A 57,671-nucleotide genomic window follows, 5' to 3' on the forward strand; every position below is an offset into this window, starting at 1 on the left:
ACAGAAGTCGGACAGTTGCTTTATGAGCAGAGCGTGGAAGTCTTCGGCACGATCTCGCAGCTGCCGCAACTCGTGCGCGGCGTCAGTGACGACGTCACCGGCCACGTGACGATCGCGGTTGCAAGCCACGTGGTCTCACCGATCTTCGACCGGGCGCTGATGGAGTTTCACCGTAGCTATCCGCGCGCCACGCTGACGATCAACGTCGGACCAAGCGGCGAGGTCACGCGCCAGGTGCGGGAGAAGCGTGCCTCCTTCGGTCTTTGTCTTGTCAGTGTCCGGGATCCGGCGCTCGACTATCTGATGGTCTTCCGGGAGTTTTTCGGCTTTTTCTGCGGCCCGCACCACCGGTTGTTCGGCAGGGACGGATTGAAGCTTGCCGACCTCAAAGGCGAGACGTCGGTTTCCTTCCATACCGACCATATCGCCGACGCGCTTCGACCTGTGGCGCTGCTTCGCAGCGAAGCCAAGCTCAACGCCAATGTCGTCGGCGTTTCGTCAAGTCTCGAAGAGGTGCGCCGGATGACGCTCGCCGGTCTCGGCGTCGGCTCGCTACCGCTGCATGTCGCCCGCCGCGATGTGGCGGACGGGCTCCTGTGGCGCCTGCCACCCTATGACAATCCGCCCGCCATCGACATCTTCATGCTGACGAACCCGGAGAAAGCGATCAACCGGGCCGAGAAGGCGCTGATCGCCGGTTTGCAGACGCTGATCGCAGAAACGCCGGTTGAAGAACGCGTCTATGCCGATTGATCTGCGCGTGCAGGCTCGTTGCTCGACAGGAGCGCCTCGGCGCGCGCCCGCGCGTCTGGCTCCAACGCAATGGCCGCGCGTGCCTCAAGATCGAAACGTACGGTCGTGGTCCTGTTGACCGCATGCACGATGCCGTCGAGCGTACCGGACATGATCTGCTCGAAGGTGACCGACGAGCGGCCAAGCTTGATGACGCACGACCGGATGGAGATCAGCGCGCCAGCCTTGGTTTCGTGTTTGTATTCGACCTCGGAGCGCACGTCTGCCCACCCCCTGCCCGATTCCGTCTCCACGCCGGCGATGTGGCCGAGAAGCTGGAAGCTCGCATCGTCGAACATTGCGGCGTAGTGGCGCACATTCATGTGTCCCATCGTGTCGCACATCCAGGGGTGAGCGACGCCGACATAGGTAGTCAAAGCTTGGATGGACATGGGTGCCTCGATCGTTGCGTAAGGTCGGTTGCCAGACATAGCGGACGCCCGGCGCTTCTGTCCATGGCGATCCGGACCAACGTCACATCGGCGGCCGCGTCTACATCGGCTTGGCAAAAGATGAGAAAAATCCGTGGGTAAGCGCGCTTGTTTTGGTCGGCAGCTAGGCGCGGCTGCGTTGCTCTCCTAGATTGACCGCTTGCGACGTGAGGAGGAATGAGCGTGAAAGTCTATCTCGCTGGCCCGGAAGTTTTTCTGCCCAATGCGGTCGAGATCCAGAAGGAGAAGGCGGCGCTGGCGCGGGCGGCCGGCTTCACGCCGCTGGTGCCGGGCGATCTCGAAATCCCGCCGGCGCCCACCAAACATGAACGCGGCCTTGCGATCTATGCGGTGGACGAGGGCATGATGCTCGCCTCGGATATGATCATCGCCAACCTGACGCCGTTTCGCGGCATCAGTGCCGATGTCGGCACGGTGTTCGAGCTCGGCTTCATGTGCGGCCGCGGCAAGCACGTCTATGCCTATACCAACACTTCGCGCAGCTACTACGAACGCATCCTGAATGATCATTACAGAGGCAACGCTGCACAGCGCCCCGACGGACGCATGGCAGGCGCCGACGGCCTCAGCATCGAAGATTTCGACATGGCCGACAATCTGATGCTGGATGGTGGCATCCTTCGCCGCGAGGGGGCGCTGATCAAGCGCGAAGTGCCAGAGGCCGATCGCCTTACCGACCTCGAGGCTTTCAAGGAATGCCTGGCCATCGCCGCAAAGCGGCACCTGGCGTAGAGTTGCGGTTGGTCCTGTCGTCCGGCGAGGGCCTGCCGAATTCGAAGAAATCATCGACCGTGACGGCCCGATCGCCGAAACTTATATCTCTGATATCGTTGCGGCCGGCCGCTCTATAGACGCAAATTGCACGTCCGAAGCAGTTCTCGCTTCTTTGAAGGATGCGATCGCGACGAATGGTGCCAATTTCTTTGCTTGACCTGAAACCGGACTCGATTGCCACAAGCGCCGCTCAGCCGCATCGATCGATTGGCCGCGCCGAGCCAACCTCCTATAGAGTTTACCGATCGGGAAATTATCTGCGGAAGACATCATGCGGCCGCGTTAATTTTCCCGTTCGGGAAAATTAATCTCGACAGCGCACCCAATATGCTGATACTTTCCCGAGCGGGAAAATAACGATGGCAAAACGGGTCAAAACTCCATCTGATATCGGCGCCCTGGTCCGAAGCGCACGCAAGGAGCAAAACTTGCGGCAGGACGAACTCGCCGGCGTTGCTGGCGTCGGGCTCCGGTTCATTGTCGATCTCGAGGCCGGCAAGCCGACAGCACAGATAGGAAAAGTGTTGCAGGTTCTGCAAACGCTCGGCTGTTCGGTCGATATTCTGGTTCCTGGTGAACGCAGACAATGATGAAAAGGGTTCTCAACGTCTGGTGGGATGGTCGAATTGTCGGGCAATTCTCCCAGGATCGGCACGGCGATATCGGCTTCGCCTACGCTGAAGCTTGGCTTGATGATGAAAGCACACTTCCGCTTTCAGCCTCCCTCCCGAAGCGCCCGCAGCGTTTTTCCCGTCGTGAATGCAGACCATTTTTTGGCGGCCTGCTGCCCGAAGAAAGCCAGCGCTTGGTTGCAGCGCAAGCATTGGGCGTCTCACCTGCAAATGATTTCGCGCTACTCGATCGCTTGGGCGGCGATGTTGCCGGCGCTCTTCAATTCTTGCCGGAAGATCAGGAACCCATAGAGACAGGACCGATTGCGGACCTGCAGCCGACGCCACTTGACGACGCAGGAATCGTTCGCGTGCTGGACGCACTTCCTTTGCGGCCGCTACTGGCCGGCGAGGAAGGCTTGAGACTATCGTTGGCGGGCGCGCAATCGAAAGTGCCAGTTGTTCTGGTTGACGGGCAGATCGCGCTTCCGCTTCCCGGCCAGGCGACCACACACATACTTAAGCCGCCGATCGCGCGCTTCCCAGGGACGACCGAAAACGAAGCCTTCGTTATGAAGCTCGGCGCCACGATCGGCCTAGACGTCGCCCCCGTCGAGCCGAGGTCTGCGGAAGGGCGCTCGTTTCTTCTGGTCGAAAGATATGACCGTGTCCGCGATGCCAGCGGCGTCGTGCGACGCATACACCAGGAAGATTTTTGCCAGGCGCTAAGCGTGCCTCCTGAAACGAAGTATGCCAGCGAAGGCGGACCGACATTCAAGGATTGCTTTGAGCTATTGCGGCGAGTATCGGCGCGGCCCGCTACAGATGTGTTGAAGCTGCTGGACGCCGCGATCTTTAACCTTATCGTCCGGAATGCCGACGCACACGGCAAGAATTTCTCATTCCTCTACGATGAGCAGGGACCTGGAATGGCTCCGTTGTACGACCTGCTTTCAACCGTTGCCTATCCAGACCTTTCACCAAAAATGGCCATGAGGATCGGAAAGCGTGCCACTCTCGCCGAGATGGACGCCGATGGTTGGCAGGCTTTTGCAAAGGAAGCCGGAGTTGGTTTCCGTTTGGTGCGCCGCCGGATTACAGACTTGGTCGACTCCACCGCTGAAGGGGTAGCGAAAGTATTGGAAGGCATCTCACACCTCCGCATCGATTCCGCTACGATAAATCACTTTGCGGACTTGATCGCGGGCCGCGCCAAACTCGTCAGGTTGTCGATTTAGCCGAACTGCGGAGTGCAATCCTAAAAGGCTTTGTTTCACCACCACCACCACGAATTCCGCGATCAGATTAGCTGCTTGTCACATCCAACGCTTCGGCAACGCATCCCCGCCCGGTATCTGCGCCGTCCGCACTGCCGGCCCAAGCGTTGATAAATCAGCCGCTATCTTCCACGTCGGGATCGGGCACAAAAATAGGCCACGGCTTTCCGAACGCCGGATCGGGATGCAGTGTCTCGTTTTCAGGTGTGTCGCTTTCGTCGCGGACCCGGTCGATTTCGCGAAGCACGCGCGGGGCGGAGTCGCGAAACTGCCGTCCCGCCGTCATCGGTAAGAGCTTTCGTCGAAGTTCAGGTCGAACGCACCCCGCGAGTGTTCGGAGGGCAGCGAAAGCCTCTAATCGGAGGCGCAGGGCCACCCCGCCGGTGTGTTCAGACCGGCTGGCAATTTGGTCGAGCTATCGCCGCAGGTCATGTCGACCTGCTCCTGTTCGAGCCCGGTCGCCTCGGAGAGGTTTACGCCCTCGATCCGCGTCAGGAACATGAACGCACCATCGAAGTCGATCGGTCCCGTGAAGCTCGAGTTGCTAAAGCTGGCGCGCGACAGGTTGGCGTGAGAAAAGCGGGTTCCGGTCAATTCCGCCCTATCGAAATTCGCCCGTCCGAGTTCGGCTTTCTCGAAGCTCGTACCCGTCAGCCGGGCGCCGCTGAAATTGGCCCGCTGCAGTTCGGAGTTGACGAAGGATGCCTTCTCGGCGGCGATACCGGCGAAATTGCAGCGATAGGCTTCGATTTTCGAAAAGTTCGCCCCTTCGGCCAAGGCACCAGCCACCGATGAACGCACCAGTGTTGCCTTCTCCAGGTTGGCGCCAATCAGATTGGCGCCCCGCAGGTCGGTCAAGGTGAAATCCGTGTTGACCAGATTGGCACCTTGCAGATCGCTACCGCCAAGCATGAGCGCCTTCTTGTTGCAGTCGGTCCAATCAGCGCCGGGTGCGGCCGCGTCCTTGCAACTCGCGGCGTGGCCGACCGCCGGCGCCGCCAGGGCGACAAGGCAAGCCGTGATTGCCGGCGCCAGCAAATTTTTCACCGTGCGAGCCGTCCCGTTCAGCGTTTTCCGGCGCAGCGCCGTGGACTGGCGCATCGCGCCGCACCCGTGGTCGAGATCGGTTTTGAGGATAGTCATGGCGCCGCTCCGGGACCCGCGGGGTCGAATGGTTTGTATTTCAGATGGCATACACACCCTTTGGATGATCGGCATCCCCGGTTGTGCGTGCTTCGGCGGTAAACGTATGACGTTGTTGCCCTTTATGCAAATAACAGAATTGAAAACGCTTCGTTTCAGATAGCGTCTTCCAACAGCCAGTCGCGCAGTTTGGCGTGGGGGCTCCCCTCGACAATGGCTGCTGGTGCGAGCAGTTGGTAGATCGTTCCGTCCTCGATAAATCCCGCGGGCGCGGCCAGAATGCCACTATCGACGTCGTCACGAACAAGCTGCCAAGGCCCGATCGCGACGCCGATTCCGGCGACCGCGGCCTGAAGGCTTATGTAGAAATGCTCGAAACTCTGTGAGCGCCGCCCGAGCGTGCGGCAATCGGCGAGCCTCGCCCAGGTTTCCCACGCGTCCGGGCGGCTACGCGACTGGAGGAGTACCGCATTGGCGCGCAGTTCCGGCAGGCGGCCCGCGTCAGGCCGGTCGAAAAAAGACGCAACCTTGTCGACACGGCAGACCGGGCCAGTGCGTTCGCGAAACAGCGGGGTCGCATGGACCGCGCCCGTCTGCAGGAAATCGTTTCGCCGGATAGCGAGATCGATGCCGCGCCCCAGCGTTACCGGACCGCCTCCGGCAACGAGATGTACAGGGACATCCGGGTGCCGCCCTTGAAAATCCGGCAACCTCGGGATGAGCCAGCGCATCAGAAGCGTCGGCTCGCAGGAAACCACGAGGGCAGACACCCTCGCCTCTTCCCTGATCTCCCGGACGGCGGCCTCGACGAGAGCAAAGCCCTCGCGCACGGCGGTCGCGAGCTTGCGGCCGGCGTCCGTCAGGAAGACGCGTCGGCTCCGCCTTTCAAACAGCGCCACGTCCAACTCGTCCTCCACGAGACGGACTGCCCGACTGATCGCGCCATGGGTTAGATGCAACGCCTCCGCAGCGCGGCTGAAGCTTTCGAGCCTCGCCGCCGCCTCGAAGCAGCGAAGCGCTGCCATGGGTGGCAGGCGAACGGCGTTAATCTGTGAGCTAGGCTCACCAATATCGTCAGGATTCATCGTTAGTCGCCGCGCCCTTTGTCGCCTATTGCTTCTGCAACATCGGCGGAACGAGCGAGAAACGCAATGACGGAACTGTTAGCCGTAGTCACCATTACGATCTTGGCTGTCATTAGCCCCGGCCCCGATTTCGCGATGGTCACACGCAACAGTCTTTTGCTGTCCCGACGGGCCGGCGTTTTAACAGCGCTCGGCATCGGCGCAGGTGTCTGCGTTCATGTCGCCTATACCATCCTGGGTGTCGGGCTTCTAATCCGGCAATCGATCCTTCTCTTCAGCATCCTGAAGCTTGGTGGGGCCGCCTACCTGATCTGGCTTGGGTTCAAGATGTTGCGCGCCAAGCCTGCTGGCTTACTGGAAAAGCTCGACGTTCCGGCGCTTTCCGATCTCGGTACCCTGCGCACTGGGTTTTTCACCAATGCGCTCAATCCGAAAACGACGGTCTTTATCGTCAGCCTCTTCATGCAGGTCGTCGAGCCAACGACCCCGGTGCTCACGCAGATCGGCTATGGCGGCTTCATCGCAGCCGCCCATATCGTCTGGTTCGCCTTGGTGGCCTTGTTCTTTTCCTCCGGTGTCGTGCGTATTCGCCTCCTTCGACTGCGGCATTGGATCGATCGCGTCTTCGGCGCCTTGCTGGTGGGTTTCGGCCTTCTGCTGGCCACGACGAGTGTCACCAGACCCTAGCGGCGCCGGAGCTTTGACAGGCGCCTATCTCCTGTCATTGATCAGCCATATGCCTTGCCTGGAACGCAGAAACATGCAATATCCATACAATTATCACGGCTGGATATTGTAACGATGAACGACGACCGCTTGCAGATTTCGTGGAGCCCCACCATTCGCAAGGCTGATGGACCTCTCTATCTCGCGATCGCGGATGCGATTGCCGCGGACATCACCGACGGGCGGCTTGCGGACGGGATGCGACTGCCGCCGCAGCGTGTGCTGGCAGAAGCGCTGGGGATCGACTTCACCACCGTTAGCCGTGCTTACAACGAAGCGAGGCACCGTGGCCTTGTGGAAGGCCGCGTCGGCCAGGGCACCTATGTTAAGGCACGGCGGGCCAAGATCGCCCGTCCGGCGACCAGCGGCATTGTCGACATGAGCATGAATCTGCCACCGTTGTTTGACGATCACGCCCTTTCTGTGCGGCTTTGGGATGACGTGGCAGCGCTTCAGGCTGAGCACGGACTCGACCTTCTGATGCGCTACCAGGCGCCCGCCGGCACACTGCACAACAGAGCCGCCGGCGCCGCCTGGCTGAGACCGCGCCTCGGCGAGGTACAAGTCGAGCGCATGCTGGTCTGCCCTGGCGCCCAAGGCGCGCTGCTTGCCGCGCTCAGCAGTTTGGCCAAGGCAGGCGACACCATATGCGCCGAGGCGATTGCTTACCCGGGTCTTCGAGCACTCGCCGCACATCTCGGCATCACGCTGCTGGGGGTCGCTATCGACGAGAAAGGCCTTATTCCGGAAGCCTTTGAGGAGCTTTGCTCGACGCATACATTAAAGGCCCTTTATTGCAATCCGACGCTTCACAACCCGACGACCGCCACGCTCTCGCTGGAGCGCCGCGAAGCGATCGTCGCCGTCGCCAGACGACATGGCGTGGCGATCATTGAAGATGACGCTTATGGCGCCCTCCCGGTGGCACCGCCGCCCGCGCTTGCTGCGCTGGCGCCGGATCTCGTCTATTATATCGGGGGTCTGGCGAAATGCCTCTCGCCGGCGCTCCGCATCGCTTATCTCGTCGTACCGGATAGCCGCAGTTCGGTCCGGATCGAGGGCGCCATCCGGGCAACCGCCGGTCTGGCTTCGCCCCTCACAGCCGCTATCGCGACCCGCTGGATCGAGGACGGAACGGCCGATGCCGTTCTGGGCGCGATCCGCACCGAAACAGCCGCTCGGCAAAAGATAGCCGCAAACGTCCTTCCCAAAGGTACGGCCGTCAGCGACCCTCATGCCTTTCATGTCTGGTTGCGCCTGCCGCGGCCGTGGACCCGCGGCGAGTTCAGCGGTCGGCTGCAGGCGGCAGGCATCGCGGTCGTTCCGAGTGACGCCTTTGCCGTCGGCCCGGCCCCGGAAGCCGTACGCCTGGGGCTGGGCGCGGCAGCCACACAAGAAGAATTGCGCCGCAGCCTGTTGACCATCGCTGACCTCCTCGGCCAATCCCCCGCGGCATCCAGCCTCGTGGTCTAAGGAAAAGGGCGCTGCTGGCGGGCGAAATTGTCGCAGCAATGTATGCATACAATAAATTGACAATGTATGCTTTCAGGCGCTTAATCCTCTGGACCTGAGGCGGCGTCTGGAACGGCCGGCCGCATAGTCAGGCAACATCGGCGAACATCGGGAAGCGCCGGACGAGACGCCTGAAAGGAACGACTATGTCTTCGGATCACGATTGGCCACCCATCCCACCCATGCAGACCGGTCTGCGCGGCCGTTGCCCGCGCTGCGGACAAGGACACCTCTTCCAAGGGTTCCTGAAGATGCGCAAGGAGTGCGAAGTCTGCGGTCTAGACTATTCCTTCGCAGACCCAGCCGACGGCCCCGCTTTCTTCGTCATCTGCTTTGCCTGTGTGCCAAGCGTGCTTCTTGGCGTCTGGCTTGAGGTTCAGTATAGCGCGCCGCTCTGGGTGCATCTGCTGGTCACCGGCCCGTTCATGCTTTTGACATGTATTCCACCGCTTCGACCCCTGAAGGGATGGCTCGTCTCAAGCCAGTTTTTCTACAAGGCCGAGGAGGGCAAGGTCGTTAGGCGCAGTGCGGACCCTCCGGTTGCGACAACGCAGTAGGCCGCCCGGACCTCGCCTCACTGCGAGAAAATGGCTACCGGTGGCCGATAGTGCGGCGACCGTCTTCATGTGGCGGCGCGCCTTATCAGGTGGCAGATCCCGTCCACCCGCATCCGCCAGGAGAGCCCATCACCTGTTCGATACAGGCCAGCACTGGTCGAACAGAACGTTCTCCTTGGCATCCGCTTCGGGGCCAAGCCAAGTCAACACGCCGAACTCGTCCCCAATCCGCCAACGGTAACTGCCTCCGTCACCGCGCGCAGACATAGCCTGCGCACCGGAAACGACTTCAACAACGACCTCGACAAGTGGCGCGTTGGCGTTACGCTCGACTACGCGATCACCGAAGGTCTGGCGGCCCGTATATCGGTTCCGTACAACCAGGAAGACCTGACGGCTACGACCGACCGCGACTACGTTTCGGGCTTCGTCCGCCTGCAGCGTAACTTCTAATCCGACATCGGATGAAAAGGCCCGCAACCTCTATCGAGGGTGCGGGCTTTCTTATTGCCAGCGAAATACGTTAGCCGCCGAATCCGGCGCTGATCAATTGGCTGGGGTTGGTTCGCCGAGCGAAAGCATCAGACGGTTCGCCCAGTTGAAGAAGGCGGCGCCGTGGATCACATCGGCGATCTCCAACTCATCAAGGCCGGCCGCAGCCAGTCGTGCGACATGGTCATCGCCGAAGGCGGGCGGTGTCGCAGTCAGCGCGACTGAGGCGGCAACGATCGCATTCCATCGCTCGCCAAGGTCGGCGCCGATCCCCTCATCCAACAGCTTTTGCACATCGTCGCCTCGTTTCGAATGATGAGACGCGAAGCGCGAATGGACCGACGCGCAGAAGATGCAGCCGTTTGACCGTGAGGCGGCCGTGGCCGCGAGTTCGCGCTCCGCGCGTGGCAAGCCCGTTCGGGTATTGTAAAAGATGTCCTTGTCCGTCTTCGTACGTGCCTCCAGTACCTCCGGATCGCGTACCAGCAGACGAAAGTAGGGAGACTTTGCGCGCGCTGCCTCGACAAGCCCGCGGAAATGTCGATCGGTCAGATCGTCCTCGGCCAAGGGCTGGAGCCACGGCGTCCAGCCGATCTCGGCTTGAGTGAAGGTTACGGGAGGATTTTCTACGCCCGGTATGATGGCAAGTTCAGTCATTGTCGCGGTTCCTCTCGATGTCTTATGCGGCGGCACGCTTCGATGCGGCGGAAAGCAGGCTGAGCCCGGCGATCACCCGGATCTGGAACGCGACAAACGAGACGAGTTGCGACAGCGTGACGATGCCATCGGTCGTCCAGCCGGCGTCGAGCAGCGCCTGCAACGCTTGCGGACTGGCCTCGCGTGGGCGGAAGACGAGCAGATGGGCATGTTCCAGCGCCGCTGAGAGCTTTTCGCCGAGCACTTCGCGGTTTGGGTCCGAGACGCGATAAAGCAGACCTGCCTTGTTCTCGACGCGCAACGGCCCCTTGGGGTAATCGCCGTAGGGACCCGTCGCCTGCCCCGCCCCAATCTCCGCCTTCAACACCTCGACAAGCCACCGGTCCGTACCGCTTTCCTCCAGGGGGTTGACGTAGAATTCATAGATATCCGGCTGACGGTGAAGTCCGGCGATGAAGCTCGCAATTGTCTGCCGCTCCTCCAGGGAGACTTCGCCGGGTGCCTTGGGTCGAAAAAGCGCGAGATAGCTTTGCTGCGCCTGTTCTCGCGTTTCCGGTCGTTGGGCGCGTATGCGGTCGAGGCTCGATCCCGACGTGATGCCGGCGAGCAGATCGATGATGTCTGGCGACGCTTGGGTCATGGCTTTGTCTCCTCTACTGGGTGAAATCGGTGCTCAGTCTCAACCGACGGCACCAAAGCGGCGCGCGTGGAACTTCTCCTGCGGCGACCAGCCGAGCGCCGGCGCAACCTTGGTCGCGATCAATTCGATCGAACGCAGGATCAAAGGGTGCGGCGGATCGACGGAGTGAACCTGAAACACGAGGTCGGTCACGCGCTCCAGGGTCTCGTCGCGGCTGAGGCTTTCGATGACGTCGTCCACCGATCCGACATGGACGTCGAATGCGGCGATCAGATCGGCAAGGGAGTTGCCGGCAACCTTGTGACCGGCGGCGATCAAGCGTTCTGCACCGCGGTTCAGCCCGATCTCCGCCAGGCGCAGCGCTTCAGCACGGCTATCGGCGACAAACAGGCTACGGGACCCGAGAATGCGGGGCGCGCGACCGAAGGGAAGCGCATGCAGATAGGCGTCGATGATCGGGTTCTGTAGTTCCGCCAACGAGGCGTTCGGTTTGTCCTGCGACCGCGGCTGCGTGCGCGACAGCATCAGACCGTCGCCAGCGCGACCGGCACGCTCGCCGCCGGCGACCGAGAAGGTTGCCTGCCAGATGCGATCGAGCAGTTGCGGCGCTGCGGGATAGAGACGATCCCCGCCGGCAAGCGCTCGGCCGGCCCAGGCATCGAGCACGGTTTGGAGATGCCGACCGAAGACCACACCACGCTCCGCGCTCTCAAGGCCGAAGGCGGTAAAGGACGACGGCGTTCCGCCTGTGCCGAATCCGACCTCTAGGCGGCCCCCGGAAAGCAAATCGAAAACCGCTGCATCTTCCGCCACCCGGATCGGGTTTTCGAGCGGCAAGGTGATGACACCCGTGCCGAGGCGGATGCGCGTCGTCTCGGCTGCTACATGAGCGAGGAAAACCAACGGGGCCGGCAAGCCGCCTTCATCCGCATGGAAATGATGCTGGGCCACCCAGGCCGTATCGAAGCCGAAGCGCTCGGCGGTCACGATCTGCTCCTTGGCGTAGTAATAACGGGTGCCGGCGGGAACGTCGTCGAGCAGGCGTGTGAAAAAGCCAAGGCGCTTGCGTGGGGTGGTCTGTGGCATGGATCAGTCCTGTTCATAATTCCCGCCACATCAGGCAGCGGCCCGGGGGCTTTGCCCGGGAATGGCGTTGATCAACTCGCGGGTGTAGTCGCTGCTGGGATGTTCGAAGACATCAGAAACCACCCCACCATCGACGAGGCGCCCATCCCTCAGGACGGAAACGGTGTCGGAGATCTGGCGCACAACAGCGAGGTCGTGGGACACGAAGAGGTAGGTCAGGCCGAGATCGCTCTGCAGTTCCTGGAGCAGGGCGAGAATGTGCGCCTGGACGCTCACATCCAGAGCGGATACCGCCTCGTCCAGCACCAGAACCTGAGGATCGAGCACAAGTGCTCTGGCGATCGCGACCCGCTGGCGCTGACCACCGGACAGTGCGTGCGGTCGTCGCGAAAACGCGTCTTCGGGCAGCCCGACCCGGGAGAGGATCGCCCTCGCCTTCTCCTCGCGATCGCTGCGCTTGAGCCGGCTGAAATTGATCAGCGGCTCTGCCACGATTTGCAGGATGCTTTGGCGTGGGTCGAGCGATCCGTAGGGGTTTTGGTATACGAGCTGGATCTTGCGCCGGAACTGCCGGAGATCCTCCCCGACAAGACGGGAGAGATCTGTTCCGTCGATTTCGATACGCCCAGCGGTCGGTTTTTCGAAGCCAACGATACTTCTGATGGTCGTCGTCTTTCCCGAACCGGACTCACCAACGATCGCATGGGTCGACCCGCGACGGACACGAAAGCTCAGATCGTCGACCGCGCGAAACCGGCTTTTGCCCTCGCCCGCAAATTCGCGAACAAGACCGTCAACGACGACAATATCGTCGTGAACCCCTGATGCTGCCGAACTGGCCCCCGGCCTGGACACGGGGCTTGCGAAAGACGGTGCAGCCGCGAGCAGTTGCCGCGTGTAAGGGCTGCGCGGGGCGGCGAGAACGACGCTGGCTGCGCCTTGTTCCTGAATTCGCCCGTCCTTAAGAACGACTATGCGATCAGCGCGGTCGGCGGCGACGCCGAGATCATGGGACACGAGAAGTACGGCAGTGCCGTACTCGGCTCGCAGTTCATCGATCAGATCGAGAATGCGTTTCTGCACCGTGACGTCGAGCGCACTCGTCGGCTCATCGGCGATGATCAACTGCGGTTTCAGGGCAATGGCGATCGCGATCAGCACGCGCTGGCGCATGCCACCCGACAGTTCGTGTGGATATTGCCGCGCCCGCAATGCCGGCTCGCTCAGGCCCACACGGGCAAGCAGGGAAATGACGCGATCGTCGATCTCGTCAGGGCGCAGCGCACCGTGGATCCGGAAGATCTCGCCCACCTGCGCGCCGATGGTCTTGACCGGGTTGAGAGAGTTTCCCGGATCCTGCGGCACGAGGCTGATCCTGGCGCCACGTACCGTTTCCAGTTGCCGATCGGTCCATCGGGCAATGTCGGTTCCGTTGAGCTTGATGCCACCGCGTTCGACGCGACCATTCTGAGCGAGCAGACCGATGATCGACTGCGCCGTGGTGGTCTTGCCGGAGCCGGATTCACCAACAAGGGCAACGACTTCGCCAGGATTGATGCTGAAGGAAACATCGTGGACGGCGCGTCGTTCCGCAGTTCCATCACCATAGGCGATGCATAGTGCCTCGACTTCGAGAACGGGCGACACCTGTTTGGGGAACACGGTCATGCTGCGGCCTTTCCGAAAGATTGGCTGACCCGATTGGCGGCCAATACGACCAGAACGACCACGACGCCGGGCGCTGTCGTCAGCCACCAGGCCGTCGAGATGTAGTTGCGGCCTTCTGCGATCAGCAGGCCCCATTCGGGCGTCGGCGGTGGCGCGCCATAGCCGAGAAATCCGAGTGTCGAGATTTGCAGGACCGCCGAGCCGAACTGCAGCGATGCGAAGGCGAGAACTGAAGTGAGCGAGTTCGGCAGGATGTGCCGCCAAAGCACCGATGCAAACGTGCCGCCGCTGCCGAAGGCCGCCTCGACATAGTCACTGCGGCGTACACGCACGACTTCGGCCCGGGCCAGTCTGGCGAAGCCCGCGACCGAGGTGACGCCGACGGCAATAGCCGCATTCACCGTGCCGAAGCCGAGCAGGATGATGATGCTGAGCGAAAGCAGCAATGGCGGGATCGACAGGAAAACATCGACAAGCCGCATGATCGCGTCATCAAAGCGACGCCGGACGGAGCCGGCGACGACGCCGAGCCCGGTGCCCACGATAAGACCGAAGCCAACGGCGACAAAGGCACCCGTCAGCGAATGCACGGCACCATGGACGATGCGCGCGTAGAGGTCGCGTCCGAGAGCATCGGTCCCGAGCAGATGTTCTGCGCTGGGGCGCTTCAACTGCGCGCCACCCACGCCCTCGAGCGGGTTGTAGCCTGTGAAGAGCGAGGGGGCGACTGCCCAGAGGAAAACCGTCGCCAGGATGAACCAGGACAAGGCCAGTCCCGGAGGCACGCGGCGTAACGTCGAGGCCACGCGAGAGCGCCGTCCTTGGGTCTGCCGCATTGCATCCGCAGCGATGTCGTCGTGAAGCGTATCGAAGGTGGTCATGCGGCAACTCCGACTTTTGTCCTGAGGCGCGGATCGAGCACAGGATAGAGCAGGTCCACGACAAGATTGATGATCACGAATGCGAGCGCTGAGAGCACGACGACGGCCTGGAGGACGGCGGCATCCTGGCTGCCGACGGCCCGTTCGGTAAGGCCGCCGATGCCGTTGAGCCCGAAGACGGTTTCCGTCACCACGGCCCCGGCGATCAGTTCACCGAAGAGCACGCCCGCAATGGTCAGTGTCGGGAGGAGCGCATTCTTCGCCACATGCCGCCAGAGAATCCAGTGACGGTTCGCGCCTTTGGCACGGGCGACGCCGACGAAGGGCCGCGTCATCACGTCGTCGATGTTGCGCACAAGCACCTGGGCGAGCGGTGCAGAAATCGGCACCGCGAGCGTGAAGACGGGCAGGATCAGTTCCTGCCAGGGGCCGGGATTGATGACCGGAACGAGCTTCAGGCGGAAGGAAAAGATCTGGATCAACATGATCCCAAGCCAAAAGGTGGGGATCGAGATGAAGAGCGAAGGAACGGATTGCAGCACTCCGCGCAGCCAGGTGAACTGCGTCAGACTTAAGAGGAAGGCGATGAGGATCGCCAGCACGGAGGCAAGGAGGAAGCCAAGCGTGGCGAGTTTCAACGTTGCCGGCAGATGGGCTGCGAGCAAGCTGCTGACCGGAACGCCCGCCTGAACGGAGTAGCCGAAGTCGCCGGTCAGGAATTTGCCGATCGTCTGCACGTACTGAACGAGAACCGGGCTGTCGGCGGCATAGGACGCCCGGATTTCGGCGACCTGTTGCGCGGTCAGTCCAAGTTCGGGGTTTTGGAACTTGATGAGGATCGCATCACCGGGCATCGCCTGCAGCAGCACGAAGGAGATCGTGAATGCGGCCCACAGGACGAAGAACGCCTGTCCGACGCGATTGAGCAAATAGGCGGACATGATCCAATCCTCTGCACGCGAATTTCGGGGAGTGGCGGCCACCGCGAGCGCGGTGGCCGCGGGTCGATCAATGCTCGGCGAGCCAGGTGCTGTAGAAGCTTGGACGACCGACTGCCTCGAAGGCGACGCCCTGGACGTAAGGGGCGCCGGCGTAGGCCTGCGGTTCCTCGAAGATCGGGATCGCATAGGCCTGGTCCACGACGTAATCCTGGATCTCGCCGGCGATCGCGAGGCGCTTTGCACGATCCGGCTCGGAGGCCAGGGAGTCGAGCAGACCATTCAGCTTGTCGTCGACGAAGCTCTGGACCTTGTCGCTGAGGCCACCCTTCTGGCGCAGCACGTCGCGGTTCTTCGGGTAGTACTGGCTCTTGATCACGTCGGGGTCGGCGCGACCGACCATCGCCGGCGAGACGGGCGTCTTCAGCGGATCGAGATCGTCGACCGTCCTGCTGCCACTATCGCCGGCAAGAACGTTAAGCTTCACGCCAACCTTGCCCCATTGCTGGGCGACCAGTTGCAGCGTCTCCTTGTTCTGCGGTTGCGGCAGAGATTCGTAAGCGGTCAGCACAAGTTCCTTGCCGTCCTTCTGGCGCAGGCCGTTGGATCCGACCGACCAGCCGGCCTCGTCGAGCAGCGCCTTGGCTTTCTGCGGATCAAAAGCGAGCTTTGCCGAGATATCCTTGTAGCCGAGCGCGGAGGACGCGATGATAGAGGTCGCCTGCGGATAGTTGGCAGAAAACAGCGTCGTGACGATTTCCTTGGCATCGGTCGCGTGCAGCAGCGCCTGGCGCACCTTGATGTCGGCCACGAGCGGATTGTCCGGCCGGAAAACGACGCTGTTGTTCACGCCGCGTGTCGATGGTGCGTAGATCTGGTAGTCCTGTGCCTCGACTTGGCTCTCGTCATAGGCCTGGACCTGGCGGATGAAATCTGCCTGGCCCGCAAGCAGCGCACCGATGCGCACGCTGTCTTCGCCGGTGATGATATAGGTGATGCCATCGAGATAGGCGCGGCCCTGGTGCTCGAGCTTCGCGGGACCCCAAACATACTCTTCGCGCGCCTTGAGGTTCAGCTCCTTGCCAATCGTCTCGCTCTCGACCACGAAGGGACCGGAGCCGATGATCTTGGTCGCATCGCCAAGCTCTTCGAAGGGAAGCGCGAGTGTGCTGGCGGCGACAAGCCCGGAGCCAATAACGGATGTTCCCTGCAGGAAGCCCGGCGAAGGTCGCTTGAAATAGAATTTGACGGTCAGCGGGTCGACGACTTCGCTGCGCTCATAGTTGTTGATGACTTCGGAAACGGGGTGCTTCAGTGCTTTGTCGCCAAGACCGAACACGTCGTAATTCTTGGCGACGGCCGCCGCGTCGAGTGGCGTGCCGTCGGAAAAAGTGACGCCCGGGCGGATCTTGAACGTGTATTCGGTCGCATCAGCATTGACCGTCCAGGATTCGGCGATCCACGGTTCGATCTCAAGCGTCTTCGGGTTCTGATAGGTCAGCTTGTCGGTGATCTGATTGAGGATACCGCCGTTCGGATAAAAGCCGCCTGCCGGGGGATAGAGATTGGTATGGGCTTGCTGCTCCAGATAGATCAGCGTCCCGCCTTTTACCGGCTCCGTGCCTTCGGCGTGGGCACCCACGTGGGTCAGGCCGGTCGCCGCGAGCGTCGCGAGGGTGAGCGCAAGCCGTTTCAGTTTCGTCGTCATGAGAGCCTTCCTTCGAAAATCCGAAGGCTATGGTACGACTGCCAGCGGCATTATCAATTAAATCTAGTAAATTAATATGCTATATGTTTCGACGGATGGGAAAGAAGCATCTCGCTCGCAGGCAAGGCTGAGATAATTGTCCCCGGCGTGCAAATTCACGTCGATCTCGACATGCTCCGAGCATCTCGTCTTTGTGGAAAAGCCGCCCTGTGCCCACCCGCCACACGCGCGACATGGACACGTGCTTGATTGCGGCCGGCATTGACAAGCCTGTCATTATCCGTTGAAAAAACTCGGCAATTCCTTTGAACCTCCCAGGGATCGAAAAGCATCATGGAAAGTAACAAAGTCCTCGTCGTCGGCGGTGCCGGCTATATCGGCTCGCACACCTGCCTCGAACTTGCCAACAAGGGGTTCGAACCCGTCGTCTATGACAACCTGTCGAACGGTCACGAGGAATTCGTCAAATGGGGCGTGCTCGAAAAGGGTGATATCCGTGATCGCCAGCGGCTCGACGAGGTCCTCGCCCGCCACAAGCCGCGCGCCATCCTGCATTTTGCCGCGATGATCGAGGTCGGTGAATCAGTCAAGGATCCGGTCTCCTTCTACGACAACAACGTCATCGGCACCCTCACCCTGCTTTCGGCCGCGCTCGCCGCCGGCGTCGAGGCCTTCGTCTTCTCATCGACCTGCGCCACCTACGGCCTGCCGGAAAGCGTGCCGATCGACGAGCAGCACCGCCAGGCGCCGATCAACCCCTACGGCCGGACAAAATGGGTGTGCGAGCAGGCGCTGAAGGACTATGGCCAGTACAAGGGTCTTCGTTCGGTGATCCTTCGCTACTTCAACGCCGCGGGCGCCGATCCGGAAGGCCGCATCGGCGAGTGGCACGAGCCCGAGACGCACGCGATCCCGCTTGCGATCGACGCTGCCCTTGGCCGCCGGCAAAGCTTCAAGATCTTCGGCACGGACTACGACACGCGCGACGGCACCTGCGTGCGCGACTACATCCATGTGCTTGATCTGGCCGACGCGCATGTGCGCGCTGTCGAATATCTGCTTGCCGGCGGCGACAGCGTCGAGCTCAATCTCGGCACGGGTACGGGCACGACCGTCAAGGAGCTCTTGACGGCGATTGCCGACGTCTCCGGCCGCGAGTTCAATATCGACCGGGTCGAACGTCGCGAGGGCGATTCCACGACGCTCGTCGCCAACAACGACAAGGCACGCGACATTCTCGGCTGGGTCCCGCAATACGATCTGTCGGATATCACCCGCACCGCCTGGAACTGGCATTCGCGTCGCAACCAGGGCGCCTGATGAATTGCTGAATCGGTGCGGCGTTTCAGGCGCCGCACCGAAAAGACCTACGCCGCCTGCCGCAACGGCCTCGGTACGATACGCGAGCGCAAACGTCGCGTCAGCGGCTTTTCGAGAAGCAGATAGGCGGCAACGCCCAATGCAGTTCCCGATACGACGGCGAGGAACGCCGATAGAGCGAGGTCGACACCCGCCCTGGCACAGATCTTCACCACAACCGATATGGCGAAGGTGTGCCAGAGATAGATGGAATAGGACGCATCGCCGAGAAGCATCGGCAATCCACGCGGGCGAAACCAGCCACGACTTTCGAGCGCCAAGGTGCCGACGACAAGCATGACGGCCAAAGGCCCAAGCACGAACTCGTCGAAAGGCAGACGAAACACGGCCAGCGCCGAAAAACCTGCAATCGCGATTGCAACGAGCGCCATGCCGGCATTGCTTCCCGGTACCCTGTCCCGTAGCCACAGTTCGGCTACGATCATACCGGCCACGAATTCGAGGATGATCGGCCGCGTATAGGTGGCCAACAGCGCATTGTCGCTGTCGATGGCAAAACCCAAGCCGACCAGCAGCAGGAAGCATGCGGTGATCGCCAGCAGTCGACGCGACCGCGGCAGAAAGAGGGTCAAGGCGAAGACGGCGTAGAAGAACATCTCGTAGTTCAGCGTCCAGCCTTGGACGAGCACCGGCCACACATCACCGGTGCTTGGAGAGGCCATTGGGACAAACAAGAGCGATGCCACCACGTGGGTGGGGCTAAGAACGAGATTGGGGAAAAGCCCGGCAAGGCCGCCAAGAACCATGACGGCTGTCGCCAGCCAATAGACCGGCGCGATCCTTTGAACGCGGTCACGCAGGAAAGAGATCGGCGACATTGGCTTGCGCTCGCTGATCACCCACATGATGAAACCGCTGATGACAAAGAAGATGTCGACGCCGGCAGCGCCGATCGCGAAATGATGCCCGGTGCGCTCGGCCGCATGAAAGACGACAACGCCGAGCGCTGCAACGGCACGCAGGTACTGGATCCCGTAGATTGTGGTCATCGCGCCCCCGTTGGTCCGGCTCATCAGTACCTCAGCTGCGGCATACCCTGCGGCACGACCCGCGCTCTGCGGACCTCAGCCGAGCGCGCTTCCGGCCGGGGTTGCTGCAAGGTCAGTTTGCCGGCGGCGAAATAGAGCAGGAACGACCCGACATGGTAGGGGTTCATGATGTCGATCTCGACGAAAGAGCGCACCAGCAGCAACATCGCGATACCGAAGAGCACCGAGGACTGGGTATCGTGGTCCTCCGTCAAGAGGCGCTTGATATGGCCGAGAACGGTCGTCAGCAGAATGCCCGATAGCAGGACAAGCCCGATTGCACCTGTTTCCACGATCGCCTCGATGAAGGTGTTGTGGAAATGGAAGCCCGAGCGCGTCGAGATGAAGAATTCTTCCCAGAGGCGTTCGGCCTCAGAGAAGCCCTGAACCCAATAGGCCTGGTAGCCGACGCCGACCACCGGCGATGCCATGGCAGCTTCGATGCCCTGCTGCCACAGATAGGTGCGCCCGGTCAGCGTCGAATCCTTGCCGAAGAGACCAAGCACCAGATCGACGCCGCCGCCATAGATGCCCGCGACAGCAACCAACGCCCCACAGATGACAGCTGCAAGAAACAGACCCTTGCGGTGGCCGGGCGAGAGCAGGCCGACGACGCGCATGCCAAGCCAGAGCCCGATGATCACGGCGCTGGTCAAGACGGACGTGGCCGATTGCGAAGCGAGTAGCGAATAGGCCGCAAGCAGCCCAAGCGCGCCGGATGCCAGCAGCCACAAGCGTCGCTCCCCAAGAGCGACAGGCGCAATGAAGGCGAAGTAGATGCCGAGCGAGGCGTAGAAACCCAGCTGGTTCTTCGAGGCGAAGGCGCCGACGAAGCTGTATGTGCCGTCGAGCGGATCGAGATGGTAGACACCAAAGAGCAGGGAATAGACGAGCACGATCCCGATGCCCGCGATCGCGCCGCGCGTCAGCGTTCTGATATCGATGAGCCTCATGGCGATCAGGGCGCAAACGACATGCGACAGATATTGGATCCCGGTGCGGGCCGTCATCGAGGGTGCCGCCGACCAGAAGACCGACAGACAGGCAAAGACGGCAAAGCCGAGGATCCACAGACGCCTGCCGTAGTTGCCGAGCACGCGACGGTAATCGACAAGCACCAGCGGCAGCCACAGTCCGTAGTAAAGCAGGATCGACGCCTGCCCGAAGCGAGACGAATAGGCGAAGACGAAGAACGACAGCGCAATCGCAACGGTGCCATAGGCACCATTGCGATCAGGCGATATCAAGCTCGACTTCGCAATTCTCACGGTCGATCCTACTGCGTCGCGAGGTTGGCTTGAACCTTGATCACGTCGCCCGGCAACACCGGCGTGTTTTCATCGGCAGTGATCTCGGTCGGCTTGCCGTCACGCTCGCGGATGATCGAATAGGCGATGACGGCGTCTGCCGTATTGTCCTTCGATTGTGCCGCTTCCGCCGATTGCAGCAGTGCTTCGGCCATCAGGTCGCGGCTGGTGCCGAGCTTGATCTGCAGCGTGTCGAGTTCCGCTTCGGTGTTCTGGAGATCCTGCGCCAGCTGCGCATCCCAATCGTTGCGAAGATTGGTTTCGTCCTGCGCCGCCTTGCTGACATCCTGCTTCGCCTTGAGCGAGGCCGTGTCGATGTCGAGCAACGCAGATTGCAGTTCGGCGACCCGTTGCTCCAGCGAGAGCTTGCGCTGGCTGAGCGCCAGCCCCTTTTCGGCCAGGCTCTCGACCTTCTCGCGGTCCTCCGCCGCGAGCTCCATCTGGCGGTTCTGCGTTTCCGACTTCTTTGCCAGCGACTGGATTTCGCTTTCCAGCAATGCCTTCAAGTCGGCGAGCGACTTCAGTTGCAGCTTCTGCCTCCTGTCGCGCGAGCTCATCAGGGCCGTCTCGTTTGCAAGAAGCTTGTCGATGCCGGGTACGCCCTGGAGGTCCTTCGGCAATTCGATGCCCTGCTTGTCGGCAATCTCGGCCTGAAGCCGGGCACGCCGGATCAGCAGCCGGTTGCGTTCGGCCGTCTGCACGCTCGAATCGCCGTGAGCGTTGATATAGTCGCGGGCGAAACGTTGCCCGCTTTCGGAGCGACGCAATCCGCCGCCGAGGCTTATCGCTTTCAGCACCGTCAGATTGGGTGCGAAGGGATATTCGCCAGGCTTTTCGACTTCGCCCGAAAGATAAAGCGGGCGGTATTGTGCAAGTTCGACGGAGGCGGACGGGCGATCGCGCAGACCGAACAGGGTCTGCATCTTCTCGCCGATCGCTTCTCCGACCTCGGTGGTCGTCTTGCCGGCAGCCGGCAGATCGCCGATGAACGGCAACGACAGCGCGCCGGACGGCCCGACGGTGTATTCGCCAGTGACAACCGACCAATCGCGCACAGCGCCTTCGGCGGTTTGCCACTCGGCGACGCGAATCTTGAGCTTGTCCATGGTGCCAAGCTGATATTCCTCGGCGCCGGCTTGAGTGGCGCCGAGAACCACCGCGGCAACCAGGACCGTGTGGTAAAGGAAACGAGACACGTTGCGGGAAATCCAGGACTTCCCTGACGGAGCGTGTTTGTTCATATGAGGTTCCCGTTAAAAGACGCCGATCCCGCGGCCGACCTATCGGTCGTGCGGGTGCGAGGGCGCTGATCCGTCAGTAGCTGCCGCGTGAGAAGCAAACGGCCGGAATGGTCTTCGCGACGATGGAGAAGTCGCGCAGCAAGGACCAATTCTGGACATAATGGGTATCGAACGCGACGCGTGCCGCGTAGGAAACGTCGTTGCGTCCGCTGATCTGCCACAGGCCGGTAAGACCGGGGCGCGATTGCAGGTAGTAGACAGCAGCTTGGTCGTAGAGCTCCAGCTCATCCTGCACCACCGGCCGCGGGCCGACGATGCTCATTTCACCGCGGACGATGTTGATGAGCTGCGGCAGTTCGTCGAGGCTCAGCTTGCGCAAAACGCTGCCGACGACGGTGACCCTGGGGTCATCCTGCAGCTTGCGCGTCGCGCGCCACTCTTCATAGGCCGCAGGATTGCTTCTAAGATACTCTTGCAGAATCCGATCACCGTCCGGCCGCATTGTGCGGAACTTCAGGCAACGGAAAGACTTCCCGTTATGACCGATACGGCGATGGCCATAAAAGATGCTGCCGCCGTCGGAAAACTTGACGAGCGCAACCAGCATCAAAAAGAGCGGGCTCAGAAAGACAAGCGCCAGTGAAGCGGCAAAGATATCGAAGCCTCGCTTCGAAATGCCACCCACGGGCGGGAGCGCTGCAGTCTCTGCGGCACTGAAAAACGGCGAACTGGCCGATCGGGTCGCAGACTTCATAGAGATAACTCCATTTAGGTTGGCGATTGGTCGGTCCCTCGAAAGGGGGCGCTCTTATTCAAGAAAGAGTGTGTGGTGAGAATTTGTCTTTTGAGGGCGAAATAATGGCGGGTACCCGGTGGGCGCCTAAATGACGAATATCACTGATTTCTGATATGTAATATTTCCATCCAGCCAGCCGATATATTATGAGACGATAAAGTCTTACGTTCGGAGCTTTCGTGTATTGTATTGTTGGTGCGCAACTACGTTTCCGTAAAACGAATATATCTTTGTATCTGTTATGTTTGCGTTCACCTGCAAGCACGTGTCTTGGCGCCGATGAAAATTGACAGGCGCCAGTCTTTCCAATGAAATGCTGCAATGCGGCAAGATTTTGCGCTGCACGCGCGGCGGGACACCAAAAGTTAATTTCGTAACAAAAGGTGATCGCAATCGTTGCCCAAACAGCAACCAGCGGGCGGTGCGGCCACGACAAGACGCCGAATGGTGGAGGAATTGCCTTTGGATTGCCATGGAGTCGCAACGGTCGAACCGATGCGGCATCGAAAAACGGCCAAATTGATTCGAATGCTCTAAACGCGACATAAAGACTTTGGAGGCACAGTGGCAGCAGGGTGCGGGCTTTTGGCGGTTGAAGCGAAAGGGCGCTGCCAATATATTGGAATCCTGAGGAGGAAAGGCCGAACTCCGATGACGACATCGACGACAGAACCGAGCGCGAGGTAGCGCTATGTACGCACCGCGCGTTCTTGTGAGCATGCTCGGCGCCCTGGCCGTGTTTGCGATCGTTACCTATTTCCTAAACGGCTCACTGGCGTCGACGCTTATCCAGACCGTTATATGCGCCGTCCTGATGCAGGTCGGCTATTTCTTCGCCGTGCTTTACCTGGTGTGGAAGAAGGCGCGGGAGAAGGAAAGACAGGCTGCCGAGATGGCGCAATTGGCCGGCGACGACAAGTCGGCCGCCAAGACCGCGCCGCGCCGCCTCCATCGACCCGGCCATTTTAATCGCTGATCAAGGCTGGTCACCGCGCTCGGCGGGCCACACGGCGGTACTCGAGAAAATCTCAGATTTGACGCGTTTGCGACACGATCGCCCTGCATGGTTCGGCCGTTGCCACCCTGGCGACGTCGTGTGGCTGCGGCTAACCCAAGAAGCGGAGCCGCGCTGGAACCGAAATACCGCAGCGCTCGCAAAGACAAGCGCGCTGCCCGTTAGACACGATGCTGGAGGCCCTCATGACCACAGACGTCTGCGTCATCATCGCCGCAAAGAATGCCGAAGCAACCATTGCCCGAGCCGTTGCATCGGCCCTGGCAGAACCGGAAAGCGCCGAGGTGGTAGTGATCGACGATGGCTCGACGGATGACACCGAGGCGGCCGCGCGCTCTGCCGACGATCTGAGCGGGCGCCTGACGATCGTCCGCTTTGAAAGCAATCGTGGGCCTTCGGCCGCCCGCAACCATGCCATTTCGATCAGCCATTCACCGGTGCTTGCTATCCTCGACGCGGACGATTTCTTCCTGCCGGGTCGTCTCGGTCGGCTGCTTGCGGAAGACGATTGGGACTTTATTGCCGACAACATCGCCTTCATCGACGAGGCCGCAGCGACCGACGTCGCCCAGAAGATCGATGAGTTCCAACCGCAGCCCCGCCTGCTCAGCCTGATCGACTTCGTTGAAGGCAACATCTCCCGGCGCGGCGTGAAGCGCGGCGAGGTCGGGTTTTTAAAGCCGCTGATGCGCCGCCACTTCCTGGAGGGCCACGCCATCCGCTACCGGGAAACGCTTCGATTAGGCGAGGATTACGATCTCTATCTCCGCGCCCTGGCAAAGGGCGCGCGCTACAAGGTTATCCGCAGTTGTGGTTATGCGGCCACCGTCCGCAGCAATTCGTTGAGCGGCAGCCACCGCACCGAGGATCTCAAGCGCCTCTACGAGGCCGACCGGATTATCCTTTCCGCAAACACATTGGAGAGCGAGGCTGCGGCCGCCATCCGAAGGCATGAGCGGCATATCAAGGACCGTTATCAGCACCGGCACTTTCTCGATCTGAAGAGAGAACGCGGCGCGGCGGCCGCGATAGGCTACCTCCTGCGTGAACCCGATGCCGTTCCTGCGGTCACGGCCGGCATCCTTGCCGACAAGACCGAGCGGTTCAAACGGCCTCACTCGGATGCGCCGGCCGCGCTCGGTGGTTCCGGTGGGTTGCGTTACCTGCTTTCCCCCACTGCGGACGGTCGCCAATAGTCATTTAGGCCACGGCACTTTTTGGGTGCCGTGGCCGTATCGTCAGAAGTACGCGCGACGCACGGCCGCAAGAGCCTCCAGAAAACGGTCCTTACGCTCGGCAAGGCGGCCGTCGCTGCTCAATTGCGGCGCCGCCCGGATTGCCTGCCAAAGTGCAAGCGTCGAAGGGGCGGCGAGAACCTGCTTGGCAGCGCTGCGCAAAAAGGTCTGTCTCGGCTCAGCCACCGCCACCATCACATTGTGATCGACGGGGCGCAGGTTCGGCACATCAGCCAGCGTCTGTGCCTCGAAGCCCATACCCCAGAAGCGCTCGCCCTTGATCATGGCTTCGGCACGGCTCGAGACCGGCACGTGGCGCGGCTGGTAGTGAACGCCAACGGTGCTTGCCCAGTCGTTCCACTTGAAGCTGTTGATGCTCTCGGACGTGGTGACGGCCACCCATGGCACGCGAAAGGCGTCTGCGAGAATGGCGCCATGCATCGATTCGGCGATGATGAGTTCGGATTGGGCAATCTCGCGGATCACGCTTTTGGCTTCGCCCCGCGGGTCGATATAGTGCAGGCCAACGGTACCGCAGGTGACCGGCCACATGCCGGCAATGGCGCTTTCCCAATGCGGAACGAAACTGCGTTTGTGGAGCTTCGGCAGGTTCTGGAACTCCGGCATCTCCGCGACCATCACGGCGGGATCGACGATGCCCAGTTCAGGCGCGATGCCGATCTTCCCGGCGGTCAGCGGACCTCGAACACAGCGGATATCCCATTCCTTCGGATCGCGCATGTCTGGCAAGGTGCCGTAGCCGAAGCCGCTGCCGATAACGAGCTTTCTGACACCGTCAGGCAAGAGTGCACGGTTGAGCACAGTGCCGACCCCCACCAGCAGGATTTCCTCGTGAACGTCGCGGAACCCAGGCAGCAGGAAATCCCAAAGCCAAAGATTGAGGTCGTCGCCAAAATTACCGTGCTGAGATTCCCAGTAATAGGGCTTCATGGGCAGTCCCTTCTTTCAAAATGCTGGATACGTCCGGATGCCGCGCCAGGCGGTCTTGTTCTTCCTCCTCGAAGGAGTGCTTCGATCAATGCGCGCGAGAAAACTTGCCGACGGCGAGTTCCAGCGCGCTTTGCAAGAGCCTTGGATCACGCAGGACCCAACGCGCCAACAGGCGGAATTGCGGTGACTTGCGTCGCTTGAGCCGACGCGCCTGGCTCCACAGCGCCTGCCGCCGTGCCGTATGTTGATAGGACCGGATCGAGGCGATTGCCGTAGGCTTGCGTGAGAACCGGCCCTCGAGCGTTTCCAGAGCAACGAAGGTGTTGAACTGCTGCTGCAGGAACTGCGGCGAATCGTTGTCGATCGAGTGAAAGATGTTGATGCCCTCGCCGCGCTCGGCGCCAGCTTCATCACAAAGCACGACGCGTTTGGCGGCAAGAATGCAGTCGCAGAAGAACAAGACGTCCTCGGCCGCCAGTCTCAGCGCCGCATCGAAGCGGACCGTCTCGAAAAGGCTGCGCCCGATCACCATGCAGGAGAGATGCAGGAAGCTCCAGTTTCTGAGCATCACATTGGTAAGGTCAGGAATTTCGACGACCAACGGCGCTTCCTGCAGTCTGACGACGCTGTGGCTTTCCGTCAGCTCGGCAACATCGAAATGGTAATAGAACGCCTCGCCGCCGGTGATCGACGCCCAATAGCAGTCGGCACTGAATCGGCTCATGCTTTCATAGGCATTCTTCAGATGATCCGGGGTCCATTCATCGTCAGAATCGAGGAATGCCACGAACTCGGAATCGCCGGGAACATGGTCCAGTCCGGTGTTGCGTGCGCCGCCAGGCCCCTTGTTGGGCTGGCTTATCACGGTCAGTCGCGCTCGTTCCTGCTCACTTAACGGCTCCAACTCCTCATCTATCGAATAGGGGGAGCAATCGTCTATCACCAGAACGTGGAAGTCCTGAAACGTCTGGGCAAAGACGGAGGCAAGCGCCCGCCGAAGAATACCCGGTTCCTTCTGGTAGTACGGAATAATAACAGTCAGCTTCGCCATCTTTTTGCCCCTGCGGTTTCTCTAAAAGAGTCTTGCGTGGTCTCCTCCCACCGGGTCGCGGCCTTTCATCTAGCCCTAGTCCTTTGTCGGAAATCCTTCAAAGGCATCATAGGATGCTCGCTATGCCCTCAACCGTAAATGCCAAGTCCGTGACACGGAATGTCGGCTGGAGCGTCCTTTCAAAGACAGGTACTTTCGGGCTGAAATTTGTCACCGTGCCGATTCTTGCGCGTATCCTGACGCCGGAAGAGTTCGGGACGGTGGCCGTTGCGCTCACCGTCGTGCAGTTTCTGGCGATGATCGGCGGTGCTGGTCTCGCCTCCGCGCTCATCATTCAGCGCGACGAAGACATGGATCTCATCCACTCCGCTTTCTGGGCCAATCTCGCGGTCGCGCTGCTGATGGCGCTTGCACTTTTCGTCTTCGCCGATCCATTGGCAAGCCTGCTCGGGGCGCCCCAAGCGGGTTATCTGCTTCGGATCATGAGCGTGCTGATCCCGCTGCAGCTTGGCGGAGACGTCGCCTATTCTCTCCTCGCCAGGCGGATGAATTTCAGCAAGGACGCGGTCTGGACCATGGTCTCCGAGACCGTCGGGGCGCTTGTTGCCGTCGGCGCAGCACTGCTTGGCTTCGGCGTTTGGTCGCTGCTGGCGCAGCTTTTCGTCTCCGCATTCATCCGCCTTGCCGGCCTCTATACCGTGTCCGGCTATGTGCCCCGGCTCGTCTTTTCCCCACGCCGCGTGCTGACGCTCAGTCGGTTCAGTTTCGGCATGATGGGGTCGGAGATTGCCAATTTCGTCACTTTCCAATCGCCAATGGTGGTGATCAGCCGGTATCTCGGCCTTTCGGACGCCGGTGCCTATTCGGCGGCGAACCGTTTCTCCAGCATTCCCAACCAGATCGTGCTTTCGGCGGTCATGGGCGTTCTCTTTCCCGCCTTCAGCCATATGGGCGAGGATCGCCAGCGGCGGTCTCAAGCGTTGATGTTGAGCACGCAGGTCACCACCGTGCTGTTGGCACCGATGATGTTTGGCCTTTGGGCTCTTGCCGAGCCGGCGATGCTGGTGCTTTTCGGCCAGCAATGGGCGGCCGCCTGGCCGGTCCTTGGTTTGCTTGCGCTGTCAAAGGGACTTTTGACACCCTGCAGCACCTACGTCCCCTACCTGAAAGGCATCGGCCAGGGGACCATCCTCTTCTGGTGGGCGGTCATCCGCGCTGTCGTGACGACCGCAGCTGTCGCCTACGGGGCAATTGGTGGCTCACTTGTTGAAGCGATGATTGCGCTCTGCATCGTCAACCTGGCAACGCTGCTCGGCTATTCCTGGGTCGTGTTCCGGGCCGATCGCCTGCCCTTCTTGCGCGGCTTCCTGATCTCGATCAGGCCGATGATCGCGGCTTTCGCGATGGCGGTTGCCGTCAGGCTGTTGCTGGACTTCTATGGCGCGCTCATACCGAGCGCGGTTCTCCAGGTGCTGATTGGCACGGCAATCGGTGGCTTGATCTATCTCGTGCTGATGCTGCTCGTCGAGCGCCCGTTGTTGGCGAAACTCTACGGCATGATCCGCAAGCGCAACGCTTCGTCGAGCGTGGCCGCCGCGGCTGAATAACCGATTTCAGGCGCCGGAAACTGCCTCATCCTCGCCGCATTTCGGCTCGGCTCGGGTCCGTATTGGCCATTTGTCGCGTGACAAGAGAGAAAAACAGCACAATTTTACCGCGACTAGCGACACCAAACACTAGTAAAAGCATCAGCAAATAAGCGGCTGATAATATTCCGTAAATGCCCTATGCATAGGCTTTTTTCCCGACGCCGGCGCGCAAATGGGTAAATCTTCCTAGAAATTATTGAACATCGGATGCTGCATTGCAGCAAAGTACGGCCGATTCGTTTGTTGCAGCGCCATATTTTCATCCGTGCCCGGGCCTAGCCTTTAGCACAATGAATGCGGGCTCTGGTCTGCTCTGTTGAAACGGTCGCCTGGAAAATGGCGCTGGCAGATAGGGGTGACGGACATCGTGGATGTGAACGCGAACATCTCGTCGCGGATCAATCTGATGCGCATCGTGCTGATCTCCGGCATCGTCTTCGTGCACGTGCCGCATGATCCGGCGACGAGCCCGTATGTCGGCACCTATGGTGTGCTCGATTGGCTGCGCGTCTTTCTTGGCGACAGCCTTTTTCGTGTCGGCGTCCCGTGCCTCAGCGCGATCTCCGGCTATCTCCTGTTCCGGCGTGGCCTCGACAGTTTCGACTATGGCAAAACGCTCAAGACCAAGGCCAGAACCGTCCTGTTGCCCTTCCTCCTTTGGAACATTGCTTTTCTGGCACTGGCCTTCGTTGCGCAAAGCAAGGGTATCAGCTTCGGCTACCTGCCCGATGTCGTGGGCGCAAGCGCACGGGAATGGTTGAACCTCGCCGTGGCGCTCCAGGATCTGCCGATCAACGTGCCGCTCTACTTCCTGCGGGATCTGCTGCTTTGCATCGTGCTTTCGCCGGTACTGGCGTGGCTGATCAAGCGTTATCCGATGCAGACGCTCGCCGTGCTGTTCGCCTATGCCGTGCTACCGCTGCCAAATGGGATCTTCCTGAAGAAGTCGATCCTCTTTGGTTTCAGCGTCGGCATATACATGAGCCTGCATCGCGTTGACGTGCGCAGTCTCGATCGCTTTTCCTGGCCGATCACCATCGCCGTCCTTGGCGCTTCGGTGCTGCTTTCGCTCGTGCTCTATCAGTACGGACCCGACTTTCCGGTCTGGGTCGATATGCTGCGCAGTCTGACCGCCCTCTGCGGCATTCTCGGCTCCTGGGCGGTTTCCGCGTTACTGGTCCGCACGAACGTCGGGACATCTCTGGCGCGCGGCGGCGGGCTCAGCTTCTGGATCTTCTGTACGCACTATCCGCTGCTGGTTCTTTTTTGGATGATTTGGAACCGCGCCGGCCACGGATATTACCCGGCCTTCTATTACACGGTTCCGTTCATCACGATCGCAATCCTTGTCGCCGCCTACGGCCTCGCCGGGCGCTGGCTTCCGAACCTGACTGCAATCCTGACCGGCAGCCGAGCGGGCGCCGCCCGAGGCGCAAAGGTGCGGCCGGCGGAACAGCGCGCCGAACTTTCACCACAGCAAAGGACCTGACCATGAGATCTTCTGGACCTCACCGCCTCGCCCTGTTGAGCCTTGTCGCGATTGGCCTTGCCGGCCCGGCAAACGCCGGGGACACAGCAGAGGCAAAGTCCTTCATCGACAACTTCGATACCCTCGACACCGGCATCTGGTATGTCTCCGACGGCTGGAACAATGGCGCCCACCAGAACTGCACCTGGTCCAAGAAGCAGGTGAAGGTCGAGAACGGCATCGCGGAACTCTCCTTCATCGAAGGAAAGCTTGGCAAGCGCAACTACGCCTGCGGCGAGATCCAGACACGCAAGCGCTTCAGCTACGGGACCTATGAGGCCCGCATCAAGACGGCCGATGGTTCCGGGCTGAACTCGGCGTTCTTCACCTATATCGGCCCGGCCGACAAGAAGCCGCACGACGAGATCGATTTCGAAGTCCTCGGCAAGAACCCCGCAAAGGTTCAGATCAACCAATATGTCTCTGCCAAGGGCGGCAACGAAAAGCTTGTCGACGTGCCCGGCGGCGCCAACCAGGGCTTCAACGACTACGCCTTCGTCTGGGAGAAGGAACGTATCGGCTACTACGTCAACGGCGAACTGGTCCACGAAGTGACCGATCCCGCGAAGATCCCCGCCAACCCGCAGAAGATCTTCTTCAGCCTTTGGGGAACCGACACGCTTTCGGATTGGATGGGCGCCTTCTCCTACAAGGGACCGTCGACCATGCAGATCGACCGGATCGCGTTCACCGCGCCGGGAGACGAATGCCAGTTTGCCGAATCGATCGCCTGCCGAACGAACTAAGCGGCGGCCAGGAACCGCATTCCTAATCGACGCGTTCAAACCGCGACGCCCAACGTTTCAAACCATGCTCGGCGACGGCCGAGCAGAGAACCGGATATTCGATATTCATGCTGCAGGTACTTTATTTCGCACAGGATCTTGCCGACCCCGCCGTTCGTCGGCGTGTCCTGATGCTCCTTGCCGGGGGTGCAAGGGTCAAGCTTGCGGGGTTCAGGCGCGACGCAAACCCGCTAGCGGCGATCGAGGGCATCGAGCCCATTGAGCTCGGGACAACGCATGACGGGCGTTTCGTTCAACGGATCGGCGCGATCGCCAAGGGCTGCTTCTCGCTCAGGCAGGCGCTGCGCAATGTCGAACGCCCGGACGTGATCATTGCGCGCAATCTCGACATGCTGGCGATCGCCAGGAAGGCTGTGAGTGTGTTGGGCGGTGACGTGCCGATCGTTTACGAATGCCTCGACATTCACCGCCTGCTATTGCGCCCCGACATCGCCGGCAAGACGTTGCGGGCGAGCGAGGCGTTCCTCGGGCGTGATGCGCGGCTCCTGATCACCAGTTCTCCGGCCTTCGTCGAGCACTATTTCCGCCCGCTTTCCGGCATCACGGCCCCGACCATGATGCTGGAAAACAAGGTGCTCGAGCTCAACGAGACCATGGCGCGACCGCTGGTTCCGGCAGCGTCGCCGCCAAAGGATGGGCCGTGGCGCATCGGGTGGTTCGGCGCATTGCGCTGCCGCAAATCGCTGGCGCTGCTGTCGGCCTTGTCCCGCAAAATGGAAGGACGCTTCGAGATCGTGCTGCGCGGTCGGCCGGCCTATTCGCAGTTCGATGACTTCGAGGGCTTCGTGCGCAATGAACCCTTCATGCAGTTCCACGGGCCCTACCGCAGCCCGGAAGAACTGAGCGACATCTATTCCGACGTGCACTTCACCTGGGCGATCGATTTCTTCGAGGAAGGCCGGAACTCGAAATGGTTGTTGCCGAACCGGCTCTACGAGGGCTGCCGCTTCGGCCGTGTGCCGATTGCGCTCCGCGGTACCGAGACGGCACGGTTCCTCGCCATCCGCGGCCTCGGCATGCTGCTCGACAAAGCGGAGCCGGAGGCGCTCGCCACCCTGCTCGGTTCGATCGACCCCGAGCGTTACATTGAGGCATCCGGCCGGATCGCGACTTGCGCGGCTGATACCTGGATTTTCAGCCGCAGTGACTGCGAAAGCCTTGTCCGGCGGCTTTCGGCGGTCACGTCGGCGGCTCCGCCGCGGATCGCGCCTAACCTTTCCCCAACTCCTCAGAACGAAGGCGGATTGTCATGAGCAACAACACGCTGGCTTCGACACGAACCCTTATCGTCATTCCCTGCCTCAACGAGGCTGAGCACATCGAAGGCCTGGTTGAGGGACTGCGACCGGCAGCGGCGCATCTCAACGGCGCCATTCTGATTGTCGACGGCGGCAGCACGGATGGCACGCGCGAGATTGCTGCCCGGCTCGCCAAGGCGCATGCCTCGGTGCTTGCCCTCGACAATCCGAAGCGCATCCAGAGTGCGGCGATCAATCTTGCCGTCGCCGAATACGGAGCGTCCTACGACTACCTGATCCGTATCGATGCTCACGGGACCTATCCAGACGACTACTGCGAGCGTCTTGTCGAAGAGGCGCTTGAGACCGGTGCGGACTCCGTCGTCGTCGCAATGCAGACGGTCGGCTTCACGCCTTTCCAGAAGGCGACGGCCTACGCCCAGAATTCCAAGCTCGGCAATGGCGGCGCCAAGCATCGGCTCGGCGCCACGAGCCACTGGGCCGATCACGGCCACCATGCGCTGGTGCGGATCTCCGCCTTTCAGGCAATCGGCGGCTATGACGAAATCTTCAGCCACAACGAAGATGCGGAGTTCGACTACCGCTTCCGTCAGGCGGGCTATCGCATCTGGATGACCGACCAGACGAGCATGGTCTACTATCCGCGGGCCACGGTCGGCCCGCTCTTTCGCCAATACTTCGCCTATGGACGGGGGCGCGCGCGCAACGTCCTGAAGCACCGCGCCTGGCCGAACCTCCGACAGCTTCTGCCGCTCGCCGTGGCACCCGTTGCTATTGGCGCTCTGCTCGCCGTCATCAACTGGCTCGCCGTCGTGCCGGTGGCCCTCTGGGCCGCCGCCTGCATCGGCTACGGCATGTGGATGGCTCTTGGACAGAGAAACCCCTACGGCCCGCTTGCAGCCCTTTCGGCCATGGTGATGCATTTCGCCTGGTCGGCCGGCTTCTGGCGCGAGCTTCTTACCGCGCGAAACCGAAAGGTGGCGCCATGACCGATCTCGCCAGAAAACGGATCGATGTTGCGGTCTGCACCTTCCGCCGTCCGGAACTTGCAGAAACGCTGCATTCGCTGGCGCTCATCACGGTGCCCGCCGATGTCGACATCCGCGTCATCGTTGCCGACAACGACACGACGCCGAGTGCCGAGGCGCTGGTCAACCAGATGCGCCCGACCATGCCCTTCGAGATCCTTTACGTGCATTGCCCGGCGTCGAACATCTCGATCGCCCGCAATGCCTGTCTCGACAATAGCGCCGGTCACTATCTCGCTTTCGTCGATGACGACGAGACCGTATCGAGGACGTGGCTCCTGCAATTGCTCGACACGGCCGCTACGACCGGGGCCGATGTCGTGCTCGGCCCGGTTCGCGCCGAATACGCGTTGTCCGCGCCGAACTGGATGCGCCGCGGCGACTTTCATTCGACCCGCCCCGTATGGGTCGATGGCGAGATCCGCACGGGCTACACCTGCAATGTGCTGCTCGATCTCACCCGGCCGGTCCTTTTCGACAGACGGTTCAACCTGGCTCTTGGGCGGACTGGTGGTGAGGACACAGAATTTTTCCGCCATATGCATGCGGCCGGCGGACGTCTCGCCTATGCCCCGGATGCATTGGTCTTCGAACCGGTTCCGGAAAAGCGCGCGCGCCTTGCCTGGCTTGCCAAGCGCCGCTTCCGTTCGGGCCAGACTCACGGGCGCCTGTTAAGCGAGCCGGGCCAACCCACAAGGCAGGTGGTGGAAATCGCCCGGGCGATGGCCAAGTCCGGCTATTGCGCTACGGCGAGCCTCTTTCTTCTCGGATCGCCGGTCGCGCGTTCGCGCTACGCCCTGCGCGCCATCATGCATGCGGGTGTCGTCAGTGGGCTTCTCGGCGTACGTGAACTTCAGCAGTATGGGGCCGCGACCGCCGGATGACGCTCCCAGCACCAGACGTCAGTTTTGTCGTCGCGGCCTATAACGCCGCCGACACGATCCACCGCGCTATTGAGAGCGCGCTCGCACAGGAAGAGGTCGACCTGGAAGTGATCGTCGTTGACGATTGCTCCACCGACGACACCTGTGCCGTGGTCGAAGGGATCGCTGATCCACGGGTGCGGCTGTTGCGGCTTGCGAAAAACCGTGGGCCTGGCGGAGCGCGCAATGCCGGGCTTGAAGCGGCACGCGGCAACTGGATCGCCATTCTCGACGCGGACGATACCATCAGCCCCCGACGGCTCTCCCGCATGATTGCGCTGGCGTCGACGGCGAGCGCCCAGATTGCCGTCGACAACATCGACGTCGCGAACCTCGACGGGCGCGTCGAGCGCATGTTTCCCGAAGCCTTGCTCGAACACCACCGGGTGCTGACGCTTGCGGCCTTCATTCAATCCAATGTGCTTTTCCGCTCGACCTATAATTTTGGCTATATGAAGCCGATTTTCGAGCGCCGTTTCCTGAACGAGCATGGCCTTCGCTTCAAGCAGTCCATCCGGATCGGTGAAGACTACATCCTGCTCGCGTCTGCGCTCGCCCATGGCGGACGCTGCATCGTCGATCCGTCAGCCGGCTATTGCTACCACATTCGCGAGGGCTCGATCTCCCGGGTGCTCGAACTTCGCCATATCGAGGCGATGATTGCAGCCGACAAGGATTTCCTCGCAAACCACTCGATCGATGCCGAAGCGATGACAATGCAGCGTCGCCGCGACAAGAGCCTGCGCGAGGCGCATGCCTTCCTGCGCCTCGTCGATCATCTGAAATCCAGATCGTTGGTTGGGGCCGCCCAGGTGGCCTTGTCCGACCCCCGAGCGCTTCGGCACCTCAGAATGCCGATCGCCGTGCGGCTGCGCCGTTTGCTTGCGCCGCTCGCACGATTGAAGTCCGCCACACCGACGGTGGCGGCTGAACGATCCACCTCGGGCAATAGCCCTCACGTACGTAAAGGATAAAGCCATGGACCGTATCAGGACCGTCAGGAAAGCTGTGATCCCGGTCGCCGGCAATGGAACGCGGTTCCTCCCCGCGACAAAGGCGATACCCAAGGAGATGCTGACGATCGTCGATCGTCCGGTCGTGCAATATGCGGTTGATGAAGCCCGCCAGGCGGGTATCGAGCACATCGTTTTCGTTACCAGCCGCAACAAGCAGGCAATCGAGGACCACTTCGACGACACGCCGGAGCTCATCTCGTCGTTGACCCGTTCCGGCAAGAATGCCCAGGTTTCGGAACTGGAAGAGATGCTGCCGCGTGCCGGCTCGGTCAGCTTTACGCGGCAGCAGGCGCCGCTCGGCCTTGGCCATGCCGTCTGGTGCGCGCGCGACGTGATCGGCGACGAGCCTTTCGCGCTGCTCCTGCCGGATATGCTGTGTCACGGGGCGCGCGGCTGCATGGCCGGCCTCGTCGATCTCTATCGCCAGACCGGCGGCAACGTCGTCGGGGTCGAGCAATGCGCCCCGGAAGATGCGTCGAAATATGGCATCGTCGGCAAGGGCGCCACCGTTCCCCACGGTTTCGAAGTCACGAAAATGGTCGAAAAGCCGCGTGCAGGCGAAGCACCGTCGAATTTTTACCTGAACGGCCGCTACATCCTTCAGCCCGAGATCTTCGACATTCTCGCGCACCAACAACGGGGTGCCGGCAACGAAATCCAGCTGACCGACGGGATGCTGAAACTCTCGCAAAATCAAGCGTTTCACGCCCATCCGTATGAGGGGCGCACTTTCGACTGCGGTTCCAAGGAAGGCTTCATCGCCGCCAATGTCGCCTTCGCACTCGCGCGCTCTGACCTCGGCGACATGGTCTATGCCGCGGTCAAGGACATGGTTCTGTCTCATGAAGGCCGCATCCGCGCGGCATAGAGCTAGTTTGGCGCCTCTTATCGAGGCGCCAGCCTTCGGACCAAAAGGGAAACGGACAGAGCGACCCAATGAACCAAAGAAGTCTCCCCTTCAATAGCGTTGTGCCGAGGGAAATGGAGGAACCCGATAGGTTCATCGACCTTGACCGGCTCTTTTCGGTCATCGTTCGCCGCGCCAGGCTGGTTGGCGCGTTCGTCGTGCTGTTCATGGCACTTGGCGCGGTCTACCTCGTTTTCGCGACGTCGTTCTATACGTCGATGACGCAGATCCTGCTCGACGAGAACCTCTCGAAATATGCCGAGGAGCAGGCAACGCCACAGAACAGCCAGCTGCTCGACACCCAGATGGCAAGCGCCGTCGAGATCCTGAAGTCCGGCGAGCTCGCCTTGCGGGTCGTCGACAAGATGAAACTCGACGACAACGACACGGTCCTCAATCCGCCACGCTCGCCCTTCGGCGCCGTTAAGGACTGGCTGAGATCCGTGACCGGCGTCTTTTCGTTTGGATCCGATATTTCCGAAGAGGCGGCCCGCAATGGCCGACGTCAGAAGGCGGCCGCGCTCATCCAGCAGGGGCTGGCCGTCGAGCGCGTAAACCGAAGCTCCGTTGTTGCGCTTGCTTACCGTTCCAGCGATCCGCAGCTCGCCGCCGCTATCGTGCGCGGCTATGCGGATGCTTATCTCAACGATCAATTGAACGCCAATTTCGATGCGACGGAGCGCGCCTCCGTCTGGCTGCAGGAGCGTCTTGCCGATCTCAGGCAACGCTCGCAGGTGGCTTCGCTCGAGGTCGAGAAATACCGCAGCGAGAACGGCCTGACGCTCGCTCGCGGCGAACTGATGTCCGAACAGCAACTGGCAGATCTCAACAGCCAGCTCATCATCGCTCAAGCCGACACGGCAAGCGCGTCCGCACGGTTCAAGCAGTTCCAGGCGATCGTCGACCAAGGGCCTGAAACTGCGGTCAAGAACGCGACGATTTCCGCCAAAGAGGGCGACAACTCCGTCATCCGCGAACTGCGTACCCGTTACCTGGCCGTCAGCAAACGCGAACAGGAAGTGACGCAAAGCTTCAGCGCCGACCATCCCCAGGCAGTATCGCTGCGCAAGGAAAAGTCCGATGTCGGCCGGCAGATCTTCCAGGAACTGGAGCAACTCACCGCGAGTTATCGCAACGAATATGAGGTCGCCCGCTCGCGCGAGGCTTCGCTCAGGGAAAACATCGAAGGCACAACGGGCCGCAACTCCGATGCGAACCTGTCGCTCGTGCATCTGCGCGAACTCGAGCAGAAGTCGGCCGCGTTGAAGACCCTCTACGAGACCTACCTGAACCGCTACGAGCAGGCCTCGCAGCAGCGCTCCTTCCCGATCGCCAAGGCCCGGGTGATTTCCACGGCTGGTGTTCCAACCTCGCCCTCAAGTCCGAAGAAGACCTTGGTTCTGGCACTTTCGGCCGTGCTCGGCATGATGGCAGGCGGTGCGTTCGCAGCTTTCCAGGAGTTCCGCGAGCGGACCTTCCGGCTCGAAAGCGACGTGCGTTCAATCCTCGGACACAGGTCTTTCGGCTATGTTCCGCTGATCGGCCCGCGTCAACTGACCACGACCGACCGCGTTCGCGCGCGGTTGATGAAGGGCAAGACGCCCCAGCCGGCGACACAGGCCGCAGAGCCGTTGCCGTTTGAACGGGTCAGTCGCATCGTGCTCGACGCGCCGCGATCGTCTTTCGCCGAGACCTTCCGCAACGCCAAGCTCGCCTGTGACCGGATGTTGCACGGCAACGGTTCGCGGGTGATCGGCATCGTTTCTGCCGTTCCGGACGAGGGCAAGTCGATCATCGCGGCGAACTTTGCCGCACTGCTCGCGGCGAGCGGCAAGAAGACGCTGTTGATCGACGCCGACATCCGCAAGCCGGGGCTGAGCAAGATGATCAATCCGCCGCCAAAGACCGGCCTCGTCGAGGCGCTGATCGGCGAGTCTTCCTGGCCCGCCGGCATCAAGATCGACCAGAAGACAAAACTGGCAATCTTCCCGGTTGGCGGGGAAGCCGGGGCAAAGAGCGAGCCCTATGACAGCCACGAGTTGCTCGCCTCCCCGGCGATGGCCGACCTTATCGACAATGCCCGCAAATCGTTCGACTACGTGATTGTCGATCTTGCGGCGCTTGCTCCGGTGGTCGATGGCAAGGCGTTTTCGCCGCTCGCCGATGGCTTCATCTACGTTGCAGAGTGGGGCCGCACGCCGTCGCGTCTGGTGCGTGATCTGCTCAACTCCGAACCGCAGATCAACGGCAAGATCCTTGGCGTGATCCTCAACAAGACGGACATGAACGAACTGGCGAAGTACAGCGACTTCGGTGGCGCTGAGCACTATCGCCATCGTTTCGAGAAGTACTACGTCGAGAACGCCGGGACCTACCGCAAGACTGAAGCGGCCTGATCGCGTTCCCTTGCGCGTCGAGACACGAAGCCTCGGACCGGAAACGGTCCGAGGCTTCTCACTGTGGGTGGTCGCAGGCTAACAGGGCTGAGAATGCCATCCACTGTCGAGCGAAAGCCCAGAAAAAATGATTGCAGCGCCAGCGGAAAGCTATTCGGCGGACGGGTCTGGTAGCGAGGGCGATCCCAGCAACCTCAACCGTGCAAGATGGGGCGAAGACGTGGATGCAAGCAATCTAGGATCACGCACACGTTTCACGAAAGCAATAACGCCTACGCTCAGTTGAATAACGTTTGAGGCGAATTATGTTTCCAGACGAAATTACCGCGGCGGCGTGGACCATTTCAGCCAGACATCTCGCACGCGGACAACGCGACCCTACGATGATGGTTGCCGAGGCGATTGCGTTGGAGCGGCAACGCTGTTTGGCCATTGCCACTGAATGCTGCGGAGAAAACAGCGGCGTGGCCAGAGAAATACGAAACGCCGGTAGTTAGGTGACGTGTTTCAATCTACTCCGTTGTAGGTGGCCGGCGCCAACTGATGGCGCTTGCCGTACTCACGCGTTGATGATGCCTGCGGCGATCGCGAGAAGTGCGCTATCAACGACTGGTACCATCCGCGGAGCTCAATCCCTCCAGAAGAGCGGGGTCAGGATGACCAGCACCGTCAGGATTTCGAGACGGCCAAACAGCATCATCACCGACAGAAGGTAAAGGGCCGGATCCGACAAGGTCGAGAAGTTGCCGGCCGGCCCGATGATCGGCCCAAGCCCGGCGCCGACATTGGAGAGCGCTGTGGCAACGGCGGAAGCAGCAGTGACGAGATCATAGCCCATGGCGCCCATCGCCAGGCTGCCGAACGCCCAGATGAACATATAGGCGGTAAAGAACATGAAGACCGTCCGCTGGACATCGATATCGACGAGGCCCTTGCCGTAGCGCACCGTGTGGACCGCATTCGGATAGATCAGCCTGAAGAGCCCCGCCCGAATGGAATTGAAAATGATGATGAAACGGTACGCCTTCATGCCGCCGGCCGTCGAGCCGGAGCAACCGCCCATGAAGGTGGCGGCGAAAGCAAGGGCGACGATGAACTCCCCCCACAGCATGTAATCGTCGCTGGCAAAACCGGTGGTCGACAGGATCGACGAGACCGTGAAGAACCCATGCGCGAGTGCATCGTTTGCAGCGACGCCGTTGGCGAGCCGCTGATAGAGGCTTGCCGCCAGCGCAAGTATGGTCAGATAGGACAGGAAGACGATGATCTGCGGATCCTTCAGCGTATCGAGCCGACCACGAACGATGAAGAGAATGAGCACCGAAAAAGGCAGGCTGCTCAAGGTCATGAAGAACGTGGCGACCCACAGGATCGGCAGGCTCTTGAAGTAGCCGAGCGATGCGTCGTGGGTGGCGAAGCCTCCGGTCGCGATCGTCGACATTGCATGGTTCAGCGCGTCGAAGCGGCTCATGCCGAGATAGGAATAGATAATCGCGCAGGTGACGGTCAGTACCACGTAGATGAGAATGAACGCGCGCGTAAAGGTGACGATCCTGGCGAAAGGTTTCTCAGTGGTATCCGAGGATTCCATTTTGAAGAAGGACATGCCGCCGACACGCAAGTAAGGCATGACGAAGAGCCCGAGCGCCACGATCCCGATGCCGCCCAGCCAATGCAGCAGCGAGCGCCAGAGCAGAATGCCCGGGGGAGCGAAATCGAGACCGGTGATCACCGTTGAGCCAGTCGTGGTGATGCCAGAAACGGATTCGAACAGGGCCTTGGCGAAATCGAGTTTCAGCGACGAGAACCAGAAAGGCACCGCGCCTACGAGCGAGATGACGAGCCAGAGCAAGTTGACGACGAGGAAGCCCATCTTGCGGCTGAAGGGCGGAGGGCCGCCCTGCGTCGCGGCCATCGTCAGAAGTGAGACGCCCCCGGTAATGAAGGCCGACACGGCAAATATCCGCCAATCCGGATGCCCATAGAACAGGTCCACCGCCGCCGGAAGAAGCATCGTGATGGACAGGTAGAAGGCTGCCTTCGCGGCGATGTTGATCGCGGATTGGTAGAGAGATGCATGCAATGGTCGACGGCCCCAGCGCAGTTGTCCGAAAGCCCGAATCGGCTGTTGGGATCGGCCGCCATTCAATCTGAAAGTCGCGCGATTCGCACCCGCCGCTGCCGGCCCGCTTCCTATCTCACATTCGGCGCGTTTCATCACTGCCGGCGGGACGAGCAGCCGCGGCAAACGCCGATAGGCTGCGGTTTCCACAGCCGTTCTGCGACATTTTGCCCATTCAACTCTAACTCACGAAAAGATCAGGCCTTTCGGCCGCGACAAGTCATCACCTTGACTTATTTCAGCGTGTAAAGCCTGCTGCATCCATTCCACATGCAACCTTGAGCACAACCGATGACACCCGCCCGTTTCACCCAATGCCTTCTCGTTCTTCGTTGGACGCCGATCAATCTGGCGAGCGCCCTGCATTGCAACCTGGCGTGGATCGAGGCGATGGAGACCGGCGAAGAAAAGGTTCCTGACGAGCTCGCGACCTGGCTGGAGACGCTGGCACGCACCCACGAGGAACTCGGCATCCCCGTCACCTATCGCGGCAAAGGCTTGGAGCCCGCATCGAGCCGCGCTGCGCGCCGTTGACTGACGCAGCCGGGCGCTGATCCAAGCGGAACTCTGCGCCGGGGTAGGTCAATTGTTCTCCGGGGCGATTGCCAAGGCACCAGCAGGGCTGAGCGTACCGCACCGCCAGAGCCGGTAAGATTGCTGCGTATCCCAGTCATAGTAGTAGGCCGCATCCAGTCGCTTTGTCTTCGCGAAGGCGGAAAAGACGCTGCGCATGGCAGCCATCGCGCCCTCGCGCTGGCTGTCGTCGATAGGACACGTGCGGGCCGTGTTGGCGATCCCCCACTCCGTCACCCAGCATGGCCTACCGCTATCCGATGGCTCGCAGAAATCGAGGAGCTTGCTGACGACGGATTTGATCGCTTTTGGATCCTTGCGGGCGGGGTAGATGTGGATACCGTAGGCATCGACATGCTGGTCCATTCCCCGTTCTCGCAGAAGCGTTATCACCTCAGCCGGATCGAGCCGCTCCATGCCTTGCCGGTCCGCCTCCTTGGCGCCCATGTCAGAGAGCCCGGCGGAGACAACGGCGGCGCCGCTGCTCTTGGCGCTTTTGCGCACCTCGTCACGGGTGATCCTTAGTACCTCGATGTAGCGGTCGAGGCCTTCTTCGAAAGCTGCGCGATCCTTGAGATCGGCGACAGTTCGCGGCGTCGGCTGACCGGGTTTCTGATAGACGGCAAGATCGCCATTGTAGCCGGCAAGGTTGATCTCGTTTCCAGGCTCCACCGCGTCGAGGCGAACACCGAGAGCGTCCAGCCGCGTGAGCGCTTCGCGAAGGCCAAGGCGATATCGGTCGAGGTCCAGCTCAGACAGGCGGTTGATGTCCCAGATGCGCCCCTGGCCGCTGCGGGGCCGTACCGCATCCGCATAGTAGCTTTTGTTCGCAAGCTGAATTTCGAGCAGGATACGCAATCCGAGCCGGCTGGCTATACCGACAGCCTCGATGCTCTTTTCGACCGGCCGCGACAGAGAAAGCCGCACATGCGTGGCGCCGCTATCGGCGATCTCTTTGAGCACGCGCTCCTGCTCGGCACGGTCGAGCCAGGCGAGATTGAGCCGATTGACCCCGTAGCGCGCAAAAGCGGCGTCCCCGGCCAGGGCTGGCAGGGCGATCGCGGCCAGGGAAAGCTGGGCGGCAAGGAGCAGCGCCCATGGCGCTGCTCTCGTCAAGAGGCGATTAGATCCCAACCTGTTTGAGCGCACTTTGGAAGTTCGCCTCGCAAGCCGAATACCGCTCGGTGACGGCCTGTGCATCGATCTTGGACAGGAAGTTGGCGAGATGGGCGCGCTTGTCGCTTTCGCGGTTCCACACGCCCGCCTCGATATAGGGGAAGCCGATGAATTCGAGCATCTCCCGCATGCGGTCGTCGACGGCAATCATCAACGACGGCGTACCCGCCTGCATGCCGATGACGCAACCGTGGAATCGCCGGCCGATGCAGAGGTCTCTCGACGACGACCAGGCGCGCCACTGGTTGGTGTCGAAGAACACCATGAGCTCGTTCTCTCTCTGCCACTTCTCTTGATGCTTGTATTCGGTCTTGCCGGTGATGCGCCCGCTTGAGCGGTCGTAGACCGGGTCGTTATCGTCAACGGGAAGCGTAAGGTTATAGGCGACGACCTCGTCCTGGATGACGTAGCTTGCGACGCTATCGGGCTTCAGCAGCGCATGGGCATCGACGATCGTGTCGGCGACGCTGCCGAGATAACCGCCGAGAGCGAGTTTCTGGGCCGATGCCAGGTCCGCATTGGCTAGAGACGTCAGCGAACGTCGCATCTCGTTCGGCGCGAAGAAGAGCGACGGGCAGCCGGTCGGCTTGACGAACTTCATGCCCTCGGCCCTGAGGAACTCCGCGGTGAAATAGCCACGGGTCAGGAAGAAGCTCTCCTTCTGCTTCAACACCTCGAGGAACCGCAATGTGCCGGCCGGCAGGTTCTCCTTGAGCCCTTCCCGTTTCTGGATGCCGATGCCCATCACCAGCACGGGCATCTTCAGTTTCTCGAAGACATCGGCTTCGAGATCGGCGGAGTATCCCGGGCGCAACAGGTTCGCCGAGGCGAACACGCACATGTCGAATTCCTTGTTCAGGGCATCATAGACATCGTTGGCGCCGCGGCTGTTGACCAGGTGCCAGAAGGGCACATAGGTCACGTCATGTCCGCGCAAGGCGTAAGCTGCGCCCTCGCCGATCAGGTAGTTACCGGTGTTGGCGATCTTTTTGACCTGGTCGATCAGTTCCTTCTTGCTTCGGATGTCGTCGAAGTAAGGCTTGTGATGGACCGTCGCACCGGAAACACGCGAGACGGTACGCTGGAGATATGAAGGGATTCCGGTGAGCAGGATACGCATCGATACACCTGAGTTATGGGCTGACCCACAGTTGACGTAGAGCGGGATGAGGAATCGTGTGCGCAGTCTTCCCCATCCCGCCCGAACATTATGAAATCGATCGCATTCGTGCCTCGGGTAGAACGCACCCGAGGCGTCAGCGATTTATTGGCCGATGCCGATTTCGCGCAGCGCCGTGCGGAAATTGCGTTCGCGATCGGAGTAACGGTCGACGAGTTCGGATACGTTCAGCCCGGCCAGATGGCTGGCGACGAATTCCGCGCGGTTTTCGGCTTTTTCGAGTTCCTGCACCTCCACCGACGGTAGCCCGGTAAAGCCCAGCATTTCGCGCATCCGGTCGTCAACTGCCACCATCAGGCTCGGCACACCCGCCTGCATGGCGATGATCGAGCCGTGGAACCGCCGGCCGAAGTTGAAGTCCATATGCGAGGCCCAGGCGCGCCACTGGTTGGTATCGAAGAAGGTGCGCAAGTCGAACGGCACCTTCAGACGATCCGTACCGGGATAGGCGATATCGCCGAGCATCTTTCCCGAGCAAGAGTCAAAGACTCTGCCATCGGCATCCGGCTCGACCTTCATGTCGAAGTGCAGGAACTCATCCTGGATAACATATTGCGGCTTTGCACCCTCGGGGTTCATCGCGATGGCATCGACGATGCAATCGTGATTGGCGCCGAGATAACCCGAAAAGATCGTCTTTGCCTGGCCGATCTTGACGCTTGGCAGCTTCTTCATCGATGCGCGCATGTTGTTCGGCGCGAAGTAGACCGAGGGGCAGCCGGTCGGTCGAACGTATTTGAAGCCCTGGTCCTTCAGATAGCCAGCCGTCTCATAGCCACGGGTCAGGAAATAGTGTTCGCGGTCCTTGAGCACGTCGAGCAGCCGCTTCGTCCCTTCCGGCAGGCCGGTTTCGAGATCCTTGCGGTTCTGATGGCCGATGCCGAGCATGACGATCGGCATCTTGAGCTTGCTCAGCACATCGGCTTCGGCATCCGCCGACAGCCCCTTGCGCAGGAGATTTGCGCAGGTAAAGACGCAGATATCGAAGTTGTTGTTGAACTCGTCGAACCCGCTGCCGTTCTTGTGGGCGTTGTAGAGATGCCAGAACGGGATCTGCTTGGCATGCGGCGCAATGGCACGCAGAGCTCCCTCACCGATCAGATAGTTGCCGGTGTTGCTGATGTTGCGAAGCTCCTGAAGAAACTCGTCCTTCGATTCGGGCTGTTTCTGCCGTTCCGAATAGGAAACCGACAGGCCAGTCGCGCCATTGGCGAGGCGCGTATAATGGCCAGGAATGCCCGTCAGGAGGATTCTTGGACGCATGCGTATGTCCCTTCTAGTTAAAAAGTCGCCCGGCGCGCTCAAACTGCTGCTGCAACGCCGGTATTGGATGTCTCGCGTGCGCGGATAACCTTGGCGCGCGAAAGAGATGAATTGGTCACGGAGCCGTCGCACCAGCCAAGGAACTCCGCAAAAGAGTTTGGCCAGGCACGGCGCGCCGCCGTTCTGAGGCAGCCTTCCATGATGGGGGCGAGCAGGTTGCGGTCACGGGCGACCTCGGTGATCGCCTTTACCATGTCTCGCACCACCTGCGGGTCGGAGGGGGCGTCGATCAGAATGCCGTCCTCGCGATCAACGATGAGCTCATCGACGGCCCCGACGGCGGTAGCGATCGGGACGCAGCCAAGCTGCTGCGCTTCTGCGATCATCAAGGGCGCACCTTCCCAGCGCGACGGCATGACCAGCACGTCTGCCCAGCCGAGCGCCTTGATCAGATCCCGGCTGGCAAAGACGGGCGGGCGCACATCGACGCCAAGCTCTTTCAGCCGGTCGGTCCAGGAGAAGCTGGCGTCAGCCAGGATCTCGCCACCGATCGCCCGAGCGTCGAACGGCACATGTGCCGCGCGCAGCTCCGAAATCGTCGCGGCGAGCCGGTCGATGCCTTTCTGCTGGTCGAGGCGGCCCATGTAGAGAAGCCTCAACCGATCGTCCTTGCGTTCGATCCGCCGCACCTGCAGCACCTCCGCAAGCACCTTCGGCGGGACCGAGAAGCTTGCGCCGTTCGGAACCGCAAATATCTTTTCAAGCGGTACGCCGAAGCTGTGCAGATAGAACTTGAGCTGTTCCGAGCAGGTCAGGAAGGCGTCGTAGCAATGCTCGTGCGCGATCGCTGCGAAAGGCTGGCCGGCCGGGCGCTTGAACGGCGTGTTGTCGACGACATGCAGATAGCAGGCTGTGCGCGTACCTTCGGAACGCAGTCGGGCGATCAGCGGGTGCATCGCCATGACGTGGTTGTTGATGACCAGATCGAAGCCAGAAAGCTGGCCCTTCAATGCGCCCCAATCGACCTCATGATGTTCGGCGATGAAGTCGTGTCCCAGGAACGAGCCGGAGCCGCCCCAGGCCGGAATGCCCTGATCCCAGAAATGCACGTAATCGAAGCTCGCATCGAATTCATCGATCACGTCCATCCGGCTGGTGCCGAGCACGAACAGGTGCGTCTCATAGCCGGCGGCCCGCAGTTCGCGGGACGCAGCATAGATCACCTTCTCGGCGCCACCGAAGGAGGCGTTCGGCACGAGGAGTGCTGCCGTTTTCTTTCCGGCCTCGCTGTGTCCGAGCGGCAGCACCGGCGAACCGCCGATTTCCGTGCGCAAGGCCTTATGCAGATCGGAATAGGGCATGAGCCGCGGCGGGCGCCACGTCCAGCGGCGCCCGGCGGTGCGGCGCAGCGGGCTCGTGGCAATCGCGTTGACGCAGTTGATCATGACCTGTTGCGGCGTGATGAGCGTTCGGCGTGGCAGGGCCCTCGGGAACGGGAACCGCACATTGAGGACGGCAGATGTCGGCCAGACCTGCTGGCTGCCGATCGAGGCGAACCAGTCGAGCGCGTTGTTGCGGATGACATCGCGCAAAAGCGCCGTTGAAATGAAGATGAGATCCGGCTGGCCGAGGTGCTCGGATCCGGCATCGAGGAACGTCGGCTCGATCTTGCGCTGCGTGGCGTCATTGCCGAGATGGACGAAGACAACATTCGCCTTTTCGCTCAGCCGCTCCAGGTGGCAAAGCACGTTCGGCAACATGCGCGAGCGCAAGAGAAGATCGATCGTCGCCCCGCTGCCGGCCATCACGAATGGCGGAAAATGCACGTTGTCCGGCTCGCCGGTATTTGCCCAGAAGGCCGGAATGATATCGTCGAGGCGCAGCCGCTTCGGCTGCTTGGTCGGGTCGGTGAAGAACGAGATCGCCGCGTCTTCGGTGCGTGCGAAGAGATAGCGCGGGCATTCCTCGTGCTCGAAGTCGACGAGCATCGGCCGCTGGAACAGGGCTCTGTGGCGCTTCCTGAGGAAGCTTACGGACGTCGCACGGTCGCGGTTGGCTTCCTTGAACCGGCTTTCCGCCCGCAGGCGGTATTCAAAGGTCGTCTCGTGGCAAGGCGTGCCGACGAAGCCATGTTCCACGCAGGAGAGCCAGAATTCCCAGTCTTCGAAACCGTTCTGCCGGTCGTCGTTGAAACGAACGCCCTCCCGGAAGACATCGATGGAGATCATCGAGCCGGTATCGCAGATGTTGTCGGTGATGCAGTGAACCAGCCTGGAATAGTGGTTGCCGTAGTGCGCCCGCCAGCTCACCGAGAAGGTGTCGATATTGGTGTAGACCCAGCCGGCGCCGCTCTCACGCAGTTGGCGGTAAAGGGTTTCGATCGTGCCCGGCAGAACGCGATTGTCGGCGTCGAGAAAATAGACGGCCTTTGCTTCAGACAGGTTTTCAAGCACATAGTCGATGGCGCGGTTGCGCGCGCCGCCCGGCCCTGCATTGCGGCCGAAGACCACGTGGATGTCGGGATGAGCCGCAGAAAACAACAGCAGTTGATCGAAGGTCTCGTGCCGTGGGTCACCATCGACCGAGACGACGATGGCGATCCGGCAATCCGAAAGCGCCGAAGCCAGTGCGGACTCGATTGCCTCGAGTGCCAACGCCGCGTGCCCGTAGAGCGGCATGGCAATCGCGATCAGATCGCGTGGATCGCTATTGCTGGACATGAGATGCACCACCCGACTGCTTTACCATCCGGAAGCCCGACACCTTGAGCCAGGAAAAATCGACGGAGTCGGTGACCGCGCGGCTGAGGATCACCAGATCCATGGGATGGCGCACCGGCTCGTCCAATTGGAAATTGACATTAATCGGCTGCTGGTTCGTGACCTCGCGCCAGCCGCTGAAAAAGGCCGAAGGCTTGACCGAGCCCTTGCGGGCGAGTTCGGCAACTTCCGAGCGCGCGTTCGAATTGGCTGGCGCGAGCAGGAAGCTGACGGCGGCAGGCGCCCCCTTCGGATGATCGACGATGGCACTTGCGGAGAACGATATGGTTCCGGGCTCGACCGCCCGACCGATGGCACCGGCCGACACGCCGCTCGGCAGCGGGTGGCAGACCACTGCGTGTTCGTGCTCGAGGTAGCGCACAGTCTGGAACTCCGGAACCACCGGCGTGACGGAAACGTCGACGATCTGGCTCAAGAGATCCACCGAAAGCCGGTAATCCTCGATGAAGTGACCGTCGAGCAGAGCCGTTGGCGCAATCATGTTGGGCATGCGCGTTGGCTTGACGCCGGGAAGGCCCGTATAGATGCGGAACGCGAGCGGACGCAGATCGAGGTCGGCATGACGCGTTTCAGAGCGCGCGGTGTAGTGCTCGCTGGCAATGGGGTAGCCGAGCGAAAGACCGATGGTTTCCGAGCCCGTCGTCGACACCCTCACCCGCAACGTCCTCGCTCCGCCTCCGCATGTGCGCGGTAAGGCGAAGAAGTTCCAGGTAGGCACCAGCTGTGAAAACGGCACGGACCATTCGGCCACGCCTTCGCCGCTTTCGACATAACTCAGGACGACGACCAGTTCGCCACCGTCTCTCGGAACGGAATTGAAGTGGAGCGCGATGCCTGCCACGCCATGGCTGGAAACCGGCAGGAGTTGCTCGACGAAAGCGTTGGCAATCAGATGGCCGATGCCTTCGTCCTTGGGGTCGACATAGGGATCGTGCGCAAAGACCTCGGTGACCGGCTCCCAATTGCGAGCCTGGAAGGCGTCTTCGAGCGCACGATAATTTTCGAGCAGCGTTTCGCGCTCGCGGCGCAACAGCGCGAGTTCCGACGTGATCGCACTCGAAAACCGCGCAAGACGCCCGACACCACCGTCGACCAACGCCTGAATGATTACGGCACTTTCCGCCGCCGTGTGTGCGCTCAACCGCTTGACCGGGAAATCCGGTACAGTGCCAAGCGCACGCAAGGACACGAGCCGTTCCGCAAGGTCCTCCTCCCCCTCTTTTGAGAAGGCAAGCCCGATCAGCGGGAATACGTTTTCGAGAGTGGTCTGGGCCCGATCGCCCTTGGGAAGGAAATGAACCAGGTGCTCGATGCCGCTACCTTCGACACTCGCCCTGTCATGATCAGATGCCACCACCAGCTTTCGCTTCGCCTGCGAATACCTCACGCCAGAAGACATCAACTCTTGCACGCGCCACCTTCAATATGAACAAGTTCCCTCTGAAGTTGAATTCGCCGAAACGAAATACATCGGCGAATTCAAGCTCATACGAAAAGCATATCAAGGTTATTTGCACTGCACAATAAGTGATATTTGTGTTTTTCGTGAAATAATACTTCGGATTTTGAAGTATTATGCAGATGAAACCAGTGAGATATTAGAGGTAGAGGCACTGTTTGTTGCCTTGTCCAGCAACATCATCTGCCGCGCGATGCAATCACCCAACCGGAACCGCTGTTCGATCGTCCGGCGCGCGGCCGCACGCATCTCGGTATACTTTTCCGGGTGACGCAACGCTTCGGAGAGCGCGCCCGCGAGCGCGTCCGTGTCAAAGAATGGCACAAGCACGCCGTTGCGACCGGAACTCACGACTTCCTGCATGGGGGCGGTATCCGACCCGATGACAAGTGCGCCGCAGGCCATGGCCTCCAGCACCGACCAGGAAAGCACGAAGGGATAGGTCAGATAGATATGCGCCGCCGAGATCTGGAAGAGCTGTCGCAACACGGCATGAGGCACGACGCCCGGAAACAGGAACCGGTCCGCCGGCACATCCAGGGACTGCAGCAGGTGATCCCTCCAGGAGCCTCCGCCCGGCGGCGGAGCGCCGTAGCTGACGCCATCGCCTCCGACGAACACGAAGAGCGCATTGGGATGTTCCCGCGCGACTTTCGCCGCCGCCGCAAGCGCCTGTGGAAAGCCGCGATAGGGTTCGAGGTCGCGGGCCACGAAAGTGACGATCGACGGATCGCCGGCCTTCAGCACCCGCCCATCCGGAAGCTTGAGGGAGGCCGATGCATCCGGACGGAAGACGCGCGTATCGACACCCTCATGGCAAACGGCGATGCGTCCGCGGTGCTCAGTCGGATAGAGGCTCCTTTGCCAATGGGTCGGACTGATGCCGCCATCCATTGCCTCCAGCGACAGCAGCTGCGCCATGTTTCGCAGACGCAGCCGCTTTCGCGTGTCCGAATCGGGTTGGTCGTCAGGGGCAAAACCGATGTCCGCCCCTTCAGCGCGATAGAAGAATTCGCAATAGCCGAGCGCTGGAACGTTCGGCAGCACGTCCTTGACGAACATCATGCTGCCCCAGCCCGTGTGTCCGACGATGACGTCGGGCACCTGGCCTTGCTTTGCCATCGCCTCGAAGGTCTCTGCGACCCGGTGACCTATGCGGACGTGATGGTCCGGGACGCCCAAATGCCTTGCCATTTGCCCATTGGCCTGCGGCCCCGGTTCCGCCCTGTGGCGGATGACCCGCGTTGACGGAATCCGCTGATCGACGGTTTCCGTCACGAGGGTTACTTCATTTCCCGTCTGCGCCAAATGGGCCGCGAGAGCGGCGAATTGGCAGAAGCCGCGCCGGTGTACAAATGCTACGTGCATGTTCTAGCCTTTTACCGATGAAAGGACAGCGTTCGCGCCGCGGCTCAGATGCCGTAGCGCGTCGCATTCCCCCAAACCAGCTCAAGCCGGTGCAGCGTTTGAAATGCGGTTTCCAGATTGCGCCGGTCCTGCTCGCCGTGGCTGAGCACCCGTTCATAGGCACCGGCAGCTTTCCTGAGCGAATCGCAGAGCTGCCTGCCCTTTTCCGAAAGCCGAATGCGAGCCGAGCGCCGGTCGCGCTGCGATGCAGCCCGGTCGATATATTCCCCATCGCCCAGTTGCTTCAGATAGTAGGACACGTTTGAACCGACATAGTGGCCGCGATCCAAAAGCTCAGCCACGGACACCTCGGCATCGCCGATCGCGAGCAAGACCATGGCTTGCGCCGGGCCAATGTCGTCGACGCCAAGCTTTGTCAATTCGGCGCGCAACAGGCCGGTAAACCGTCTGCTTGCTCGCTCCATCATCCGCGCCAGTTCGAAATACGAGACCACGGAGGCTTCGCTCTCCTGGCCAATATCTTCGTGTTCAGCGGCACTACCAACTGCGTCATCCCCGGGGCGGATGGCAACAGCGCCGCCGAAATCTGCGAACGGATAGAGAATCTTTTGATTCATCCCTCTCTCCAACTAAGCATTACTACGATATTCAAAAATTACTTCAAATTTTGAAGCAATTTTTCGCCCCCTTTACTCCCCCCGAATATGATTATCTTGAGCATCCCACCATTATTGTGTCACACTTATCACGGCAACACTGTGATTTAAGTGATAACAAACAAAATAGCTTCCTCAAGACCCCAACGAACTTATCCAGAAATTCGCCACGCGTGACAGCAAACGAGGCAATATGATTAGCAAGAACCAAATTGGGCCAAAGACGGCGCAAAATGGAGCAAACGATCCACGGCTGCTTATTCTGAAGGCACGCCGCGTGTTCGTTTTGGCACTTATTTATGCAGCGCTGCTGAGCGCTTGCATCGGCATCTTGCAGCTCTCCACGCCGCTTTACATGATGCAGGTCCACGACCGCGTCCTGAATAGCCAGAGCATGGACACGCTTACCATGCTGACGATTCTGGTGATCGGCGCGCTCATTATCTATGGCGTGCTCGAATACATCCGGGCGCTGACGTTCCAGGCGATGGGAAGCGCGGTCGTGCGTTGGCTGAACCTGCCAGTGTTGACCGCGGCAGTGCAGGCAGCGGCCGATCAAGGGCTGACCCGCGCGACCCAGTCGCTACGGGACCTGGCTGAGTTGCGCAGCTTTCTCACGACCTCCGCCGTCAGTGCACCGCTCGATGCCGCCTGGTCGCCGATCTTCCTCGGCGTGCTCTTTGCGCTGCACCCGATGTTCGGCCTTCTTGGCGCCATTTCCATTGCCCTGCTCGTGTGTTGTGGATTGCTGACTGATTTGCTGACTCGCCGGCTGATGAAAGAGGCCAATCAAGCCAATATCGAGGCCGTCTCGAAAATTGGTGCGAGCTTGCGCCACGCCGAAGCGATTGAGGCAATGGGCATGCTCCCGGCTCTCGCCCGCCGCTGGCGCGCGGCGCAACTGCATGCGCTGGATGCGCTCGAAGTCAGCGGCAGCCGAAGCAAGGCGATGGCCTCGATCACACGCTCGCTGCGCTTCATGATCCAGGCGGCAGCGCTGGCGACGGGTTCTATCCTCGTGATGAAGCAGGAAATCTCGCCCGGCGCGATGATGGCGACGACCATTCTGGTCGGACGCCTTCTCGCCCCATTTGATTCGATGATCGAAAACTGGCGCCAATGGGTACTGGCCATCGCGAGTTGGCGACGGATCGAGGCGGCACTCAAGGAAGATCTCGCCGTACGCCAGACGATGCCGCAGCCGCGCACACAAGGCGATCTCGTCGTCGACAAGCTGGTCTATGCCGCCCCCGGTCTCGATGTGCCTATCATCAAGGGCATCGGATTTTCGCTTTCGCCGGGCGAGGTGCTCGGCATTGTCGGGCCGTCGGCTGCGGGAAAGTCGACGCTTGCCCGCCTCCTTGTCGGCATTTTGAAACCGACCACGGGCGGCGTCTTCCTCGATGGCAACAACGTCTATCTCTGGGAGCGCGCTTCGTTCGGGCAGATGACCGGCTACCTGCCGCAATCGGTCTCGCTGCTCGAGGGCACCATCCGCGATAACATTTCGCGCATGGAGGAAGGCGAGCCTCAAAAGGTGCTCGACGCCGCCCGCCTTGCCGACGTGCACGACATGATCGGCCGGCTGCCACTTGGCTACGACACGCCCGTCGGGGATGGCCATTTGACGCTTTCCGGTGGCCAGCGGCAGCGCATCGCACTTGCCCGCTGCCTCTATGACCGCCCCCGCCTGATCGTTCTCGACGAGCCGAACGCCAACCTCGACGCGATCGGCGAACGAGCATTGATCCGTGCGATCGAGCGTGCCCGCAACGACGGCGCGATCGTCATCATGATCGCCCACCGGCCAACCATCATGCAGGCGGCAGACAAGCTTCTCGTCCTCGAAAACGGCCGAATCACCCAGTTCGGACCGCGCACCGACGTGGTCGCATCCATGACCCCGGGCGAACCGAGACGGGAAGGCGTTTCCGCATGACAAAGAAACCCAATCTACCGATCGCGCGCGATGCAAAGAACGCGGTGACAACGCGGGGCGGGGAGAACCTACCTGCCATCATCGACCGGCCTCATCCCCTGCATGGGCTGGATGTCGATGCGGAAGGCAGCGCCTCCGCTCCCCTGCGCGGCGTGGTCCTTGCCGGTCTCACGACCATCCTCGTCGCCTTTGGCGGCTTTTTCGGCTGGGCCTTCTCGACGGAGCTCAGCAGCGCCTCGGTCGCAAGCGGCACGATCGTGGTCGATTCGAAACGCAAGACCGTCAGCCACTTCGAGGGCGGCATTCTCAAGCGCCTGCTCGTCCAGGAGGGGGATCGTGTTGCGGCCGGGCAACCACTCGTCAAGCTCGAGGATACCCGCGCCCGCTCCGACCTGCAGGCGCTGCAAAGCCGTCGCCTCGGTCTGATTGCGAAGCTTGCCCGCCTGAGGGCGGAACAGTCGGATTCACAAGAAATCACGTTCCCCGATGATCTGAAGGGCGCGCCGGATCCGGCAGCCGATGATGCGGTGAAAGCCGAAACGAACTTTTTCGAGCGCCGGCGCGAAGCAAAAGCCGGTCGCCTTGATGTTCAGGGCAAGACCATCGAAGAATTTTCGGAGAAAGCCAAATCACTCGCCGAGCAGATCCGCGCGACCGATCGACAAATCGAACTGATTACCGAGCAGCGGACTGCGATCGCCACTCTCGTCGCGAAGGAGTTCGCCCAGCGCTCGAAGCTTATCGAGATCGATGCCAAGCTGAGCGAACTGGCGGCAAGCCGTGGCGAGCTCGCCGGTAATAAGGCCCAGGCCGAAAAGGCGGAAGCCGGAGCAGAACTCGGGTTGACCGGTATCGAGAATGAGTTCCAATCGGAGATCGCCGGCGAAATCACCACGGCCCGCCTTGAGCTTTCCGATGTCGAAGAACGATTGGTGTCCGCCAAAGACATCCTGACCCGCCTCGACATCCGCTCACCACAGGCCGGGATCGTCACCAACATTCAGTTACGCACAGCAGGCAGCGCCGTCTCGGCGGGGCAACCGCTTCTCGATATCGTGCCCGAGGACGAGCCACTGCTCGTAGAAATGCATGTCGGCACCCGTGACATCGACAGCATCGGTATCGGTTCGAAGACGCAGATCAGGCTGACGGCCTACAACCAACGCACGCACCTGCCTCTTGACGGCGAGATCAGCTATGTTGCGGCCGACCAGTCGGTCGATGAAAAATCGAATGTCTCCTACTACGTGGCGCGTGCCCGCATCGCGGCTTCGTCGCTCAGTGCCAACCCCGACATTCGGCTCTATCCCGGCATGCCTGCCGAGGTCCTGATCGTCCACAAGCCACGCTCGGCGATTGACTACATGGTCTCGCCGATTGCGGACAGCCTGAACCGTGCCTTCCGCGAAGACTGAACTAGAACTTAACCACCATACGGAGCCGGCGAAATTCAATTTCGCCGGCAATTTATTTCTAAATTCGAATTGAATTCCAAGTAATAATGAAGATACTTACCCCTTATATCCCAGGGATAATCATCAAAACGACACACAATATACATCTGAGGTAGCAGGTAACAGCACAATACATCTGTATTTATTTCGTTTTTGCTGTTGCCATATGTTTTTTTGCAGTGCAATGTCCCGGCGCTCATCCAAGGTTTGAGGCCAGAGATGGGCGTAAGCAACAACTCAGAGGAGTAGCATATGGCCACGTTGGAAGGCGGCGCGTATGATGACGCCCTTTTTGGCTCACGCTTCGACGACTTCATCCATGCACGCAGCGGCGATGACTTCGTGAACGGAGGCAATGGCGACGACACCATCTTCGGTGACGAAGGTGATGATCTGCTGTTCGGCGGCAACGGAAACGATGCCCTGTTTGGCGGCTGGGGCGACGACCTCATCCATGGCGACAACGGGAACGACGTCCTGTTCGGCGGCCAGGGTGATGACGTGCTCAACGGCGACAATGGGGACGACATTCTCCTTGGCGGCGGCGGCAGTGACTTGCTGTTCGGCGGCAGGGGTAACGACGTATTGTTCGGCGGCGCCGACAATGACGTTATCAACGGCGGCCAAGGCGACGACGTCTTGAGCGGCGGCGAAGGCAGCGATGTGTTCGTCTTTGACGGCGGTGGCGGTAACGACGTCATCCTCGACTTCACGCCCGGCGAAGACCTGCTGCAGGTTTCGAAGGACATCAACGGCCTCGACATCTCTTCTCCGGAAGATCTGGCATCGCGCGTCACCCAGGTTGGCGGCAACGTCGTGATCGACTTCGGCCATGGCGACACGCTGACGCTTGTCAATGCCGATGCCGACGATATCCAGGCAAATCCGAACCACTATTTCACGATCCATTGAGATTGACCGGCGCGCCCCACTTCCTCCCGGTGGGGCGCCCTCCCTTTTCGTCCTTCAGGAGTAGCGCGTGACGGCAGACGACCGTATCAGAAGCCTCAGCCAGGAGTTCGCAAGTGCTGTGGCATTCAGGCTCAGCCTTGATGTTGCTGTGCTGATCTGGGACGCACCCGCGGACCTGCCGGCGAAAACCAAATACGCGCTTTCTGCATCGCGATCCCTCGTTCCTCTTGTCAGCATGACCCTCCCGCGCGCCGACGGCGGGCAACGCGTCTTCTGGGCAATGCGGCCCGGAAACGAGCGCGAGCTTGCGGAAATCGCCGTCGATCACGATGTCCTTCAGACCGTCGTCCTCGAACCGGCTGGCCGGCTTCCGTTCCTCGATATGGCGGCGCAGTTCGCCAGCCTCGCGCCCGAGGGGCGCTTCAAGTTCCTCAACACCCTGCTCACCGTTTGGCGCAGCGCGTTCCGGCTTTCCCGCGACGAGTTTTTTACCGGTCTGGTCGACGACACGATCCATGCCTTGAACCTTGGCCAGCGCCCCGCGACGATCTCGTGCCGGCTTGCCCATGGCCGATATCTAGCGGAAACGACCGTCAGCGCCGAGTTCGGCGAAATCAGTGCGATCTACGCGCTGAGCGCCGACGCAGTCCTGCCATTGCCGCAGCAGTTTGCCATCACCGGTCGGGCGGAGCGCGGCTGGCGACGTTGCCACTTCGTGATCGAAACGCCACGCGCGCCGCAGGCGCTCTCTCTCATGATCATGGGCAAGCGCGGCGTTGCCATCCGCGAGGTCGCCCATCGCAGCTCGCGCTACCCGAACATCCAGGAATGGTGGCCCGAACACGGCGCCGCCCTTGGCCTCAGGGAATTCGTCGTTCGTTGCCTCTCTGCGATCCCTGAAAGCGGAACGGCGCTCGCAACCGACCTGCAGCTTCGTTCGCCCTTGCCGGCACGCCAAGCCGGAAAATCCCCACTCCACCCCGGTGCAGAGATCGATCTGGCGCTCGCGCTACCCGATGGGCTGCTGGTCGGCGGCTGGACCCGTGACCCGTCCGGCGTGCTTGCGGGCATCGACTATCTTCAGGAAGACGGCACTGCCCTGCCGCTTGACGGCAACTGGTACGAATTCCCGGGCTGGGCCCGTGGCGCGGAAGAAGGCTCGAAGACTGATGTGACAGGCTTCGTCAGCTGGTTGCCGATGCGCGAACCGCTCGGCGCCCTTCTTCAGCCCCGTTTCCAGATGCGGCTTGCCTCCGGCGCCGTCAAACCGCTCGTGCCGAAGCCGCAGCCCTTCGATCCCGCGACACAACGCAACCGCATTTTGCGGGCCGTTCCGCCACAGCACGCCATCGATGCGGCGTTCCGCACGATCCTCGCGCCCGCGCTTAAGGACGTGGAGCAAAGACTGGGAAAGACGATCAGGGTCGATCAGACGAAGGACTTCGGTCCTATGCTGGAGGCGCCTCTGGTCTCGATCGTCGTGCCACTCTACCGCGTTCTCGACTTCCTGCGCTTCCAGCTCTCAGGCCTCGCCACCGACCCCTTTGTCGCCGCCAATGCCGAGATCATCTATGTGCTGGATTCCCCCGAGATCCACGACGAGACTGAGCACCTGCTCGGCGGCCTTCATCTGCTGCACGGGCTTTCGATGAAGCTCGTGGTGATGAACCGCAACGGTGGCTATGCGCGTGCATGCAATGCAGGCGCGCGCTATGCCCGCGGTTCCGTCGTCGTCATGCTCAACTCGGATGTCGTGCCCTGCGGGCCGGGGTGGCTGGAGACGCTTGCACTCCCGGTGCTCAGAGAGAAGTCGCTCGGCGCGATCGGCCCGAAGCTTCTCTTCGAGGACGGTTCGCTGCAACATGCGGGTCTCTACTTCGCCCGCAACAAGCAGGACATCTGGCTGAACCATCATTTCTACAAGGGCATGCCCGGCGCCTACGCGCCCGCGCAAAAGGCGCGCGTCGTGCCTGGCGTCACCGGTGCCTGCCAAGTGATGCGCCGGGAAGTATGGGAACTCGTCGGCGGCTATGCCGAGGATTTCGTGATCGGCGACTACGAAGACAGCGATCTCTGCCTCAAGATCCGGCAGGCCGGCTTCGACATCGTCTATGAGCCAGCTGCCTGCCTTTACCATCTGGAGCGGCGGTCGATCAGCCGCAGCCAGGATTACACGCGCGGTGTTGCGAGCCAGTACAATGCATGGCTGCACACCGAACGCTGGAACGACGACATCAGCACGCTGATGCCAGCCTACCTCGGCGCCGAAGAGGC

Annotated in this window: 50 protein-coding genes (2 of these 50 cut by a window edge); 25 read left to right on the top strand and 25 right to left on the bottom strand. The window is 61.0% G+C overall.

Going from position 1 to position 57,671, the window contains the following annotated elements:
- Positions 1-753, top strand: the 3' portion of a protein-coding gene (locus tag IB265_RS31640) for a LysR family transcriptional regulator (protein ID WP_057249523.1). Its footprint begins 207 nt before the window's first position; the window shows 753 of its 960 coding nt (coding positions 208-960); its start codon lies beyond the left edge, outside the window; it ends in the stop codon at positions 751-753.
- On the opposite strand, the gene IB265_RS31645 is transcribed toward IB265_RS31640, so the two are convergent.
- Complete coding sequence (locus tag IB265_RS31645; protein WP_112994944.1) at positions 741-1,184, bottom strand: thioesterase family protein; 444 nt, start codon at positions 1,182-1,184, stop codon at positions 741-743. The two genes, IB265_RS31640 and IB265_RS31645, sit on opposite strands and share 13 nt — an antisense overlap.
- Positions 1,185-1,400: 216 nt before the next feature.
- Here IB265_RS31645 and IB265_RS31650 point away from each other — a divergent pair, with 216 nt between their 5' ends.
- The 3 genes from IB265_RS31650 to IB265_RS31660 all read left to right on the top strand — a co-directional run bounded on the left by IB265_RS31650 (position 1,401) and on the right by IB265_RS31660 (position 3,867).
- The gene (locus tag IB265_RS31650; protein WP_057249519.1) at positions 1,401-1,976 is read left to right on the top strand and encodes a nucleoside 2-deoxyribosyltransferase; all 576 of its coding nucleotides are present in this window, start codon (positions 1,401-1,403) and stop codon (positions 1,974-1,976) included.
- Between the two features lie 401 nt (positions 1,977-2,377).
- A complete protein-coding gene (locus IB265_RS31655; protein ID WP_057249517.1) occupies positions 2,378-2,608 on the top strand; it encodes a helix-turn-helix transcriptional regulator in 231 nt (76 codons plus the stop codon).
- Entirely contained in the window at positions 2,605-3,867 is a 1,263-nt protein-coding gene (locus tag IB265_RS31660) for a type II toxin-antitoxin system HipA family toxin (protein WP_192495721.1), read from the top strand. The genes IB265_RS31655 and IB265_RS31660 overlap by 4 nt, the downstream gene beginning before the upstream one ends.
- A gap of 154 nt (positions 3,868-4,021) precedes the next feature.
- Here the strand turns inward: IB265_RS31660 and IB265_RS31665 are convergent, their stop codons facing one another.
- The 3 genes from IB265_RS31665 to IB265_RS31675 form a co-directional block, all read right to left on the bottom strand.
- On the bottom strand, positions 4,022-4,282 hold the full coding sequence (locus tag IB265_RS31665; protein ID WP_375293100.1) for a hypothetical protein: 261 nt from the start codon (positions 4,280-4,282) through the stop codon (positions 4,022-4,024).
- Positions 4,261-5,007, bottom strand: coding sequence for a pentapeptide repeat-containing protein (locus tag IB265_RS31670; RefSeq protein WP_082615791.1), 747 nt, complete (start codon positions 5,005-5,007; stop codon positions 4,261-4,263). Before IB265_RS31670 ends, IB265_RS31665 begins: the two co-directional genes overlap by 22 nt.
- 197 nt (positions 5,008-5,204) lie before the next feature.
- Complete coding sequence (locus tag IB265_RS31675) at positions 5,205-6,134, bottom strand: LysR family transcriptional regulator (protein ID WP_192495723.1); 930 nt, start codon at positions 6,132-6,134, stop codon at positions 5,205-5,207.
- A gap of 66 nt (positions 6,135-6,200) precedes the next feature.
- On the opposite strand from IB265_RS31675, the gene IB265_RS31680 reads away from it, so the two are divergent.
- The 4 genes from IB265_RS31680 (at position 6,201) to IB265_RS37420 (ending at position 9,382) form a co-directional block, all read left to right on the top strand.
- Positions 6,201-6,821 carry a LysE family translocator gene (locus IB265_RS31680; protein WP_058326929.1) on the top strand — a complete coding sequence of 207 codons (621 nt, stop codon included), beginning with the start codon at positions 6,201-6,203 and terminating at the stop codon, positions 6,819-6,821.
- 114 nt (positions 6,822-6,935) lie between these two features.
- The gene (locus IB265_RS31685) at positions 6,936-8,333 is read left to right on the top strand and encodes a PLP-dependent aminotransferase family protein (RefSeq protein WP_192495724.1); all 1,398 of its coding nucleotides are present in this window, start codon (positions 6,936-6,938) and stop codon (positions 8,331-8,333) included.
- Between the two features lie 185 nt (positions 8,334-8,518).
- Positions 8,519-8,929, top strand: coding sequence for a DUF983 domain-containing protein (locus IB265_RS31690; RefSeq protein ID WP_058326927.1), 411 nt, complete (start codon positions 8,519-8,521; stop codon positions 8,927-8,929).
- Positions 8,930-8,998: 69 nt separating this feature from the next.
- Positions 8,999-9,382, top strand: a complete 384-nt coding sequence (locus IB265_RS37420; protein ID WP_192495725.1) for a porin — start codon at positions 8,999-9,001, stop codon at positions 9,380-9,382.
- A 93-nt stretch (positions 9,383-9,475) separates the two neighbouring features.
- On the opposite strand, the gene IB265_RS31700 is transcribed toward IB265_RS37420, so the two are convergent.
- The 7 genes from IB265_RS31700 to IB265_RS31730 form a co-directional block, all read right to left on the bottom strand.
- A complete protein-coding gene (locus IB265_RS31700; RefSeq protein ID WP_058326925.1) occupies positions 9,476-10,078 on the bottom strand; it encodes an alkylhydroperoxidase domain protein in 603 nt (200 codons plus the stop codon).
- A 22-nt stretch (positions 10,079-10,100) separates the two neighbouring features.
- The gene (locus tag IB265_RS31705) at positions 10,101-10,718 is read right to left on the bottom strand and encodes a CMD domain protein (protein ID WP_192495726.1); all 618 of its coding nucleotides are present in this window, start codon (positions 10,716-10,718) and stop codon (positions 10,101-10,103) included.
- A 39-nt stretch (positions 10,719-10,757) separates the two neighbouring features.
- Positions 10,758-11,804: a putative FMN-dependent luciferase-like monooxygenase gene (locus IB265_RS31710; protein WP_192495727.1), complete on the bottom strand. Its 1,047-nt coding sequence runs from the start codon at positions 11,802-11,804 to the stop codon at positions 10,758-10,760.
- Between the two features lie 30 nt (positions 11,805-11,834).
- On the bottom strand, positions 11,835-13,472 hold the full coding sequence (locus tag IB265_RS31715) for an ABC transporter ATP-binding protein (protein WP_192495728.1): 1,638 nt from the start codon (positions 13,470-13,472) through the stop codon (positions 11,835-11,837).
- On the bottom strand, positions 13,469-14,353 hold the full coding sequence (locus tag IB265_RS31720) for an ABC transporter permease (protein ID WP_192495729.1): 885 nt from the start codon (positions 14,351-14,353) through the stop codon (positions 13,469-13,471). The genes IB265_RS31715 and IB265_RS31720 overlap by 4 nt, the downstream gene beginning before the upstream one ends.
- Positions 14,350-15,294: an ABC transporter permease gene (locus IB265_RS31725; RefSeq protein ID WP_192495730.1), complete on the bottom strand. Its 945-nt coding sequence runs from the start codon at positions 15,292-15,294 to the stop codon at positions 14,350-14,352. Before IB265_RS31725 ends, IB265_RS31720 begins: the two co-directional genes overlap by 4 nt.
- Before the next feature lie 67 nt (positions 15,295-15,361).
- Positions 15,362-16,999, bottom strand: coding sequence for a TIGR04028 family ABC transporter substrate-binding protein (locus IB265_RS31730; protein ID WP_192495731.1), 1,638 nt, complete (start codon positions 16,997-16,999; stop codon positions 15,362-15,364).
- 333 nt (positions 17,000-17,332) lie between these two features.
- Here IB265_RS31730 and galE point away from each other — a divergent pair, with 333 nt between their 5' ends.
- Positions 17,333-18,319: a UDP-glucose 4-epimerase GalE gene (gene galE / locus IB265_RS31735; RefSeq protein ID WP_057249491.1), complete on the top strand. Its 987-nt coding sequence runs from the start codon at positions 17,333-17,335 to the stop codon at positions 18,317-18,319.
- 47 nt (positions 18,320-18,366) lie between these two features.
- Here the strand turns inward: galE and IB265_RS31740 are convergent, their stop codons facing one another.
- The 4 genes from IB265_RS31740 to IB265_RS31755 all read right to left on the bottom strand — a co-directional run bounded on the left by IB265_RS31740 (position 18,367) and on the right by IB265_RS31755 (position 22,709).
- Positions 18,367-19,368: an acyltransferase gene (locus IB265_RS31740; protein ID WP_192495769.1), complete on the bottom strand. Its 1,002-nt coding sequence runs from the start codon at positions 19,366-19,368 to the stop codon at positions 18,367-18,369.
- A 23-nt stretch (positions 19,369-19,391) separates the two neighbouring features.
- Entirely contained in the window at positions 19,392-20,675 is a 1,284-nt protein-coding gene (locus IB265_RS31745) for an O-antigen ligase (RefSeq protein WP_192495732.1), read from the bottom strand.
- 8 nt (positions 20,676-20,683) lie between these two features.
- Positions 20,684-21,955, bottom strand: a complete 1,272-nt coding sequence (locus IB265_RS31750) for a polysaccharide biosynthesis/export family protein (RefSeq protein ID WP_058326916.1) — start codon at positions 21,953-21,955, stop codon at positions 20,684-20,686.
- Between the two features lie 73 nt (positions 21,956-22,028).
- Positions 22,029-22,709: a sugar transferase gene (locus IB265_RS31755; protein ID WP_058326915.1), complete on the bottom strand. Its 681-nt coding sequence runs from the start codon at positions 22,707-22,709 to the stop codon at positions 22,029-22,031.
- Positions 22,710-23,442: 733 nt separating this feature from the next.
- Between IB265_RS31755 and IB265_RS31760 the strand changes: the two genes are divergently transcribed.
- Complete coding sequence (locus IB265_RS31760; protein WP_058320938.1) at positions 23,443-23,727, top strand: exopolysaccharide production repressor protein; 285 nt, start codon at positions 23,443-23,445, stop codon at positions 23,725-23,727.
- Between the two features lie 224 nt (positions 23,728-23,951).
- A complete protein-coding gene (locus IB265_RS31765; protein WP_192495733.1) occupies positions 23,952-24,962 on the top strand; it encodes a glycosyltransferase family 2 protein in 1,011 nt (336 codons plus the stop codon).
- A 42-nt stretch (positions 24,963-25,004) separates the two neighbouring features.
- On the opposite strand, the gene IB265_RS31770 is transcribed toward IB265_RS31765, so the two are convergent.
- A complete protein-coding gene (locus IB265_RS31770) occupies positions 25,005-25,952 on the bottom strand; it encodes a polysaccharide pyruvyl transferase family protein (RefSeq protein ID WP_112994959.1) in 948 nt (315 codons plus the stop codon).
- Positions 25,953-26,037: 85 nt separating this feature from the next.
- Positions 26,038-27,003, bottom strand: a complete 966-nt coding sequence (locus tag IB265_RS31775; RefSeq protein WP_112994960.1) for a glycosyltransferase family 2 protein — start codon at positions 27,001-27,003, stop codon at positions 26,038-26,040.
- Positions 27,004-27,125: 122 nt separating this feature from the next.
- On the opposite strand from IB265_RS31775, the gene IB265_RS31780 reads away from it, so the two are divergent.
- From IB265_RS31780 to IB265_RS31820, 9 genes are all read left to right on the top strand, one after another.
- Positions 27,126-28,610 (top strand): lipopolysaccharide biosynthesis protein, encoded by a 1,485-nt coding sequence (locus IB265_RS31780; RefSeq protein WP_192495734.1) that lies wholly within the window; start codon positions 27,126-27,128, stop codon positions 28,608-28,610.
- 409 nt (positions 28,611-29,019) lie between these two features.
- Entirely contained in the window at positions 29,020-30,141 is a 1,122-nt protein-coding gene (locus IB265_RS31785; protein WP_375293102.1) for an acyltransferase, read from the top strand.
- Between the two features lie 2 nt (positions 30,142-30,143).
- The gene (locus IB265_RS31790; protein ID WP_192495735.1) at positions 30,144-30,926 is read left to right on the top strand and encodes a glycoside hydrolase family 16 protein; all 783 of its coding nucleotides are present in this window, start codon (positions 30,144-30,146) and stop codon (positions 30,924-30,926) included.
- A gap of 107 nt (positions 30,927-31,033) precedes the next feature.
- The gene (locus IB265_RS31795; RefSeq protein WP_192495736.1) at positions 31,034-32,239 is read left to right on the top strand and encodes a glycosyl transferase family 1; all 1,206 of its coding nucleotides are present in this window, start codon (positions 31,034-31,036) and stop codon (positions 32,237-32,239) included.
- Entirely contained in the window at positions 32,236-33,234 is a 999-nt protein-coding gene (locus tag IB265_RS31800; protein WP_192495737.1) for a glycosyltransferase family 2 protein, read from the top strand. Before IB265_RS31795 ends, IB265_RS31800 begins: the two co-directional genes overlap by 4 nt.
- A complete protein-coding gene (locus IB265_RS31805) occupies positions 33,231-34,157 on the top strand; it encodes a glycosyltransferase family 2 protein (protein ID WP_192495738.1) in 927 nt (308 codons plus the stop codon). Before IB265_RS31800 ends, IB265_RS31805 begins: the two co-directional genes overlap by 4 nt.
- A complete protein-coding gene (locus tag IB265_RS31810; RefSeq protein WP_192495739.1) occupies positions 34,154-35,170 on the top strand; it encodes a glycosyltransferase family 2 protein in 1,017 nt (338 codons plus the stop codon). The genes IB265_RS31805 and IB265_RS31810 overlap by 4 nt, the downstream gene beginning before the upstream one ends.
- Positions 35,171-35,174: 4 nt before the next feature.
- The gene (locus IB265_RS31815; protein WP_057249467.1) at positions 35,175-36,080 is read left to right on the top strand and encodes a UTP--glucose-1-phosphate uridylyltransferase; all 906 of its coding nucleotides are present in this window, start codon (positions 35,175-35,177) and stop codon (positions 36,078-36,080) included.
- Between the two features lie 113 nt (positions 36,081-36,193).
- The gene (locus IB265_RS31820; protein WP_280137705.1) at positions 36,194-38,515 is read left to right on the top strand and encodes a polysaccharide biosynthesis tyrosine autokinase; all 2,322 of its coding nucleotides are present in this window, start codon (positions 36,194-36,196) and stop codon (positions 38,513-38,515) included.
- Positions 38,516-39,143: 628 nt separating this feature from the next.
- On the opposite strand, the gene IB265_RS31825 is transcribed toward IB265_RS31820, so the two are convergent.
- Positions 39,144-40,598 (bottom strand): TrkH family potassium uptake protein, encoded by a 1,455-nt coding sequence (locus IB265_RS31825; protein ID WP_192495740.1) that lies wholly within the window; start codon positions 40,596-40,598, stop codon positions 39,144-39,146.
- Between the two features lie 330 nt (positions 40,599-40,928).
- On the opposite strand from IB265_RS31825, the gene IB265_RS31830 reads away from it, so the two are divergent.
- Positions 40,929-41,171, top strand: a complete 243-nt coding sequence (locus tag IB265_RS31830; protein ID WP_110879219.1) for a hypothetical protein — start codon at positions 40,929-40,931, stop codon at positions 41,169-41,171.
- A 48-nt stretch (positions 41,172-41,219) separates the two neighbouring features.
- Here the strand turns inward: IB265_RS31830 and IB265_RS31835 are convergent, their stop codons facing one another.
- The 7 genes from IB265_RS31835 to IB265_RS31865 form a co-directional block, all read right to left on the bottom strand.
- Positions 41,220-42,302 carry a glycoside hydrolase gene (locus tag IB265_RS31835; protein ID WP_192495771.1) on the bottom strand — a complete coding sequence of 361 codons (1,083 nt, stop codon included), beginning with the start codon at positions 42,300-42,302 and terminating at the stop codon, positions 41,220-41,222.
- 31 nt (positions 42,303-42,333) lie between these two features.
- Positions 42,334-43,506 carry a polysaccharide pyruvyl transferase family protein gene (locus IB265_RS31840; protein ID WP_057249460.1) on the bottom strand — a complete coding sequence of 391 codons (1,173 nt, stop codon included), beginning with the start codon at positions 43,504-43,506 and terminating at the stop codon, positions 42,334-42,336.
- 144 nt (positions 43,507-43,650) lie between these two features.
- Positions 43,651-44,829: a polysaccharide pyruvyl transferase family protein gene (locus tag IB265_RS31845; RefSeq protein ID WP_192495741.1), complete on the bottom strand. Its 1,179-nt coding sequence runs from the start codon at positions 44,827-44,829 to the stop codon at positions 43,651-43,653.
- 38 nt (positions 44,830-44,867) lie between these two features.
- Complete coding sequence (locus tag IB265_RS31850) at positions 44,868-47,549, bottom strand: glycosyltransferase (RefSeq protein ID WP_192495742.1); 2,682 nt, start codon at positions 47,547-47,549, stop codon at positions 44,868-44,870.
- Positions 47,536-49,008: a DUF6212 domain-containing protein gene (locus IB265_RS31855; protein ID WP_192495743.1), complete on the bottom strand. Its 1,473-nt coding sequence runs from the start codon at positions 49,006-49,008 to the stop codon at positions 47,536-47,538. The genes IB265_RS31850 and IB265_RS31855 overlap by 14 nt, the downstream gene beginning before the upstream one ends.
- 174 nt (positions 49,009-49,182) lie before the next feature.
- Entirely contained in the window at positions 49,183-50,436 is a 1,254-nt protein-coding gene (locus IB265_RS31860) for a glycosyltransferase family 4 protein (protein ID WP_192495744.1), read from the bottom strand.
- 44 nt (positions 50,437-50,480) lie between these two features.
- Entirely contained in the window at positions 50,481-51,053 is a 573-nt protein-coding gene (locus IB265_RS31865; RefSeq protein ID WP_057249450.1) for a MarR family transcriptional regulator, read from the bottom strand.
- Between the two features lie 232 nt (positions 51,054-51,285).
- On the opposite strand from IB265_RS31865, the gene IB265_RS31870 reads away from it, so the two are divergent.
- The 4 genes from IB265_RS31870 to IB265_RS31885 form a co-directional block, all read left to right on the top strand.
- Positions 51,286-53,031, top strand: coding sequence for a type I secretion system permease/ATPase (locus IB265_RS31870; protein ID WP_057249448.1), 1,746 nt, complete (start codon positions 51,286-51,288; stop codon positions 53,029-53,031).
- A complete protein-coding gene (locus tag IB265_RS31875) occupies positions 53,028-54,446 on the top strand; it encodes an HlyD family type I secretion periplasmic adaptor subunit (RefSeq protein ID WP_192495745.1) in 1,419 nt (472 codons plus the stop codon). Before IB265_RS31870 ends, IB265_RS31875 begins: the two co-directional genes overlap by 4 nt.
- Positions 54,447-54,737: 291 nt before the next feature.
- Complete coding sequence (locus tag IB265_RS31880) at positions 54,738-55,397, top strand: calcium-binding protein (RefSeq protein WP_112994973.1); 660 nt, start codon at positions 54,738-54,740, stop codon at positions 55,395-55,397.
- Between the two features lie 67 nt (positions 55,398-55,464).
- Positions 55,465-57,671, top strand: the 5' portion of a protein-coding gene (locus tag IB265_RS31885; RefSeq protein ID WP_192495746.1) for a glycosyltransferase family 2 protein. The gene runs 46 nt beyond the window's last position; only the first 2,207 of its 2,253 coding nucleotides appear in the window; the start codon lies at positions 55,465-55,467; its stop codon lies beyond the right edge, outside the window.

Origin of the sequence: Ensifer sp. ENS10, assembly GCF_014852025.1 — a bacterium.
Classification (GTDB): Bacteria; Pseudomonadota; Alphaproteobacteria; order Rhizobiales; family Rhizobiaceae; genus Ensifer.

Excerpts from the sequence above, each read along its gene's own strand:
- IB265_RS31645 (WP_112994944.1), bottom strand. The coding sequence starts at position 1,184 with ATGTCCATCCAAGCTTTGACTACCTATGTCGGCGTCGCTCACCCCTGG.
- IB265_RS31650 (WP_057249519.1), top strand. The coding sequence starts at position 1,401 with ATGAGCGTGAAAGTCTATCTCGCTGGCCCGGAAGTTTTTCTGCCCAAT.
- IB265_RS31655 (WP_057249517.1), top strand. The coding sequence starts at position 2,378 with ATGGCAAAACGGGTCAAAACTCCATCTGATATCGGCGCCCTGGTCCGA.
- IB265_RS31660 (WP_192495721.1), top strand. The coding sequence starts at position 2,605 with ATGATGAAAAGGGTTCTCAACGTCTGGTGGGATGGTCGAATTGTCGGG.
- IB265_RS31670 (WP_082615791.1), bottom strand. The coding sequence starts at position 5,007 with ATGCGCCAGTCCACGGCGCTGCGCCGGAAAACGCTGAACGGGACGGCT.
- IB265_RS31675 (WP_192495723.1), bottom strand. The coding sequence starts at position 6,134 with ATGAATCCTGACGATATTGGTGAGCCTAGCTCACAGATTAACGCCGTT.
- IB265_RS31680 (WP_058326929.1), top strand. The coding sequence starts at position 6,201 with ATGACGGAACTGTTAGCCGTAGTCACCATTACGATCTTGGCTGTCATT.
- IB265_RS31685 (WP_192495724.1), top strand. The coding sequence starts at position 6,936 with ATGAACGACGACCGCTTGCAGATTTCGTGGAGCCCCACCATTCGCAAG.
- IB265_RS31690 (WP_058326927.1), top strand. The coding sequence starts at position 8,519 with ATGTCTTCGGATCACGATTGGCCACCCATCCCACCCATGCAGACCGGT.
- IB265_RS31700 (WP_058326925.1), bottom strand. The coding sequence starts at position 10,078 with ATGACTGAACTTGCCATCATACCGGGCGTAGAAAATCCTCCCGTAACC.
- IB265_RS31705 (WP_192495726.1), bottom strand. The coding sequence starts at position 10,718 with ATGACCCAAGCGTCGCCAGACATCATCGATCTGCTCGCCGGCATCACG.
- IB265_RS31710 (WP_192495727.1), bottom strand. The coding sequence starts at position 11,804 with ATGCCACAGACCACCCCACGCAAGCGCCTTGGCTTTTTCACACGCCTG.
- IB265_RS31715 (WP_192495728.1), bottom strand. The coding sequence starts at position 13,472 with ATGACCGTGTTCCCCAAACAGGTGTCGCCCGTTCTCGAAGTCGAGGCA.
- IB265_RS31720 (WP_192495729.1), bottom strand. The coding sequence starts at position 14,353 with ATGACCACCTTCGATACGCTTCACGACGACATCGCTGCGGATGCAATG.
- IB265_RS31725 (WP_192495730.1), bottom strand. The coding sequence starts at position 15,294 with ATGTCCGCCTATTTGCTCAATCGCGTCGGACAGGCGTTCTTCGTCCTG.
- IB265_RS31730 (WP_192495731.1), bottom strand. The coding sequence starts at position 16,999 with ATGACGACGAAACTGAAACGGCTTGCGCTCACCCTCGCGACGCTCGCG.
- galE (WP_057249491.1), top strand. The coding sequence starts at position 17,333 with ATGGAAAGTAACAAAGTCCTCGTCGTCGGCGGTGCCGGCTATATCGGC.
- IB265_RS31740 (WP_192495769.1), bottom strand. The coding sequence starts at position 19,368 with ATGACCACAATCTACGGGATCCAGTACCTGCGTGCCGTTGCAGCGCTC.
- IB265_RS31750 (WP_058326916.1), bottom strand. The coding sequence starts at position 21,955 with ATGAACAAACACGCTCCGTCAGGGAAGTCCTGGATTTCCCGCAACGTG.
- IB265_RS31755 (WP_058326915.1), bottom strand. The coding sequence starts at position 22,709 with ATGAAGTCTGCGACCCGATCGGCCAGTTCGCCGTTTTTCAGTGCCGCA.
- IB265_RS31760 (WP_058320938.1), top strand. The coding sequence starts at position 23,443 with ATGTACGCACCGCGCGTTCTTGTGAGCATGCTCGGCGCCCTGGCCGTG.
- IB265_RS31765 (WP_192495733.1), top strand. The coding sequence starts at position 23,952 with ATGACCACAGACGTCTGCGTCATCATCGCCGCAAAGAATGCCGAAGCA.
- IB265_RS31770 (WP_112994959.1), bottom strand. The coding sequence starts at position 25,952 with ATGAAGCCCTATTACTGGGAATCTCAGCACGGTAATTTTGGCGACGAC.
- IB265_RS31775 (WP_112994960.1), bottom strand. The coding sequence starts at position 27,003 with ATGGCGAAGCTGACTGTTATTATTCCGTACTACCAGAAGGAACCGGGT.
- IB265_RS31780 (WP_192495734.1), top strand. The coding sequence starts at position 27,126 with ATGCCCTCAACCGTAAATGCCAAGTCCGTGACACGGAATGTCGGCTGG.
- IB265_RS31790 (WP_192495735.1), top strand. The coding sequence starts at position 30,144 with ATGAGATCTTCTGGACCTCACCGCCTCGCCCTGTTGAGCCTTGTCGCG.
- IB265_RS31795 (WP_192495736.1), top strand. The coding sequence starts at position 31,034 with ATGCTGCAGGTACTTTATTTCGCACAGGATCTTGCCGACCCCGCCGTT.
- IB265_RS31800 (WP_192495737.1), top strand. The coding sequence starts at position 32,236 with ATGAGCAACAACACGCTGGCTTCGACACGAACCCTTATCGTCATTCCC.
- IB265_RS31805 (WP_192495738.1), top strand. The coding sequence starts at position 33,231 with ATGACCGATCTCGCCAGAAAACGGATCGATGTTGCGGTCTGCACCTTC.
- IB265_RS31810 (WP_192495739.1), top strand. The coding sequence starts at position 34,154 with ATGACGCTCCCAGCACCAGACGTCAGTTTTGTCGTCGCGGCCTATAAC.
- IB265_RS31815 (WP_057249467.1), top strand. The coding sequence starts at position 35,175 with ATGGACCGTATCAGGACCGTCAGGAAAGCTGTGATCCCGGTCGCCGGC.
- IB265_RS31820 (WP_280137705.1), top strand. The coding sequence starts at position 36,194 with ATGGAGGAACCCGATAGGTTCATCGACCTTGACCGGCTCTTTTCGGTC.
- IB265_RS31830 (WP_110879219.1), top strand. The coding sequence starts at position 40,929 with ATGACACCCGCCCGTTTCACCCAATGCCTTCTCGTTCTTCGTTGGACG.
- IB265_RS31840 (WP_057249460.1), bottom strand. The coding sequence starts at position 43,506 with ATGCGTATCCTGCTCACCGGAATCCCTTCATATCTCCAGCGTACCGTC.
- IB265_RS31845 (WP_192495741.1), bottom strand. The coding sequence starts at position 44,829 with ATGCGTCCAAGAATCCTCCTGACGGGCATTCCTGGCCATTATACGCGC.
- IB265_RS31850 (WP_192495742.1), bottom strand. The coding sequence starts at position 47,549 with ATGTCCAGCAATAGCGATCCACGCGATCTGATCGCGATTGCCATGCCG.
- IB265_RS31855 (WP_192495743.1), bottom strand. The coding sequence starts at position 49,008 with ATGTCTTCTGGCGTGAGGTATTCGCAGGCGAAGCGAAAGCTGGTGGTG.
- IB265_RS31860 (WP_192495744.1), bottom strand. The coding sequence starts at position 50,436 with ATGCACGTAGCATTTGTACACCGGCGCGGCTTCTGCCAATTCGCCGCT.
- IB265_RS31865 (WP_057249450.1), bottom strand. The coding sequence starts at position 51,053 with ATGAATCAAAAGATTCTCTATCCGTTCGCAGATTTCGGCGGCGCTGTT.
- IB265_RS31870 (WP_057249448.1), top strand. The coding sequence starts at position 51,286 with ATGATTAGCAAGAACCAAATTGGGCCAAAGACGGCGCAAAATGGAGCA.
- IB265_RS31875 (WP_192495745.1), top strand. The coding sequence starts at position 53,028 with ATGACAAAGAAACCCAATCTACCGATCGCGCGCGATGCAAAGAACGCG.
- IB265_RS31880 (WP_112994973.1), top strand. The coding sequence starts at position 54,738 with ATGGCCACGTTGGAAGGCGGCGCGTATGATGACGCCCTTTTTGGCTCA.